This window comes from Pseudomonas sp. SDO5271_S396, assembly GCF_054071795.1.
In genome coordinates this window covers 1-55,097 of sequence record NZ_JBSVWB010000033.1, presented here as the reverse complement: position 1 = coordinate 55,097, position 55,097 = coordinate 1, and the positions used below count along the sequence as shown (strand labels likewise).

Here is a 55,097-nt window from a genome sequence, read left to right as displayed (position 1 = left end):
TGGTCTGCGCGGCCGTGGGAAAGTCGGCAAGGTTTTGCGTCGCCAGCCAGAACCAAGCGCCGAGCTTGCGCCACATCTTCGTGCCCTTGACCACGAAGGGCGCCAGCAGCGGGTTTTTGGTGATGATATGGCCTTCGTCGGTGACCATGATGATTGGCCTTCCCAGGTACTGGTCGCGTTCGGCTAGGCGGTTCACGGTGTTCATCAGGCTGATGTAGCTGATGGACATCTGCGCCTCGTAGCCTTCGCGAGCGTAAGTGGCGAGATCGACAATGGTCACATCGCTCTCGGGCCAAGGCGTGCCCTCGCGATCGAACAGTTCACCCTCGAAACCTTGGCAAAACAGGTCGATGGACTCACCCATTTCCTGGGCACGCTCGCGACGCTTCTCCGGCAAGTGTGTGTCAGCGGCGACGCGCAGTAAGGCGTCGCGCACGTTGCGGGTCAGTACCTGGCGACCCGCCGCGACACAGGTCTGCGCCGCATCAAGAATGCACTCGCGGATCAAGCTGCGATCGGCTCGACTCAGGCGCGCCTCTTCCTTGGCCTCGCCGCCGGTGATCATCAGGCGAGCGGTGATTTCCAATTCGCCGAGAACATCGCGCTGGTCTTCCCGACTGGCTACCGCCTCATCGTCCAGCTCATCGATCGATAAACTCGCCACCTGATCCGGTTGCTCGACCAGGCGCCAGGCATCGGCAAAGGGGGCGAGACTGACCGAGGCGCCAGGTTTCAATTGGACCTTGTTGACGGAGAGGCCTTGTGTCGCGAAGTAGTCTCCCTGCAAGCCGAATGAGTTGCCGGCCTCGACGATAAATAAGCGAGGGCGGTACACCGCCATGACCTGCATCAGCAGGGTGACCAGGGTGGCCGACTTGCCGGCACCGGTGGGGCCGAACAACAACAGATGGCCGTTCATGGCACGGTCCAGGCGTGACAACGGATCAAAGCTCAACGGCGAGCCACCACGATTGAACAGGGTGATCCCCGGGTGGCCGGTGCCCGTGCTGCGGCCCCACACCGGAACCAGGTTCGCCAGGTGCTGGGCGAACATCAGGCGGGTGTACCAGTTGCGCGTGTCGCGGGCCGGGTTGTAAGCCATTGGTAACCAACGCAGGTAACTGTTGCAGGCGGCGACTTCATCGCCTTCACGTACCGGTTGCAGGCCCGCACCCAGTAGTGCGTTGGCCAGGCTGACCGAGCGCTGGTGCAATTGCTGTTCATCGTGACCGCGCACGTAAAATGCCAGGGTTCCCCGGTACAGCTTGTGCTGGCGGCCGATGATCGCGCGAGCCTCTTCAACATCCTGGCGGGTCTGAGTCGAGGCCAGGTTTTCACCGATGGCTTTGCGCGCTAGGCGGTTCAACTGCTCTTCGAGCACATCCTGTGGTTTGACCACCAAGGTCAGGCTCATCACCGTGCCTTCGGGCAACTGGTCGAACAGGGCATTCACCGCGTCACCCTTGCGGGTTTCTCCGGTGAGTTGACCAATCAAGGGCGCTCGGCGCAGCTTGTCCACTACCATGACCCGGTGGGGCTGATCGTCAAAAAACCAGAGTCCGCGCTGCACATCCGAACGCGGCTCATTGAAAAATAGCCGCTCGGCGAAGTCATGGTCGAAGGGCAGTTCCAGCGACTCACCGCCGCCCGACTCCGGATAGGCCACGCGGCGGTAGAACTCCTCGGGCGATTCATCGGTGAGCGTGGGGGCTGGATTGAACCAGGGCACTAACCAGGCATACAGACCTCGGCCATCGACTCGCGTCGATTGCACCCCGCACGCCTGCAACGAAGCCGCGATACGTTCGCAAGCCTGTTGCAGGGCTTGCACCGGGGTGAGTCCCGTCTCCTCAGCGTCAGACTCAAGCCAGCGATAGACCACCAGGCGCACCCGTCGGTTATTGCCGCGCCAGGGGAGGCGTGTGACGACCTTGTCCTCAAACAGCCCACCCGGTTTGGCAACGGCCTTCAGATGACGGCGAGTGAGTTCTAGGCACGCTTCCGTGAAGACCGTCCCTCGCGCGCTGTCCTGGATATAGCTAGTGAGCCGGTTCAGATAAGGGGTGAAGTCGTTGTCGTCCTGGCAGAAAAACTGCGCCACCCAAGGCGCTTGATCCAACTCATCAAAACTATCCTGCAGGGCGTCTTCGAGTGCGTCGCGGGCGGCCATCAACCAATCGGGTTCGCGCCCTTCAGTGCCGATAGGCAGCAACTCGAACACCGCACCCACCGAGCGATTGTCATCGAGCAGAAAACACTGTTCGGTGTCGAGGTATTCGACCCACGGCAGGTGATCGGTGAAGCTGGGGTTGTGCGCGTACAGTGCGGCTTCATCAGCCAGGGTGGCGCGAGGGCGCAATGGATTGCGCCAAGTTTTCCACGCAGCAGTGCGGTTGCCCGAATCGCCAGTACGCACTACAAGTCTTCCTGACGTTCACCCGGCAATGCGTACTGCACCCGTTGGTAGAACGGAAAGACAGTCGAGTACCCTGGGACCGGTGCCTGCTCGGTACCACTCAAATGCGGATACACGTACAGCACCAGATCAGGATTGGGCAGGCGAGGGAACAAATTTTGGATCTCGTTCGTCGCTGTGCGCGTGTACGGTTCTTGGCGATAAGCGGATAAATTCGCCTGGGCGAGCGGACGGCGTAACTGCTGCCGAGCATCCAGTAGTTGCTGCTGAGTGCCTTGCGAACCGGCGCTGTTCCAGATGTCCAGCATGGTTTGCTCGCCATGGGGCAGTAGTGTCTCCTTGTCGGTGGAACACCCCGTCAGGACCCAGCAGAACACGCTAATCCAGGTCAGGCAGGGAAACATGGTCTTTTTCATGGCGAACGCTCCGGCCCTTGGGCTCGTAGTCGATGGTGATCTCATGGTCGAGGTGCAGTGCGACCTGTGCGGCCGGTGGCACGTACACGGCAGCAAAGGCCTCGCCATACAGCTTGTTGATCCACTCGCGGATGTCGCTGACCCCACCACTGAGGATTGAGTTCAGCGCGCTGTTGCCCGTGCTGCTGGTGACCCCGAGCGTACTGCCGCCCGAACTGATCACGCTGCTGTTGTTCTGCTCATCCCCGAGCAAGGCGGCGACACCGGTGCCGGCCGCAGTGATCAGGCTCTGGCTGCCGAGGTACTGCTGGGCGTTCGAGCGGCGCTCGCCAGCGATGCACGGGATGCCATACGGATCGGACAGATAACCGAGTCCACCGCGGATCTTGTCGGTGTTCGAGCTCTGGGTGGTGGAGGCATTGCGGCTGGCTACCGCCTTCGGCTGAGGCACAGTACGGATGGTGCCATCGGTAAACACAAAGGTGATTGACTCGACCTGTCCGCGTACGCAAGACAGGGTCCAGTCCCCGGACGCCGTGCCGCTCATCACGGCCCCCGCGACGTCCGGCAGGTCGATGCCGTTGGCAGTCAGGTTCTCCGGGCCGACCAGCACCTTGAAGGGATAGGGGTCATTCACGGTGCCGTCCACCGGGACTCGGCCGATCAGCGCGGTCATGGCGACCGAGCCCATCAGCGTCGCGTTTTCGGGGATCGTGTAGACCGGCTTCGCGCCTTCGGTACGATCCACGGATCTCGTCAGGTCACGTTCACCCTGGATTGCTGCACGTAGTTGTTTCTGGCTGCGATCAATGGCGTTATCTTTCATGCCTTCCAGTGAGTTGAAGGTAGTAGGCAGACTCAATGCTCGGGAGGTCTTGGTTTTGCCTTGGGCATCTGTGGACGGAACGTCCGAGGGTTCAATCCACTGCAGCGCATCATTGGTAGAGTGTCGCCCTTCAAACTGAGCGCCGTCGTCGGGCTCAAGCCCCAATCCGATCGGCATGTCCTTGCTTTTGCCGGTCAGCCCCGACAACTGTTCCTGCAATTGCGTCAGCAGGCCGCGAGCCTGACGACTGTCTTGTTCCGCTTTGAGTCGGGCCTCGTTGACTTGGCGGCGGCCTTCGTCGACCTGCTGGGTTACGCTGCCAAGCGCAGTCTGGATACGCGAATCGACACTGTTTTCCCGCTCGCGAAGGCGGTTGTTTTCCGTCTGCAATGAGTCATTGTGTTTCTTCAAACCGAGCATGTCACTGCGCATGGCTTTCACCTGGCCGACCAGGGTGGCGACCGTATCCCGGGGAGTATCGCCAGCAATGCCGAGCGACTTGGCTTGCTCGGTGGATAATTGAAGGTTGTCCTGATCAACTGGGTTTTCTGGAGAAGGCGTGCTGCCACCCGCGACCCAGGTTTTCAGGATGATCAACACCACGGCCAGCAGCGCAGCCGGTACCAGCCATTTGAGCAAGGCGTTAGCTTTCATCGTCCGCACCTCGATCAACGGGTGAGAGCAGCACGACGTGCTCGAGGCCGGCACCGCGAGTGACGAGGTAGGCGATCGTGGTGTCTTCAGCACTGCCGACCGGTCCGAGAAAAACATGCTGGAAAGCCGCAGCGAACAGCTTGGCCTGAAGCCGACGCGGATCGAGTTGTACCGTCTCTGAACCACGATTGCGCAACTTCACCGCCGTCACCCAGTAATCACCGAGCCGCCAGGCGGCGATAGGTGTGCTGGATACGTTTTCGGTCGGCAGCAGGGTTGGCAGTTCGGTGCGCAGCTTGAGCGATACGCGGCGTACGCCGGGCAGGGATTCTACAGTGCGCAGCGGCGCGTATAGGCTCTGTGCGGCGTAGCGCGTCAAAACGACTGGGATTGGCGTACGATCTGGAGCAGGGACGGTGCTAGATTCCGTCTCGGTAGTCTGCACCGGAGCATTTTTGAGAATACGCACGGGCTCCAGCGGTTGATCGCCGGGTGTGGCCGCGATATCTAGAAGGATGATCTCGCCCGTCGTGACTGATTGCAGTTGCAGTCGGGTCGGTGCAATGGCTTCCGACGCGCGCAGGTACAGCGTGCCACCAGTTGATTGCACGCGCAGCTTACCTGTCAGGGTTGAGGGCACGCCGACTCGAACATCCTCATCGATAAAGACCACTCGTTCCTGATTGATCATCAGAGGGATCGCGAGGGGTAGGCGTTCCCAGTGCATCAGCTCGACGGCCTGCGCCGCAACTCCCCATAGCATCATTACGACGGTGAGTCCCAGGGTAGACATCCGCTTCATGGCTCACCTCCAGGCAGGGAGATTTTTTGCGGAGTGCCCTGATAACAATCGAGTGCCAGTCCCCACTTGTTGCGTTCGGGATCAAGATCAAAACGCACCACGCGTAATGGATAACGCACCACCACCCGCTTCACCGGTTCGGCGGCGTAATACTCATCGGCGTTGAGGTCGAGCTTGACCAGCCAGCTGTCGCGGTCGAGTTGCTTGACCCTGAGCTCCGGATCTTCGCTGTAACCTCGGCCCAGAATTTCGTAGACGCCACGCACCCGCTGGCGTAGTTCGCCGGCGGCCTTGCGGTACTCGTAGTCGCCGTCGAGGAAGGCCTTGCAGGCGGGGGTCAGGTAGGACTGCAAGCCATAGATGGCGCGGCGATAATCCTGCTCGCCATCCGAGGGCCAGCGGTTGAGTTGGCCAAAGATGTAGAGGGCAAAGGCATAGACATTCTCTGAGGGGATATCCCACCACTTGCGAGTGCTGCCCGAACGCAGATCCGGTGGTACATGCACGGTCAGATCGGTCGGTGCCGAACGCCAGCCGTACCAGAGCCCGGCACAGACCAGGGCAAGGATCATTACCGCCAGGCGCAGGCTGAAGATGTGGGCCTGTTGGGCATCGACCTTGTTTCGAAATCGGCTCATGACTTCCACCGAGACAGGGCAGGGCGCAGTCGACGCGAACGGCGAACCGTCCAGGCGCCGGAGTGGAGAATCAGACTGCCGCGACCCAGGCGCCAACGGCTGGCGAGTATCCATTCGAGTTTGCGGTACAGCCAGGTCTCGGGGCGGGCCCGTTTGGCCCGACGCAGTAGTGTGCCACCGGCAAATAGCACCACCGTCATGCCTGCGATCATGCTGGTCGGCGCTACGGCAATGGAGGCGGTGGCGATCACCAGAGGAACGCCCAGCAGTAGTCCAATGATTGCGCCGGCACCGAGCGCCATCCACATCTCATCATTGGTCAACCCGCGCAGTACGGCGGGATCACGATTGAGTCGCTCCGGCAGAAAGACCAAGGTGCCGTCGGCAAGGCGTTCGATAGCGTTGTTCATGCCAACCTCACAGAATCGCGGCAGCCTTGGTCAGGAACCAGATGATGATCACCACCAACAGAGCACCGATACCGACCACCGCACCCAAGTCTTTCCAGGTCTTGCGTTGGTTCTGCACGTCGGCATACACCGTCAGCGAATGCCAGGCCACTCCTAAAAAAGCGAGCAGGGCAATCAGCAGACCGAGCAGGATGCCGCCGTCGTAGGCGTAGTTTTTGATCGTTTCGATCAACCCGGAACCTTCACCACGAGAAGGTGCTTCCATGGTGGGGAGCTCGGCAAAAGCCAGGCTTGGACCGAGCACCAGGAGCAGCCCGATCAAGCGCTGGCTGGCACGATTACGCAGGTTGTTTTTCAGGGGGGCAAGGCACTTGAGCATGATGGTGATCTCCGGTGTTAGGACAGGGTGAAGAACATCAGAACCAGCAAGGCGAGCAGCACGCGGGCGGCGCTGCCGCCGAAGGCTCCAAAGCGCACACTGCCAGTGGCCCAACCTCGGTAAGCCGTCCACATCACCCAGGCACACCAAAGCAACGCCAGAACGAGAACCAGGGACTGCCACAGCGTCGAACTGCTATGCGGCGAGAAGCCGGAAGCGTTTTGAAAGGCAGCGCTCTGCGCGTCGGTCATGCTCATGGCGACGGCTCCGTGGGCGGCGTGTCGAGGCGGTAATCGCCGACTAATTCACTGGGATCTCGGGGCTGAGCGCGGGAGGGAGACAGGTAGCCCTGCACTCCGTGGCGGATGCGTTGGATGTCTTGCGACAGACGGGGATAGTCGAACCGATAGCGCTCGACTGATTCAGCCGTGTTGGCTGTCTCGGCCCGTGTCGCAAGGCGTTCGATAGTGTCGAGTTGCTGCAGAATTAAACTGAACTGATCTTGCTCATGAGTAGAGGCGGCATAGCTGCCCCTATGGAACGTCATCAGTACGACCAGTGGGCAGATTCTGAAAAATTTGGTTGACATGTGGGTAGCCCATTTGGAGATGGAGCCAGCATTCAACTAACCTCCAGGGCTCAGCAGTAAGAAATATGAAACACGCTGCGTCATTTATTTCGACACAGCTCTTTGGGGCACCGTATCGAAGGCTATAAAAACGGAAAAGTGACGCGATTACACTGCAAGCACTGTCTCGATTGCTCATGAAAAACGATCGGTGGCCGTTAACGTTTGATTCCGCTAACAACGTCGCTAGCGGGGCGCAGATAAGCTCCAACGGAATCAGTTAACGAAGAGTGAGTGCAAAGAGTGAACATTCAACAAGCAATTCGGCGGTATCGTATTCGGCAGGGCGTGGGCTTCTCATTGATGGTCTTCGGTGCGTTATTTTATTTTGTCTCGTTGTTGATTTCTCTACACCGTCAAGCGGAGAAACTCGCTGAGTCAGAGATTTTTGGGCATCTGGGTGGGCTGATGCAAAACTTGGTAGCTGATATTTATCAAATCACATCGCCCTTCATCGGTTTTGTATGGAACAACGCGCCTACTCTCAATCAGGAAAAACCACTCAGCTATGGGAATTTGCTGTTTCTCGGGTTGCTGGGTGTGATGATTGTTGGAAAGCAATTGCTGCTTTCAGCTAGACATCTCAGAGGGCGTGTTCAGGCCCAGCTCGAACGTCTTGAGGAGGCCCAGTGGCGCAACTCGATGCAGAATGGAGCCGCAACCCAAGTCAACGCAAACCAGATCGGCCACATCAATTTTTACCAGCAATCAATGCCGCAATCGTCCAACGGTGATTGGTGGCAGCGGCCGTGGGGTATCGTTGGTTTGTCTATCATTGGCGGTTATATCGTCGCAGTGTTGGCTAAATTTACCGGAATGGTTTAGCACGCCAGCAGTGCGCTCTATCAAATGTATTTTTTGAACGTCGCAGCGGTGATAGCGGTTGCTATTCCAAGTATCACTGCACAAGGCAAAAAAACCGCCATGGGGTTGAGCGAAAACGGTAGGGATAGGTAAATAATCCAGGGTACGAGCAGCAGTGGTAATACAGCTCGCTTAGCGCGGTGGTAGACGAAGCTGCTTTCTCGCCCCGCGCCAAATTTGCGAAGGTCGCGGCGTATCAAGCCATCGACAAAGCCAGTGAACATACTCAGCAAGAACAGCGGCAAGGCTAGGACCAGAATTATCAGCCGCACCACAAAGGTGAAGGTGACGTAGACCGCGGCCAGCACGAAATTTTCGATGCTCACGTAGACCTGATTGGCCCAGCTCCAGAAGCCGTTGCCTTGGCTCGATACCCGCGCCTGCCGGGCAAAATCCGCAAATCCAGTCTTGACCAACAGCCACTGATTTAGGAAATCCAGCCACTGGACAATCGCCTGTCCGGGTTGTTGGATGATAAGTGAATATTTGAAGTGTTCGCTGAGCCAGCTCAATTCGCTATTCAGCATGGCTTGGCTGTGCCGCCAGCCCTGATCGCTCCAGAACAGCAGCAAACCGGCGAACTCAATCAGAATCGAGAACAGCAGTGAGGCAACCAGCAAGCCGATGATGCGCAGGACCAGGCTGATGGCCGAGACGATCATCCCCGGATGCTGGATCGGTTGTGGCGGCGTGTTCTGTACGGAAGTCACCATCATTCACTCCATTAGTGCCACATGGCTGATGGCGTTAACGCGCCTTCTGTATATGTTTTGCTGAATCGAAACCATCAGGGTAGGGCTACCCCACCTGATCTAAATCGAAGTTGGGAGTTGGGCCGCCACCACTGGCGCTCCACCACTGCCCCGCCTGCGTGTTGTAGATCGCCCGCATGCGTTGAGTGAGTTCCTGCAGGTCTTTGGGCATGGCGTCGTCATTGGAGGGTTTTGGCAAAGGCATACGGACTTTCCAGAGCTGGCCACCGGCCTGGAAGGAGAACATTTGCCCCTTGGGCAAACTGACGATGTGAGCGGGCTCGATCAACGGCACACTGGTGCTGCTGACGCGATCCTGCGAGGACGAAGTGAAGTCGGTATTGGCCTCAGGATCGGAGGTGTCGGTGGCGCCCGACACTAGGGTTTTGGTCAGCACATTGACCTTGGGTAACTGCTGGGTGAGCAGTTCAGCGGTGGCGGTTTCGCGCACGCGGAGCATCTGCAGGGTGTTGAAATTGCCGATCACCTGGCCGGCCTTGGCGCGGTTACCGATTCGCGCTTCGATATCGCTAAGGGTCTGGGTGTAGGCGGTTACCTGGATACCGGCACCGCCACCCTTGTTGATCAGCGGAATGAACTCATCGCCCATCAACTCGTTGAACTCGTCGGCGTGCAGGTTGATCGGCAACTTGTCACTGTAGTTACCTGATTGGGGCAGGCCATGGTCGACGCCGTGTTTGTAGATGTGTCCGGCGACCGAGACCAAGTCGGCGAACATGGAGTTACCTACGGCGGCAGCGACCTCGGCATCGGTCAGCGCATCCAGGCCGACATAGACGATGCCGCGTTTTCGGATGATCTGCATCCAGTCGAAGATTGGCCGCGGGTCATCCAGGTCGGTGTAGTTAGGAGCCAGTAACTGGGCGGTCTTGCCGGTGGTAAGTTTCTCCAGCAGCGGTAGTAACGAGGCAACGATTTTGTCGAAGTAAGTACGGTCATACCGCACCGCCGAACGCAGTCCGTCCATTACCGGATCAAATACCCGTTTCACCGCCAGGTACTGCTCGATGGCCACCACGCGTTTTTCGCGGCCCACCATATGCCGGGGAATGTTCTTCTCGGTGAGCTTGCCTTCCAGTTGGACGATCACTTCCCAGGCTTTCGGATCGGTTTTGGCGAAAAACTGCTGGGCGTATTCGATGAACAGCGCGTCGATGTTGACAACATGCCGTTGGATTTGCAGGTAGTCCGGGCGCCGGCCTAACTCGATCAGGGCACGGGCGATGATGTTGACGAAACGCCAGGCAAACTCGCGAAAGGCCGCGGAGTTACCTTCGCCGCTGAGCTGCCCGGCGATGCGTGACGCCACTTCCGAGATACGCCCGAAGCGTCCTACCGCATTGTAGCGGGCCGAGATTTCTGGCCACCCCAGATGGAAGACATAAAACTCTTTCTCCCGACCAGCGCGTTTGGCTTCGACGTACATGCGCTTGAGCAGGTCGGCATCGCCCTTCGGATCGAAGACGATGACCACTTCATGTTCGACGCGGTGAATGTCCTGGGTGATGTACACCTCGGCGAGTCGCGTCTTGCCGACACGAGTAGTGCCTAGCACCAGGGTGTGTCCGACCCGTTCGCCCAGCGGCAGACTGACTTCTGTTTCATTGGGCTCGACCCCATGCAACAGCGGCGAGCCACCGACTGGGGGTAAAGGACGTAACGGATTGAAGGCACTGTCCCAAGCGGTGACACGCGCCAATGTAGAGAGAGGAAACGGTACATGCTCCAGACGACGTTCGAGTCCACGGGCCAAGCGGTAACAGGTCGGTTGGTCGACATAGTGGGCGACCGCCGGATCCTGGGCTTCGACCAGGCGCTGGGTGTGCAGGCGGGTCCAGCGAAAGCCGCGGCCCATGAACAGGCGCTTACGGCTAACCGGAACCTGCCGGCTGGTCAGTTCGTAGCGGGGGAGCCGTCGGATATTGCGCCGATAGCGCAGCACCTCCCAGGCTTGTCGCAGGCGGATCAGGCCGAACAGGGTATAGGCCAGCGCCGCAATCAGACCGATCTCCGGTGACAGGGCCACGGCCCAGGGCGAGTACACGCACAACACTGCGGCAGCGACGCAGATCGCTACCGTGTACAGCTCCACCGCTGGCCGCAGCTTGGACTCCATCGCATGCTCGGCCATGACCCGACTCACTGTTCCAATAAGGTGGCGGTGATCAAGACGGGGTAGTGCTCAATCTGCAGGCGGGTGGCGATGTCGTTGCCGTTGACCGGCAGGATGGTGATGTCCGGAGCGGCTGCTCGAATCCGGGCCAAAGCTTCAGTATCGGCCACCTCGACGGCGAGGCCGGCTGCACCCAGTTCCTGCAGTTCAGCCGCGCGTTGACGCAGCCAAGTCAGAGACTGGGGATCGTCACCGACCAGAAAAAATGGCCGCAAGCCCGGCATGTTCAGGGCGCGAGACGTGATCTGGCCGGGGCTCAAGTAGGAGCTGCGGATGGGCAGTATCCAGGCTTCATCGGTAAACGTGGACAGGTCCGCATGCATGGCCCGATCAGGCCGGATCTTGTTGTTGATTGGCGGCCTGGCAACCTGAAAATGGGGTCGGTTGAAGTCGCTAGGCCGATCCCCAGCTACGCTCAGTTCCGGCTGAGCGAACGGTACCAAGAGCAGGGTGCAATAACAGACAACGGAGATTCGCTTCATGGTGGTGTGCCCTGTTCGAAGGAAGTCAGCAGCCGTTCAAGTTGCCGGGAAAAACCTGCGCGGTAATGTGCGGCCGGCGCGCCTCCTGCCGGACGGTGATAACGTCCTGCAGCCAACACCCAATCACCGGTGGTGGCGTGATGCTCCTGCAGCAGCGCGGCGGTCACGGCGAGATTTCGGTAGGGGTCGAGGGCTTCGCAAGGACTGGAAAAACGTTGCCCGTGGTAACCCAGGTTGGTTTGCCCGAGACCGACATCGACCCGCTTGGCATCATGCCGAACGAGCGCCTGAAGCAAGGCGTGACAGGCAGCCTGTCGAGTGGCGAAGCGGTAAGGACCACCGGCGATGTTCAGGGTCCATGGCCAGGGCAGCAGTCGACCACGGACGCGGATACCACTCTCCTGCAGGGCAATCGCGAACAGCACCGTCGAAGGGATGTCGGCGTCATGCGCCGCCAATTGATAGGCAGGAGGCGGGAGCTCCTCGGCCTGAGCCGCCAGCATCGCCAACATCAGCGCAAGACTACTCAGTCGAGGCGTTGCCATTGTCCGTTCACCTGTTGAAATGTGGCAGGCAATGGCCCCGGGGCACCCAGGCTGAACCAGCGACCACGGTCATGGTTCAGGGTGATCTGCCGTCGTTGCATCTTGGCCGGATCGATGTCCGCTTGCCGAGCCCAGCTACGGACGCGTTCATCCTCGCCTTGGCTGCCCACCAGGTAGATATCGAACGCCGTATCACTGTTTTGCAAACGTTGTGCTTCAGCGGTGCATGCAGGGCAGTGGTCCTCCACAAAAAGGGCTGGGCGCGGCGCGACCGATGAGCTGGTAGGGGACGAAGATGCCATGCCTTGGATCGGCAGCAGCCCGGGAAACAGCTTGGTCCAGGCCGCGGTGTAAGCGTTTTGGTAGGCCAATTCACGCTCGGCGCGTTTGGCTTCCAGCGCTACCTGTAATTCGGCATAGCGCTGGCGCTCTTGGTCGGTCTGGGCCTCGACTCCAAGTGCAGTCAACGGATCGAGGTTCGGGCTCCAGAAACCACGCGGGCCGGCTTGGATCTGTTCGAAGCGCGTCCACTCCTGTTCCGTCAACCCCCAGCTCGCAGCCTGTTCAGAGTCAGAGCGTCCCAGGGGCGCGGACTGCGTGTCCTGGAACCGTGACTGTGTCGTGATGGGGTTGCCCATCGCAGCGCCCATGGCCAGTAGCGAAGCGAGATAGACGACGGTGGGCAGTAGCGCTCTGTTCATGATCGTTTCTCAAGGGAGGTGCACGGTCTGGTCTGGCTGAGCGGCCACCGCGAAGATGGCTGAGTTCGGCTCCAGCACTTTCAGGTGCCAGGCTCCGAGCTGCTCGCCGCTATGCAGCAGCCGAACTTCTATGAGAGAGCGACTGTCATGAGGTGCGACTGCCAAAAAACGCTCACCACCACGGGATTCGACCCCCAACACCGAGAACGGTGGCGAGAGCGGGACGGGCTTGGGGCGGGCGGTCTGTTTAGGTTTGGTCGCGGAAGGCGATGGCGGTGGGGGTGATGGCTGGGTCTTGTGCTCCTGGAACTGCTGCTCGACCTGTTCAAGGCGTGCGCGCAGCGCTGTCAGGTCTGCCACGGTGGCGCGGGCTGCCAGACCATCGCGCAGCGCCTGTATTTCTTGCGCCCACTGATCCAGCATGGGATCGAGGGTATTGGCCTGTTGCTCACCAGTATCGACCATCTGCTTCAGGTCTTTCAGCGCGTACTGCAGCTTCTCCTGGGCGTCCTTGAGGGCGCTTGAATCACGTTGCAGGGAGTCCAGAGTTTGTAGGCGTTGGGTGTTTGTGCTCTGTAGTTCGGCCACGCGCTGATACTGGTTATACAAACCACCGCTCAGACCGGCGTCCGCCAGGCAAAGCAGCCCAATGATGAGGGTTTGATACGTTGAGGCTTTCATGGCCGCGTCTCCGATTGATGGGGCACGACGGGTGTGTTCAGCGCGACACCGGCCTCCGTTTTCTGCTGTTCGAAGCAGACCGAACGGCTGACTTCATCGGTCGTGAGTTGCCAAGCGGGGCCAGCCAGCACTTGTAGCGCGCTGCGCAAAGGGATTGGACCAAGCCGGTAATGGGCTGCAGGCAGAGGCCGGGTAAACAGCACCTTCACCGACGCAGTAACAGGGCAAAGCGCATAACCAGAGCGCAGCAGCACGTACTGCAACGCATCCTGCACCGAGGGGTGCAGGCTGGACGGGATGTTCACTTCGATGATTTGGGCAAGAAGATCGCGTTGTTCCGTGGTGGGCTCGGTGCTGACCAGCGTGTAGCGGCCATAACGAAGCTCTGCCGGATGGCTTTCTTCGGCTATGCCCCTCGGGTGCTGGGCCCGATTGGAGCCACTGTCGATCGCTGGATGGGTCGGCAAAGGGTTGGGGATTTGCGCGGTGCAGGCGCTCAACAAACCCAGCAGGCAGACAGGCGTGAAAAAACGCTCCATGGAAAAAACCTCATGTCAGATTCAGTGCAGAACCTGACATGAGGTGAAGGAGCGATTCAGTGAGAAAGTTGATTCAACGTGGGTCGTGTTAACGCTGAACACGTTGCTACTCATCAAAAATGGCGAGCCCATCCAAAACGGCAGCGTCGGGGTCGAAGATCAACAAGCGCACATCCGCCAATGCCGCCAGATACAGTACGTTGACCAAGGCTTCCGGTGTGCCGGCGTCGAGTTGGTCTTGCCGCAGTGATGAGTAAGGACGGCCCTCGATCTTTACTAAGTTATCGTCGGTCCAGGGCGTGCCGATCAGTTTGCAACCTATGCCTGAGCAATCATGCAGTGTAAAAAACTCGAACAAGAGGCCGGTTTGCCTCGGAGCGGAGTGACTGATCCACCCCTCCAGATAAAGCATCGCTTCTTCAGGAAGGTGTGCGGTACTGATCTCCCAGGCTCGACTGTAGTGTCCCGTTTCGAAGCTCAAGCGATGGACCATGGCTTGTGCCTCTTCCAGGGAGTACAGATCACCGAGGTGATGCCGCTCGTTGAGCATTTCTCCCGTCACAGCGTAGATTACTTGGCGCACTAGCCCGGTGGACTGGCAGCGTTCATCCAAATCATCCGAAATGGATTGGCCTTCGCTGATCACGGCGAAATCGTCATTGAACAGGCAGGGGAACAGCTGCAGCTCGTCGTCGGGCAGATGGGCCTGTGCGTCGTGTACGGGTCGACAGCAGGGAGGACAGTCGTCTTCGTAGGTGATCAGTAGCAGCCGTTCGATATGAAGGTTGTCGTAACCGCGAGCAAATGGGTTGGAGGCCGTCAGCAGGGCTGCAGCTTGGTGTGTGGGGTTCATGAAGGTTCTCCAGAATGATAATGGACAAGGCGCCCGAAGACGCCTGTGAGGGTTAAAGCCAGCCATGTTCGGCAAGAGAAAGTGGACGACCTTCACCCACGATGAAGTGATCCAGTACGCGCACTTCGATCAAGGCCAAGACCTCTTTCAGCCGTGCCGTCAAGACGTGATCCGCCTGGCTGGGTTCTGTACACCCCGAAGGGTGGTTGTGCACAAAAATGGCCGCCGCAGCGTTATGCGCTAGGGAACGCTTAACGACTTGGCGGGGGTAAACGCTGGCGCCATCAATGCTGCCGTGAAAGAGGGCTTCGAACGCCAACACCCGGTGCTTGGCATCGAGAAATATCACACCGAAGACTTCATGCTCTTGTTGCACAAGATGCAGCTTTAGGTATGAAGCCACGGCGTCAGGCGACGTCAGGTTAGGGCCGCGGGCGAACAGCCGACGATCCAGAATATGCAGTGCTTCGTCGATCACCTGGTTTTCTTGGACGATACGATTAGCCTCGAAATCCGAGGTCTCAATCAGAGTGAGTGGGGTGCTCATGGTGGTACCTCCGAAGGGAACAATCGGGGGTACACGCCCGAGGGGAGTGGTATCCCCGAGGTAGGTATAGAGTTGTGGGCGTTAGCAGGTGACGCGCTGTTACAGCCGCGTGAATCGGTAGCGTTGACCGTGTAGGTGTGAACCACAACCGTCGCAGGGCAATGGGGAAAAGGCTTTTATTCCCCAGCCGGTTTCGGGATCGAAGTCGGCACTGATGGGCATTAACCGAACCAGTCCACGATGGATACCGGCGATGCGTTTCTCGATTTCATCCGTCGTGTAGTAGAGCGATAACGTGCTGTAGTCCTCGTAAGCAGCCGCGAACAGGCAGTCGTCGCAAAGCCAGAAGGATTCCATGTTGGTTCTCCTGTGCTGATTGAAGAAAAGGCGCTCGAGGGAGCGCCTTGATGAGGAACATCGTGGGCCGTTCAGACGGACTGATCGGTACGGGAGGCATCACGGCGGGCCGTGCGGGGAGCGGGTGGAGAGTCAGGTTCTACCTGGGCCTCAGTTGTGCTTTCGATCTCCTCAGCTTCGGCTTCGGCCGACGTTGGGGATGGCTCACTGTTTGGCGCCTGCTCAGCAGGTGCTGTTGCTTCCTGCCTGGCGGGTGCTTTGTACTCGAGCGTGCCGCTGACCTTGATCCAGTCGATGAACAGCAAACGACCTTTCAGGCTGGCGCCCGGTTGGCCTTGTTTATCGCCTTTCTCGTAGAGAAACGGATCGATCCACAGATCGCCGATACGGAACGACAGCAAGACCTTTTTCTCGGCTTTGACGGCGTCCATATAGAGACGAATCAAGCGTTCAGCTTCACCCCCAGCGACTTTGCAGTCGAAACGGGTGTACTCCACCGCATCGGTGGCTCCGTGCAGTGCGGCGATATCGCAGGCCATGAAGGGTTGGCCGCGGCGGACCTGTACTTCACGAACACGATTGAGGTAGCCGATACCGACGGTGTGAAGGTTGAAGTAAGTGGTCGCTTCTTGGGAGTGGTTGGCGTGGGCCATGGTGGTTCTCCTGTTTCAAGGGAAAACGGCGACGCACAATCCCTAACAGGGAAGTGAGCCCCCGTCAGGGTGGGTAAGGTGAAGGTGAGCAATGAACGACTCGCTACCGGCAAGCCGATGACGATCCGAACGATGCGTCTGGAGGAATAGCTGTGCAGCAGAGGAGCGTCTGCGGTGGTGATCCGCAGGCATGGGTAGTGGGCATTCATCACCGCTGAAGCGGTAATCGCGCGAGCTTCCGAACGCTGATCGCACTTGGGTAAACCACCACGAACGTGGCGTAGCCTTGAAGGTTCAAGCTACCTGGGCTGGGCTGTCAACGACAGCGAACCACGCCCTTTATATAAGCCTGTCACAGGGGAGCGTCAAGGCGCTGCCACCCGATTTTTTACGCCTGGAATACGGTAGCAGTCACTGGAATGAAAAAATGAAGAGTAGGCCTGGCGAGGCGCCAGGCGAGGAACAGAAAAGCCACCTTTGACGGTCTTACGCAGTCACAAGCTCCTCGCAAAACTTGGTTTAACTGCGCGATGATTCGCCAACCGACCCTTGTCGTGGCCTGGGTCGGAACATGCTGGCACGCATCCGCGCACAAAGGGTGCCCCGTGTTTCCCCGGTGGGCTCCGGGACTGAATACGATCGCCGAAGCGGATGACCGCTATTGCCGGGTAGAGGCAACAGCGGTCATCCGCCACCACGATCAGGTCGAGCACAAAACGGGAATTAAATTCCGCAGAAAAGAAGGCTCCGAACTCTAGGAGTCCAACCGAGCTGCCCGGAGCGATTCGGTCTTGGGTCGCCGTTGGCGATGATCCTGGGGCACTACAGCAGAGAGGGTGGGACGACGTCAAGGCAGAGAACTCACCGTTCTCCTGATGATCGTCCCATGGCACATCATGAGCGACGCGTATCTTTACTGATCGACACAGTGCCCTTGCAATCTGGATAGCGGGAGCATGACCAGAACGGCCCTGATTTTCCCTTTCGCCTAAGCATTGAGGCGTTGCACATGGGGCAGCCCGGGCCGGCTTCGACCGGTACCGCCAAAGTGAGCGAGCGGTAGTGTGCGACCAATTGCGCAATCCAGTTCGCCTGCTTGGCGACGAACGCATCCAGGGTCAGACGTCCCGCTTCGATTTCGTCCAGCGCCTGTTCCCAGATCGCGGTCATACCAGGATCCGCGACTGCAGCGGGTACCGCCTCGATCAGAGTATGGGCCGCTGCGGAGGCCATTAAAGCGCGTTTTTTCTTCAGCAAATAGCCGCGTTCAATCAACCCCTTGATGATGCCGGCTCGCGTGGCTTCGGTACCGATACCGGTGGTGTCCCGAAGTTTTTGTTTCAGGCGTGGGTCGTTGACCAGCTTGGCCACGTTTTTCATCGCCTTGATCAGATCGCCTTCGGTAAGAGGTTTGGGAGCGGCAGTGCGCATGGACTTGAGTTCGACATCGTCCACTGCGCAGTGCGTGCCCTGCTTCAAGATGGGTAATACTTGGGATTTTTGACTGGGCTCATCCTCCTCGATGTTTTCGGTGAGCAAGCCTTTCCAGCCCTGGACCAGGATTTGTTTGCCGACAGCAGCCAATCGCTCTTTGCCACACTCCAGTTCGACCTGGGTACGATCAAACTCATGGTGCGGAAGAAACTGCGCGAGGTAGTGGCTACGGATCAGTTCGTAGACATGGCGTTCTTGTTCGGACATCCGCACCAGATTTGCCGGCTCGGTGGTGGGAATGATGCCGTGGTGCGCGGTGACCTTGGTATCGTTCCATACGCGGGAGCGTAATGATCGATCCAGGCACCCAAATGCAGTTCTGAGTGCAGGATCCGTTTTAAGCAGGGCATCAAGTACCGTGGGTGCCTCGTTGAACATATTCTCTGGCAAATAGCGGCAATCGCTGCGGGGGTAGGTGGTGGCTTTGTGGGTTTCATACAGGGTTTGGGCGATGTTCAGGGTTTCCTGAGCGCCGAGTCCCAGCTTGCGTGAGCAGACTTCTTGCAGTGTGCTCAAGTCGAAGGGCAGGGGCGGCGGTTCGCGGGAGTGCTCAGTCTGGAGCGAGACCACTGTGGCGGTCTTACTGCTAGAGATCGCTTGGACGGCCTGACTGGCAAGCGCCTGCTGCAGGCAACGACCTGCCTCGTCCCGTCCTGAACATGGCGGTAACCACGACGCGATGAATCGCTGGCCATTCGACGATAGGTGCACTTCAACATTCCAGTAAGGTACCGGGACGAAACTGGCAATGGCACGATCCCGATCGACCACCAGACGTAAAGTGGGTGTCTGGACGCGTCCCACTGACAATACGCCATCGTAGCCTGCCCGCCGACCGAGAAAGGTAAATAAACGACTGAGGTTCATGCCAATCAGCCAGTCGGCGCGGCTGCGGGCGAGGGCGGAGTGATAAAGCGGGAAGGTCTCCTGACCTGATTTCAGCGAGGACAATGCTTTGCGAATCGACGCCTCGTTGAGGGCGGACAACCAGAGGCGCTGAACGGGTCCTCGATACCTGCAAAGCTCCATCAATTCGCGGGCAATCATTTCACCTTCGCGGTCGGCGTCGGTCGCGATGATGACGGTGGTAGCGTCACTGAGCAGGCGTTTGATGACCTTGAACTGTGCCGCTGTCTTGGGTTTGACCTCGACCTGCCAATGCACGGGAATGATCGGTAGATGATCCAGCGACCAGGATTTGTACTGATCACTATAAGCTTCAGGTGGGGCTGTCTCCAGCAAGTGGCCAATACACCAGGTGACAGTGGAGTCGGCGCCGATCAGGCAACCATCACCGCGCCGGGTGGCTCCGAGTACTTTGGCAATGTCCCGACCTTGGGAAGGTTTCTCGCAGAGGAAGAGAAGCATAGAACTGCTCCAGATTGAGTTCGGAGCAGCGTTATTGGAAACAGCAGTGGCGAGATATGAGAAACCTGAATGGCAGGTTCCTCATATTAGTCGGAGAGGGCAGCCTTAAATGGTCGAGGCTGCTAGCCCATTGCAACTGACCGGCAGTATGGCGCTTCACGAGCAGAGTGTAATGACGGGTCAGCAACTTCGCGCAAAGGTGCAATTTTTATGCCTGAGTCTGTCCGTCAGACGTAGGCGGCCCCCTGCGTTTCTTGGATTTCGACGCCGGTGAACTGGTCGGCTCTGTATTTTGAGAGGCCGCCGGTTCACTGGAACGCTCGCGCATGACCACGCCGTGTACCCGGTGAGGCAGAATACCGACTCGACGGGCCTCGATCTTGAAGGTTACCCGCGCGTTGTCTTCGCTGTCCTCCCACTCATCGCGCACGGTACGACCTTCGACCAGCACGCGCATGCCTTTCTGGTACAGCGTGCTCCAGTGTTCAGCCTCACGGTGCCAGAGCTCAACCGGCGCCCAATAACCGCCTCGATCTTCATAGCTGCCCTCGCGTGGGATAGGGTTGTCGAAGTACACATTCAGCCGTAGCAAACGCCGTGGCTCGTCATTGCCTGAGGCGAATTCCTGGAACTCTGGCGCACTGCCGATATTGCCTTCGCCAACGAAAAAAGTACTCATTGTGATACCTCCACTGCGGGTGTGAACTGGCGCAGCAGCCGTTCGGCACTGGCCATATTGATCGCGCAGGTCGAGGCCTGGCGGTAGAGCGAATGCACCACGCTCATCTGCAGGTTCAGTGCAATGCGGTTGCATTCGAAACGGTACAATCCTTCGTGTACGGCCAGCGGCAGGGCGTTGTTGCTCACCTGGCGTTCCCAGACCGCCACCCCCATACGGGCAAAGTCACGGGTGCGCCAACGCAAAAAGGTGCTGCCTGCGCTGGTGTTCTGCAGCACTAAACGAATGTCCAGCAGCGAGTAAGGGGGCTGTCCGGCCTGCTGCACCACAGCCTCCATCAGGTGACGTAACTGCGCCTCGATTTCCCTCGCGACCTGCGCCAGGTGCTCCAACTCCCCCTTACCCTTAAAAGGTTTTAAAAGGCCTTTTAGGGAGGCTGCGTGTTCGAGCTGTCGATAGGCATCCGGTGTTAACGCTTTGAAGGGCATTGGTTGAGCCGGGATCATGGGATTCATGCGTCGTCCTCCGGCTCATTGACTGTCGCAGACGACGCTCCCACGTCCTCTGCCAACGCGTCGGCGTCATCCACTGCCACCGCACTACGGCGAGTGATTGGCGGCGCGAACTGGGAGCGGCGATGACCCTCCAGGATGTCCATCGGGGGCAAACCCATCTTCTCGATGGCCGCAATGGCTCGGGCGTTGTTCGCCGCCATGTCATCGCGTGTGACGCCGGCATGCCGATAGCGCTGGGCCTGGCCGAATAGGCTGCGCAGCAGATGGGCGCCATCATCGATCCAGGCTTCCATGTCCCTGCGACCGATCAACGCGGTGTGATGAGACAACAGGGCACGACGCACCAGGGTGTCGTAGTCGGTCAGCAGGTAGACCGCCAGAAAACCCAGCTGGCTGCCGATGTACAACGGCAAGGTGACGGGGTGGATGTTGAGGTTGTCGCTCATGTCGATCTGTGTCGGCAGGTCCTGTCTGATTCGGTCCAGCTGTTGGGTCAGCTCCAGCATCCCAGCCTTGGCCTGCATCAGTTTTTCTTCGAGTTGCACGATGGCCCAGTCCGCATAGGGATCGTCCTGGGCCGCGGTTTGTTTGATCAGGTTGGTGACACTGATGTAGCCGGCCATGCCCATGATCGAGTGGACGCCTTCACGTGCGGCCCGACCTTGCCAGATACGCGCGGCGTGGTGAGTGTGCAGGGTCAGGGTGATGCTGCTGCGCAATGAACCCAGATTGAGTTGATAGTGATCGGCCACGGTGGTGTCCTCGCATCGGCTTGGACGGAAACGTTGCGACAGATGAGGGTTAAGGGCAGCCAAAAAGCTGAATGAGGTCTGTTCGGTTTGGTTTGAGAAGGCTAACTATGGAGGCGTCAGTGGGAGGAGATGTTTCAGCTTCTCCCGAAGAGTTTCATAGTTTGGTCCGACATGTTCGTAGAGTGGACCTCCATGGATTTGATGCCACTGGCATCAAATCTACTGACGTCCACCGTGTTTGCCACGCAGTTGGCGCAGTTCATTCAGGCACGCTTGGGCCAGGGCTGACGCGGGTTCGCCCTGTCGTCGAGATGGCCGCGAGGGGGCGGGTGGGGGTGGTTCTGCAATGGGTGACGGTTCGGCCTGACCTGCCCAAGGACGAAAGTCACCTTTCAGCGCACGCTGGATCAGGCCCATCAGATACGCCGCTGGCTTGCGGATACCGCCGGCCAAACAGCGTGCTCCCGCTTCGTTGAGCACCGCCTGACGATCCGCGGGTTTGAGCTTGTTCAGCGCCACGGCGACGGCCTGACGCTCGCTTGGGTTCAGGTGCAGTGCAGCGGGCCAGTGCAGGTTATCCACCGCTGGGGTCGCGCGCGGTACAGTACAAATACTTTCTTTTAATACAGTACAGGCGGCGTTCGGATTCCGAACGGTGCGGGAAACACTGGCGTTCAGACTCGGTTCGGAATCCGAACGAGGGCCTGCACGATTCCGAACGAGGGCATCTTCCCCCCGTTCGGAATCGTGCAGAGCGGCATCGGTCGCCTGATCCAATTCTGGCTGCGTCCAGTGTTCGCCCCAGCTGTCGAGCCGTGTCGGTAGTCGACCCTGCTCGATGTCCGTGTCCTGGCGGATTTCTTCCATAATGTGCTGGGCGACAATGCGCACAGCCTTGGTTGCATGGCCGAGGGCATGTCCGACCAGCGCCAGGTAATCCTGATCCAGTTCCATGGCTTCGGCGGGGGTTAACGGCTCATCGTGCAGAACGTACAGAGAACCTTGAAGGCGTCCGCTGAGCTTATCGCGTCCGCGACTCACCAAGCTGAGCCAGCGTGTCAACCTGAGCATCGTCAACACGCGAGCAATGGTTTCACGGGAGGATGACGCACTGTAGGGCACGCTCGACAGGTAGGGCTGCAAATCCTCATAGCGCGGCGTGACCACGCCTTGGCCTTGCAGCATGAGGCGAAACACTTGCCAGGCATTCCGTTCCAACGGCGTCAGCCGATTGTCCAACAGCAGGCGACGTGGCACGACTTCGTGAGATTGGCCACTGAACATAAAGCCAGCCTGCAGAGCCTGGTTAGACGGTGGTTCGGCGGTAGGGCGTGCGGGCCAGCGTTCACTCAACTGCTGGGTGCATTGCTGCAGGACACGCTGCCAGCGGCCGGAAGGGACAGTGTTCATGTTTCGTTGCTGTAATGGTCGATCTGCTGCCACACGATGGTCAAGCTGATCTGTTGCTCCTCCGCTAGCATCATCATGGCGTCGAGCTGATCCTCGGTACCGTAGTGAGCGCGTAGCTGGCACCATCGCTGCCAGAGCGCATGTTCCTGCGCTTCGCTCAAATGCTGAGGGCGGCCCTTACGGGTTTCTATCTTGAGCAGACGTCGGCGCAGGGCAGTTTCCGAATGCGCCAAGCCGAAGCACTGATACATGATGGTGCTGCTGGCGCCTAGCTTGAGCGCCCGGTTGATCAAGCGCTCATTCTGTTCGTCACGTTCGGCTTGCTCAATCAACCGGTGCAGCACCGGCGAGTCAATCTTGACCTCAACCCAAGGTACGGTGGCATGGGCCAGGCGCGACAGGGTGGTGGGCGGTAAGGATTGCAACAAGTAGATGTCGTCTTCACCCAGGCCGAGTGCCTTGCAGCGCTGCAGGTTACCCAGGCGTAGCTCATGCAGCACCTGGGTCAGCATGGCCTGGTTGAGCACATTGAAGGACAGGTTCATGGCAGCTCCTTCGGCGAGTCATCTTCAGGGGTAAGCGTTAAGTCGATCAGGCGCCGGGCCAAACGAATTAACCGATACAGTTTGATGAGAAGACCGTCGGGCAGTCGTTCCAGTCCCACATCCACAGCGGGACGATCAGGCAGCGGGAGTTGATAGACCCCCAACAACAGCTGGCCGAACAGGGCTGAGGGCAATTGTTTGCGATCCTCCCAGTTGACGTCGTCTTGAGCGCGCGACAGGGCCAGGAGCAGAAGGTGAACGCTGGTTGCGCGAGGCGTGCCAAGATCAACTCGCTCGATGTTGAGGGCGAAGCCCAAGCCAAGCGGCTGACCGATGATGCTCTCGGGGTCTCCGGCATAAGAGGCCATTTCCCGCGCCAGTGTGGCAATGGCGGATCGCAGTTGTTCGGGGCTATCCAGTGCTGGTGCGATGGTCCAGATGTCGTCGATCGCATAGGTGTCGACCGGAGATGCTGTGTCGGTGGCTGTCTCGCGATCGATCTGTTCACGAATCTGTTGAACGCGTGATGGAGGACTGACCGCTGATACGACGTTCGTTCCAGTCGGTGTAAGCAATTCCTCTCGCGTTGGTTCGGTCTGGGGTCTGGCATCCGTTGATTGGGAATGGGGCTCGGAGGAGGGAGCTCCTGCCGTGGCGACATCAATGCTCGGCAGATGGCTGTTCTCCGAGGGCTTGGTGAGGACAACGGCCGGCGTCGAGATGACCCGCTGGGTATCGCTCAGATCCAGGACCAACATACGGTAGGACTGTCCGAGCAAGTGGCTCATGCGCTCCAGCAGTTCATCCTGGATTTGCTCAAGGTCGAAGGACTCGGGGTCGGTATCGAAATAGCACAGGGTATCGAGCCAAAAATCGGCGAACGCAACGGTAGCGGTTGAATAACGGTTCCAGGTTCGTTCGGCCTGGCTTCGCAGACCGATTAGGCGTTCGATCTGGGGCTTGCCCAAACCGGCATACAGGGTTTGTGGAATGGCGGGCAATAAGTGTTCGAGGGTGTCGAGCATCCGGCTGATGTGCGACTGTGAAATAGGGTAACCCCCAGCGGCAAGACGTCGTGCCAGTTCACGTTGCGAGAGCATAGCGCCATCTGCTTCGAGCATTGTTTTGAGTTTGGCCACCGCCAGAGCCCGTTCGATGAAGGTGAGTTGGCCGTGCAGATCGCTTTCGGCCAGATGGCCGAGTAGGGCGGTGATTTCATTGCTCCAAGGCCGGAACAGGCAATGAATGCGGAAGAAGCGCTCGTCGTGGGTTTCCTGCCACAGTTCGCCGAGGATCGCCAAGCGGGTATTACCGCCATTGCGGATGATGAAATAGGTTTCACCCGGGCGACGGGTAATCGGTGGCGGTTGGTCCAGCCCGCGTTCACGGATCGAGGCCTTGATATCGTCGTAAAGCGGATTACGGATGAAACGCGGGTTGTGTTCGTAGGGCCGCAACTGCTCCAGGGTGACCAGCATAGGTGTCTCAATTACTGGATCGGACAGCCGCTCCAGTTCTGGACCCGGAGGGAAGTGGTCCTGGTGCAGCTTGTCGGTGATTTCCTCCTGACTGAGCTTCTTCATTTGAACTGCCTCAGTTAACGCCAGTTACGCAAATGGTCACTGACCTCGAATTTCACGATCTCGGCAGTCCCCGAACCTTCGAAATGTCGGGAAAGCTCTGCGAGGAACCAACCCATAGCCGAGTGTCCACGCTGCAGGCGAAAGACCACAGTGCAGTACTCCTCGCAAGGTGAGGGGTGTGGTCGAATAGATGGTTGAACGATGATGGGAAGTTGACCCAACATTAAAAGACTCCTAGCCAACCGCTGTTGGCCTCAAGGTCGAACAAACAAAATGACTTGGCGAGAAATGCCAGCCTGGTGCTTCGTCTCACTGAGCCTCCGCGCATCTGGTCATCGTAGAGATCGCCTCGCGCCATTTCGGAAACAACTCAATGGCCAGCGCTTGCATGGTTTCCAGCGCTGATGGCGAGCGTCGTTCACGTGATCGGCGCGTCTCGATTCGGTGGACCGGCAAACCGAGGGAAGCGGCATTGAGATACGCCACTCGGTCCGGGATTACGGTGTCTAGCACCGAGATATTGGTAGCCCCAGCGAAAGTCTTGCGCAGGCCACGGATGATCATCCGGTTGTCGACTCGAATGGCATTCACTTGGTTCAAGAGCAGTCGCAATGGGGGCGGTGTAATTCCCAGGAGGCGGAACGGTTCGGGCTCACTGAGCAGCTTCAAGGTGCCGCGGTGCAGTTCGCGAGCGGCGAGCATTTCCGGCGTGATGGGAGAGAGGGCGAGATCGGAGGCGAGGATGGCCATCTCCAGCAGCACGCTACGTGCGCCCTGAGTGTCAATCAAAAGCAGGTCATAATTGAGACGGAGATTGTCGAGCAGATTGCGCAGACGTAATCGCCCGTCGGGGGCGTGCAGCAGCAATGTATTCAGTCGGCCTTGATCGTCGTTGGAGAGGATCAGATCGAGCCCTGCAATTACTGTCCTGGAAATAATCTGGGCAGGAGTTCTTAGGTTGAGTGCGATGAGCTCGTACGCACCTGCATCAGCCTTCTGGCTCAAGGCGTAATAGCTGGAGAGGGTGGGTTGGCTATCCAGATCGAGCAGCAGGACGCGGACGCCGGCATCAGCCAATAGACCGCCGAGATTGGCGGCTACTGTGGTTTTACCCACGCCCCCTTTGGTGGAAACCACCGATACCACACGCATGGCATCAGGCCTGGTGACCTAAGCGTTCAACAATCCACTGCTCGATCTCCTCTGAGTCCCAGCCGACTGCGCGCATGCCAATACGTTTGGCTTGAGGAAATTTGCCTTCCTTCATCAGATTGTAAATGTGCGCACGCTTGAAGCCGGTTTTTCGCTCCACCTCGTCTCGGCGCATAATGTGGCGTTCAGTACTAGCTGAGGCGCTACTGGGGGACGTTACCAACGGATCTTTCATGACAAACACTCCATAGCAAATATTGGCTTGATGAGGATGTGAGTGGCATTCAAAATCACAATGAGATGAAAAGCACCGCGAATTACGATAAGCAGGACCGCAATTTTCGGTGCCTAATCGTTGTTTTCATCGGTGCGTCTGGCTGCTGCGAATCTTTCTTCAAGAGTGCGCTTGTTAAACCCAGGTTTGCCTTCATTTCGTGCTGTGAGAACAGAAATAATGGAAGCTTGGCTGACGAAGCTGGAGTAAGACTTGCCGCCTGGGGATTTACCTAGTAGTAGGCTGATGAGCGCGCCGATGAGACGCAGGTAAGAACGCTCAGATCGTTCATTTGGTTCCATGGCACTTTTGCGGTGCAGTATTAATTTTGCGTTTTCACGACGCAACAAATCACGCTCTTTCGTTAATTCTTGGAGGAGGCCTCGTGTGCGTTCACGCTCAGCTTTACAGATGTCTAACTCAACGAGCAACGCCTTATAAACTTCGATGGTGTGCGGTGAGACTGACTGTTTTTCGGATTCGTCAAAGATGAAGTTCGGCTGTTCTGCTGGATGGTATTCGATAAGCCAACGTTTGAGATCATTATGTCGAATTGTCAGTAGCGGCTGCTCTATCGTTTCACCTGAACTAACCGTCACCCCCATACATCCATAAGCTAGCTCCTGGTTACGGATTGCATCGTTTAGCAATTCTAATTTTTCTAAAAGGCCAGGCCATGATGCTAACGTCCGTTCCAAAGGAAGCAAATCTTCGATTTTGCTAAGAATTTTTGCTTCGACGGGCATCATTTCGCACCATCTGATCGCAATCTCGATGGGACGATAGAAAAGTTTCTTGTTGGCCTGATTGTCCCCATCCATTGACAGTACCAGTTATCTTCCTTGTTTAAGGTGCAGAAGTCAGCCGACGCCTTAGTGAGTGGCGAATAACCGCGCCACCGGGGCCGAACAGGTTTATGCAGCCAGTAGGAGTCAGAGTCTCATCGAATGGCATGAAAAAAACCAAACCGATCAGAGGAGCTCCAGAATGTCGACGGCGCATACGCAAATCAGTTGGCGGTACCATAGATCATACCTGCCTGGGATACCTAAGCTACTACCATCTCCAATGAGATTTTCAAGAAAGCAGATCGGCCTCATATCGCCCGACAAATCGGGCGAAAATGAAGCAGAGGTTATTTACTCGACGGCTTTGACCATGTCTTCGATGACTTTCTTCGCGTCGCCGAAGACCATCATGGTTTTGTCGAGGTAGAACAGTTCGTTGTCCAGACCGGCATAGCCGCTGGCCATCGAGCGCTTGTTGACGATGATGGTCTTGGCCTTGAACGCTTCAAGGATCGGCATACCGGCAATCGGTGATTTCGGATCGTTCTTCGCGGCCGGGTTGACCACGTCGTTGGCCCCGAGCACCAGCACTACATCGGCCTGACCGAACTCGGAGTTGATGTCTTCCATCTCGAACACCTGGTCGTAAGGCACTTCGGCCTCGGCCAGCAATACGTTCATGTGCCCTGGCATCCGCCCGGCCACCGGGTGGATCGCGTACTTCACGGTGATACCACGGTGGGTGAGCTTCTCGGTCAGTTCCTTGAGCGCATGTTGCGCGCGAGCAACCGCGAGGCCGTAACCCGGAACGATGATCACAGTGTCAGCGTTGGTCAGCAGGAAGGTCGCGTCGTCAGCTGAACCGAATTTCACCGGACGGGCTTCCTTGGCGCCGGCAGGACCTGCATCGACTGTGTTGCCGAAGCCGCCGAGCAGCACATTGAAGAACGATCGGTTCATCGCCTTGCACATGATGTAGGAGAGAATCGCACCGGACGAACCCACCAGCGAGCCGGCGATGATCAGCATCGAGTTGTTCAGCGAGAAGCCGATACCCGCCGCTGCCCAGCCGGAATAGCTGTTGAGCATCGACACCACCACCGGCATGTCCGCGCCGCCGATCGGGATGATGATCAGCACGCCCATCACGAAGGCCAGGGCCAGCATCAGCGCGAAGGCACTGAGGTTGCCGGTCAACATGAAGGTGATGCCCAGGGCCAGCGTCGCCAGACCCAGCAGCAGGTTGAGCTTGTGCTGACCGCTGAACTGTACCGGTGCGCCCTGGAACAGGCGGAACTTGTACTTGCCCGAGAGCTTGCCGAAGGCGATCACCGAACCGGAGAAGGTGATTGCGCCGATGGCCGCGCCAAGGAACAGCTCCAGACGATTGCCCGCCGGAATCGAATCGCCCAGCTGCTTGACGATGCCCAGGGATTGAGGCTCGACAACAGCAGCAATCGCAATGAACACCGCCGCCAGACCGATCATGCTGTGCATGAAAGCGACCAGTTCCGGCATCTTGGTCATTTCAACGCGCTTGGCCATGATCGAACCGGCGGTGCCGCCGATCAGCAGGCCGACGATGACGTAGCCGATCCCGGCAGTCGCGAGCTCAGCGCCCAGCTTATAGATGAGGCCCACGGTGGTGAGAATCGCCAGGCCCATGCCGAGCATGCCAAACAGGTTGCCGCGCCGCGACGTGGTTGGGTGCGACAGGCCTTTGAGGGCCTGGATGAAGCAGATCGACGCGATCAAGTAGAGCGTCGTTACGAGGTTCATGCTCATTACTTCGGCGCCTCTTCTTTTGCGACTTTCGGAGCTTTTTTCTTGAACATCTCAAGCATTCTGCGGGTGACCAGGAAGCCACCAAACACGTTCACCGCCGCCAGAGCCACCGCCAGGGTGCCCATGGTCTTGCCCAGTGGCGTCACGGTCAAAGCCGCCGCCAGCATGGCGCCGACGATCACGATTGCCGAAATCGCATTGGTTACCGCCATCAACGGCGTGTGCAGTGCAGGTGTAACGTTCCAGACCACGTGATAACCGACATAAATCGCCAGCACGAAGATGATCAGGTTGTAGATACCGGGGGAGATAAGCTCTTCCATCGTCTGAATCCCTGTTTAGGCGTTCTTGCGGATGACTTGGCCGTCGCGGCACATCAGGCACGCGGCGACGATGTCGTCTTCGAGGTTGATCTGCAGCTGCCCTTCAGGGGTGAACAGCAGCTTCATGAAGTCCAACAGGTTGCGCGCGTACAGCGCGGACGCATCTGCGGCGACCATGGCCGGCAGGTTGGTATGACCGATGATGGTCACGCCATGCTCGATCACCACTTGATCAGCTACGGTCAGCGGACAGTTGCCGCCTTGCGCGGCCGCCAGATCGATCACCACCGAGCCTGGCTTCATCTGCGCAACGGTTTCGGCACTGAGCAGGACCGGGGCCTTTCGACCGGGGATCAACGCCGTAGTGATCACGATGTCAGCCAATTTGGCGCGCTCGTGAACCGCGACTGCCTGGCGCTGCATCCAGCTGGCAGGCATGGGCCGGGCGTAACCGCCGACACCCACCGCAGCCTCGCGCTCTTCGTCGGTTTCGTAAGGCACGTCGACGAACTTGGCACCCAGGGATTCAATCTGTTCTTTCACCGCAGGACGCACATCCGAGGCTTCGATCACCGCGCCCAGACGCTTGGCGGTGGCGATGGCCTGCAGCCCCGCTACACCGGCACCCAGAATCAGCACGCGAGCTGCCTTCACCGTGCCCGCAGCCGTCATCAGCATCGGCATGAAGCGCGGATAGTGATGGGCGCCGAGCAGCACGGCTTTATAGCCGGCGATGTTGGCTTGCGAGGACAGCACATCGAGGCTCTGCGCGCGCGAGGTGCGCGGCGCGGCTTCCAGGGCGAATGCGGTAATTCCACACTCGGCCATTTTGCCGATGGTCTCGTTGTTGAACGGATTAAGCATGCCGACGACAATCGTGCCGCTCTTGATCTGGGTCAGCTCGCTGTCGCTGGGGGCGACGACCTTGAGAATCAGCTCGGCGCCGAAGGTATCAGTGGCACTGCCAATGGTTGCGCCTGCCGCTTCATAGGCACTGTCGACAACGCTGGCGTTAATGCCGGCGCCGCTTTGCACAGTGACCTTATGACCCTGGCCGATCAGCTTCTTGATGGTTTCTGGGGTTGCAGCAACCCGTGTTTCACCCGTCTGGGTTTCGAGAGGAACACCAATGTGCACGTCAAATCTCCTGTTGAGCTAATCTTCTTGTATTTTGGGATGCCAGCGACTAACAGTATTGGAGGTGAGACTGGGCTGAATTTCCCTGACACAGCATGCAGGCAGACGTAACCTCTTAAAGGCAGTATGTTTTTTCTGGTTTCTTACTTACACAACAATTCGATTTTAAGTAATGTTCACATGAAGAATCGGGATCTTAAAGATGGGCTTGATTTATGAGTATTCCAATGGTGACATTTTAGACACGGCCCGATGTCTATGTTGCACGGAATATGAGCAGTAGCAGGTTATCCTAAAAATTTGACATGTTCCAATTCTAAGGCTGGTGTCGTGTATAACTATTGGTAATAGTGGTATGTGTAACGTGTGTTTCCCCTGTGACATGAGGTCAACACCAACAGGATAGTACCGAAAACCAAAAGGATACGGTTTAATGAAACCTGAACATGGGTGAGATAAAATATCAATTATATGCGGGTTGCTTGATCGGAAAAAACCGCTACAACGGCCGTTGAGAGCATAGTTGACGTAGTCATTAGGCGCTGTTCGTATCATTTGTAGTCTGGCTAGGGGCAGCCAATCCATGCAGGTCGTTGCCCGTTGTATTCTTGAGATACGCAGACAAAAGGTACTCTTAGGTTGTATTGAGAATGCCTTTAGTCTGCGTAGGATCAGGTATTTGCCAAGAGAGGGGCAAGATAAAAGGTGCGTAATGCGGTTCGGGTACTTTGGACGAAAAACTTACGACTGGTGTCACTCTCTCGGTTTACCGGCTGAAGGCAAGAATGTTGGTACGGTTAGACGTACACGATCAGTAGTTCGGCAGTAGTTTGGTCCGCCGAGCCGTCCGTACGGTTCAAAGCGATCCACTCGAACCCTAAGTTTCTCTTCGTCGATTAAGTCTTCACGAAAATACATCGCGACAATTTCACCAAATACGATGGAGCGCCGTGTCGAAAACTCGAGAATTTTATACAGCTTGCATTCCCAAGCGATGGGAGCATCGGTGATGCGCGGTACATCAATCGAGGTAGAAGGAGTCAAGCCAAAACCTACCGTGTCTGCTTCTGAGATGTGAGAGGGAAAATCACTGCCGCACAATACCATTCGTTCGGCGATGGTCTCGTCAACCATGTTGACTACGAATTGCTCGCGCTCGATGATATTTTTCAGAGTGTCTTTCTTTTCACCTGGGCGATGACTCTCCTCACCATAGTGATCGACAGCAATAACAAACAGAGGGGGATCTTCGCCCATATAATTGAAGGCACTATAAGGTGCCGCATTGCACAACCCTTCGCTGTTCAAACTTGTCACCAGCGCAATGGGGCGGGGGCCCACGCTCCCGGTAATCAGCCAATATTTTTGCATATTGGTCAGTTCCGACATGGCTATGTGCGTCATGCGTATCTCCAGTTTCGCGCTCTCGCGCCACACGATCAACTAATTATTGTAAGAAGCAACATTACCAACTAGGTTGGATTTTAGCTTTTGAATATTACAAATTCCAATGAGAATGCAGGGAGTTGATATAGCCATTGGTAATAGCAGAGATGGGTTCCTTCGGTCTGGGTAGGCCTAGGTTTGGAGTCGGCATCAAGCGCCTGACCGTCGAAGGCGGTCCGCACGTCAGTGGCTCGTACGTGAACGCCGGGCTGGTAGATGAAATCAGTGTGCTGATTCTGCCCCTGGTCGATGGCTGCGGAGCGCATCTGGCGTCGTTCTCATCGCCACTCCGGAGTTTTGGTCCAATCGAAAATCATTCTTACCTTTTTGATGATTGGCATGGGTGATGGATTCTGTCGTGTCAGAAGTATCGCATGCGCTACGGTATGCGCATTCTCAGGTTGGTGATTTTGATTCATTTGTGTGCATTGATGGTGAAAGGCGGTCTGGCTATTACCATTGGTAATGGTAGGTCACGACATCTTGATTTGTCCTTGTTTTTTTAACGCCATAAACTGAATTTCGCCAGCCTAATTGCCTTTGTCTTTACCGTTGCATGGAACCTTATGTACAAAGCTTTTAATGGCAAGGTAATCTTTTTAATGCAAGGAGTCATTATGTCCATTTCCCCAGTGACAATGCCAAGCTCGCAGGAAAAAGGGGACGTTCTGCCATCAGGGCCGAGTAAGCCCGAGATGATGGCGGCAGTCGCCTCGGTATTGTCCTTTCTTAAAGACAAGCCGTTGGATGAGCAGTTGGAAATCGAGCTCAATCAGCGTTTCGGTGCAACCTCTGAGGTGTATTCAGAGCTGCTTCGGCTGTTGCGCGTGGGTATAGAGGAAGGCTGGGCCTGCTACGCCGAAATCGACGGTCCGGACTATCGCCGCGGGCAACTGGCCAAGTCGACTGAGAACGCTAATGGTTACAGCGTAGAGACCGGCATGTTGAAGAACGTGTTGGGCAACTATCACCTTCACCCCCAAGGCGAGATCAACATGATCGGACCGGAGGACGATGGTGCAACCTTCTGTGGCAACGGTGCAGGATGGAAAGTGTTCGCACCCGGCAGCCAGCATTTTCCAACAGTTAAAGGTGGCAAAGTCACAATGCTGTTCTTTCTCCCAGGTGGAGAAATTGAATACATGGATCCCCCACGGCATAAGTAATAATTTTATTTAATAGCCTCCCAATAATTATAAAAGAAGGACAGGTGATGAATAAGTTCGCGGCGTTCGCGTTACTCTCTGTGTTGACCATGACCATGACCATGACCGTGCAGGCGGCTGACAGCGTAAAAATTGGTTTTGTCAGTACGCTGTCCGGCCCTCTTTCTGGGTTTGGGCTTGAGATCCGTGATGGCTTTAATCTGGCGTTAAAGACGAGCGGGAACAAAATCGGCGGAATACCCGTTGAAGTAGTGGAAGGTGATGATCAGGCGAGTCCCGATGTTGGCAAGCAATTAGCCGACAAAATGATCAAACGAGATAAGGTTGATTTCTTGACCGGTATTGTTTATTCGAACGTCATGCTGGCCGTGGGGCCGCCTGCCTTTGCATCTAAAACCTTTTATATCAGTGCGGCAGCGGGGCCGGCGGCGTTTGCCGGTGAGCGTTGCAATAAGTACTTCTTTGGTTTGTCTTGGCAGAACGATGGGCAGAGTGAGGCGGTGGGCAACTACATGACTACCAATCACTATAAGAAAGTATTCATTATTGCGCCAAACTACACGGGCGGCAAAGAAAACCTCGAAGGGTTCAAGCGTTTCTTCAAGGGTGATGTCGCTGCAGAGGTTTATGTGAAGTTGGGGCAGTTGGACTTCGCCTCGGAGCTCGCACAAATTCGCTCGACCAAACCGGATGCGGTGTTTTTCTATCTGCCAAGTGGTATGGGCATCAACTTCATCAAACAGTATGTGGGTGCCGGCCTGGATAAGGAAATTCCCTATTTCTCGACGGGTCACTCGGCTGATGAAGACGTGATTGCTGCCGTGGGTGCCCCCATCGTTGGTCTCAAAAACGCTTCGCACTGGGCCTGGGATTTGAAAAACCCACAAAATGATGCCTTCGTTGCAGACTTCAAAAAAGCCTATGGCCGAATCCCGACCATGTACGCCTTTCAAGGCTATGACGTGGTCCGGCTTCTGGACAGTGCTGTGAGAGACGTCAAAGGCAATTTGACTGATAAAGAAGCACTGCACACCGCCTTGATGACCACTGATTTCAAATCGCTTCGTGGCAATTTCAAATTTAATACCAATCAGTTCCCCATGGACACCTTCTATCTGCGCGAGGTGCAGAAAGACAATGCCGGGCTGATCACTAACAGAACTATCGCGACGATTTTCGACAATCACGCTGACGCCTATGTCGGTGCCTGCAAGCTTTAGCCCCGTCATCAGTGACGCTTCATTCAGTACACCTTGACTAAACGGAAAGAACCTTATGAAACCAACAAATAAAATATTGGCGTTTTCCGGCAGTACCCGAAAAGCCTCGTTTAACGTTAAATTACTGAATCTCGCCGTGGCCGCCGCGCAGGAACACGGCGCGCAGGTCACGCACATCGATTTGCGTGAATTTCCGCTGCCGATCTATGACGGCGATCTGGAAGCGACATCGGGGGTCCCGGAGAACGCCGTACAATTGCGCGAACTCCTGCTGACCCACGACGGGTTGCTAATTGCGTCGCCGGAATATAACGGATCGGTGAGTGCACTGTTGAAGAACACCCTGGACTGGTGTTCCAGGCCTGCCAACGGCGTCGAAGGTCTGGCGCCGTTTCGCGGTAAAGCGGTTGGCTTGATGGCGGCGTCGCTCAGCCCATTCGGCGGCCTGCGTGGGATCATCGACTTGCGTGGAATTATGGCGAAAATGGGCGCTGTGGTTTTGGCCGAAGACGTCGCGATCGCTTCTGCGCAAAACGCGTTCGATCCGACGGACGCCTTTGTCGATTCCAACACTGCGAAGCTGGTCGATCAATTTACGTCGAATCTCATTGGTCTAGTCGCGAAACTGCACCCGAATACTGACGCGTCCAAGGTTGAGCGATGAGCACCCTGATCATTGAGGAAGCGCTGAATGGATTGCAGTTCGGACTCATGCTTTTTCTGCTGGCAGCGGGGTTGACCTTGGTGTTCGGGATCATGGACATGATCAACCTGGCCCACGGCTCGCTATACATGATTGGGGCTTATTTGACCGCGACTGTGACTGACGCGAGCGGTTCTTACTTCATCGGCGTACCTGTGGCGCTGGTGGCAACTGCGATCATCGGAATGGTACTGGAGGTGAGCCTGTTCCGAAGGCTGTACCGACGGGATCACTTGTCCCAGGTGCTGGCGACCTTCGCTCTGATTCTGATCTGTAACGAATCGGTACGGATGATCTGGGGGGCTCAGCCGATCCCACTCAATACGCCGGTTGCCTTTACGCATCCTGTCGAATTGATGCCCGGCCTGCAGTACCCGGCGCAGCGATTAATGATTATCGGTGTGGGATTGGTGGTCGCGGTTGCCATGTACTTCCTAGTGGCCAAAACCCGCTTGGGTATGTGGGTACGGGCTGGGGCTTCGAATCGCGAAATGGCGACCAGCATGGGTGTGAACATCAAATGGTTGTTCACCGCCGTGTTCGGCATCGGTGCAGCGCTGTGCGCCTTGGCGGGCGCAATGCTCGGTCCATTGTTGGCGGTGCAGGTCGGGATGGGTGAAAGCATTCTGATTTTGGCCTTCGTGGTGGTGGTCATCGGAGGTATCGGCTCGATTAGGGGGGCATTTGTCGGTGCCCTACTGATCGGTGCGGTCGATACCCTGAGTCGCTCGTTGCTACCGCTGTTACTGAGCAAGTTTCTGTCGCCGGCGGTGACCTCCTCGATTGGTGCAGCCGTGGCCTCCATCATCATTTATGTTCTTATGGCTGCCGTTTTGTTCTGGAAGCCACAAGGCCTGTTCCCTGCGCGTGGGTGACCCTATGACCTCGACCCTTCACCACAGCGTTCGGCTCGGCGTGGCTGCCGTGGCGCTACTTATTTTGCTGGTATTACCTTGGGTAGCCAGTGTGCTGGATCAGACGTTTTACATGACGTTCGCCACTCGGATCATGATCTTTGCCCTGGCCGCCACCAGCCTCAATCTGGTCCTGGGTTTCGGCGGTCTAGTGGCGTTCGGGCACGCCGGTTTTTTCGGGATTGGCGCTTATACAGTGGCCATTTTGATGGACATGGGCATCAGTTCCGCCTGGACTGCGTGGCCGGCTGCAGTGGCGATTAGCGCCGCGTGCGCGCTGCTGATTGGGCTGATTTCACTACGCACCCGCGGCGTGTATTTCATCATGATCACCTTGTCGTTCGCCCAGATGCTGTACTACATCTTTCAATCTCTGGCCGCATTTGGTGGTGATGACGGCATGTCCCTGGCTGGGCGTTCGACCCTGCCACTGGGACTTGATCTATCATCTGACGTCACTTTCTACTACGTCGTGTTATTGATCTCGGTGGTGGTGATGTTCGCCGTGCAACGTACGGTCAACGCGCGCTTTGGACGGGTACTGCAGTCGATTCGCGAAAACGAATCGCGAATGGAATCCATCGGCTATCCGGTGTTTCGCTTCAAGCTGGTGGCCTTCACCTTGTCCGGCGCACTGGCAGGTTTGGCCGGTGCGCTGGTCGCCAACCAGAATGGCTTCATCAGTCCTAACCTGATGCTTTGGACCCAGTCCGGTACGCTGATGATTATGGTGATTATGGGGGGGGTGGGTTATTTGTATGGCGGTGTTTTCGGTGCAGCGTTGCTATTAATATTGGAGGAGACGCTGTCCAACTACACAATTCATTGGCAATTGCCATTAGGCGTCATTCTTCTGCTGGTCGTGCTGTTTGCACAAACCGGCATCGCCGGAATATTTAGCAGGAAGGTGTCCTCATGAACCAGCCGCTCCTGGAAATCCGCAATTTGGTAAAACGCTTTGGTGGCCTGGTCGCCACCAACGGCACCAACCTATCCATCCATAGCGGTGAAATCCATGCACTCATCGGCCCGAACGGTGCCGGCAAGACCACACTCATTCATCAGATTTCCGGGGCGCTGAACTCCGATGAAGGGACGATGATTTTCGACGGTGTCGACATATTCGACATGCCCATGCACAAACGCGTGGCGGCTGGTTTGGCTCGGTCTTATCAGATCACCAGTATTTTTAAAAAACTGACGGTGTTGGATAACGTTGCGCTGTCGGTGCAGGCACGCAGTGGCAGCAGTTTTCGGTTTTGGCGAGCGGCTATTTCCGAGGCTGCGTTATTTAACGAAGCCCACCAGATCCTCGAACAGGTTGGTTTATCGTCGAAGGCCAAAACCATCGCCGGCAGTCTGGCCCACGGTGAGCAACGGCAACTGGAATTGGGCATCACACTCGGGACCCGCCCAAAATTGTTATTGCTCGATGAACCCATGGCCGGTATGGGCCCTGAAGACTCGGAAAAAATGGTGGAGTTGCTCATGGCGCTTAAGGGTAAATCGACCGTGCTGCTCATCGAGCACGATATGGCTGCGGTGTTCCGGCTCGCCGACCGAATGTCCGCGCTGGTTTATGGTCGAGTCATTGCCACCGGTGTGCCGAACGCTGTGCGGGAAGACCCTGAAGTCAAAAGAGCTTACCTTGGCGAGGAGGCGGTATGAGTGCGATCCTTGAAGTCAGCAACGTAGAAACTTCTTACGGCGAGAGCCAGATTCTGTTTGGCGTGAGTTTGAAGATCAGGGAAGGTGAAATGTCGACCTTGCTCGGCCGCAACGGCATGGGCAAGACTACCAGCGTGCGCTCTATTTTGGGACTGACGCCGGTCAACTCGGGATCAATTCGTTTTCGCGGTGAATTGATCGAGCGCAAATCGGCGGACGCCATTGGGCGCAAGGGTATTGCGGTGGTGCCAGAAGGGCGGCATATCTTTCCGAACCTGACGGTGAAAGAAAACCTGGTGGCCTTTGCCTGTAATCGCAACAAATCCTCTGAGCCATGGACGCTGGACAAGGTCTACAACTTTTTCCCACGGCTGGCTGAGCGCGAGCGCAACATGGGTTCGCAGCTGTCTGGTGGCGAACAACAAATGTTGGCCATCGGCCGTGCGCTGATGACTAATCCTTACTTGTTGATACTGGACGAAGCGACTGAGGGCCTGGCACCGCTGATTCGAGATGAAATCTGGGCTTGTCTCCACGCGTTGAAAAAAAGCGGGCAGACCGTGCTGGTGATCGACAAATACGTCGAGAAGCTAATTGCTCTGGCTGACCATCACACCATTATCGAAAAGGGCCAAGTCGCCTGGCAGGGTTCTTCAAAGGAACTGAGTCTGGACAAAGGCCTTTGGCAGCGATATTTAGGCGTCTAGATACCATCAATAGTTCTATTTTAGTGGAGTTGGCCAGAGGGTTGCTCCTGGGCCAGCTTCGCTTTTTTTTAGGTGGCTATTACTTTCACGAATAAATGACCGTGATCTTTTGAATTTGGTTTTCTACGCATATCGATAAAATAAAACCATCTTGCAACCCCCTGCAGAGCAGAAAACTATGAATACCTTATCGAATCAAGCATCACGTGTTGTGCCTGGCACCGTGCCTTGTCAACTGCTTAATTATGTCGACGGTAACTTTGTTACTTCTGTCTCGAGTTTCGCCAATATTAATCCGGTGAATGGCGAACTTGTTTCCAATGTGTTCGAGGCGGATGCGAAGCAGGTCAGCGATGCTGTTGTTGCTGCGCAAAAAGCGCTGAAAGGCCCGTGGGGGAAGCTGAGCGTCCATGACCGTGCGGCGGTGATTCACAAAATCGCTGATGGCATCCAAGCTCGATTCGAGGAGTTCGTAGCGGCGGAAGTGGCCGACACTGGTCGTCCGGTTCATCAGGCGCGGACCCTCGATATTCCACGTGCCATCGCCAACTTCCGGACCTTTGCCGATTTGGCGAAGACCAGCAACACCGACTTGTTTGAGATGGCTACAGCGGACGGTGCGGGCGCGCTGAACTACACCGTGCGCAAGCCGTTGGGTGTGATTGGGATTATCTCGCCCTGGAACTTGCCGCTGCTGTTGTTTACCTGGAAAGTTGCGCCGGCTCTTGCCTGCGGTAATACCGTGGTCGCAAAGCCGTCGGAAGAATCGCCGTCGTCTGCCACTTTATTGGCCGAAGTCATGCATGACGCCGGTGTTCCACCTGGCGTATTCAACTTGATTCACGGATTTGGTAAAGATTCGGCCGGTGAGTTTCTGACACAACATCCCGGTATCAGTGCCTTGACCTTTACTGGTGAGTCGAAAACCGGTTCGGCGATCATGAAATCGGTGGCCGATGGTGTCAAGGAGGTGTCGTTCGAATTGGGCGGAAAGAACGCCGCCGTGGTCTTTGCCGACGCCGATTTTGATGCCGCTGTAGCGGGTGTTTTGCGCTCTTCCTTTACCAACTCGGGACAAGTCTGCCTGTGTTCAGAGCGTGTGTACGTTCATCGTTCGATCTTCGACAAGTTTGTCGCGGCACTCAAGATTGAAACTGAGAAATTGATTGTGGGTTATCCGGATCAAGAAGGCGTCAGTATGGGCCCTCTGATTTCCCACGGGCATCGCGACAAGGTGCTGTCGTACTACCAATTGGCGGTTGAAGAGGGCGCCACGATTGTCACGGGCGGTGGGGTTCCTCAGTTCAACGATGAGCGCGATCAAGGCGCTTACGTGTTGCCGACGATCTGGACCGGGCTGTCAGACCAGGCGCGCTGCGTTACCGAGGAGATCTTCGGCCCGGTGTGCCACATCTCGCCGTTTGATGACGAGGACGAAGTCATTGGCCGCGTCAACGATAGCGACTACGGACTCGCCTGCGCCATCTGGACCACCAATCTTTCCCGCGCTCATCGTGTTTCCCGGGAAATCCATGTCGGCCTGGTCTGGGTTAATACCTGGTACCTGCGTGACCTGCGCACGCCTTTTGGCGGAGTGAAGCTGTCCGGTCTGGGCCGTGAAGGCGGTCGTTTCTCGATGGACTTCTACTCCGACATCGCCAACATCTGCATCAAGCTTTAAGGGGCATGGACATGCGTCGAACCCTGCAATCGAGCGCCATTGCTGCACCTCGTTTTCACTATTCGCCCTGTGTGGCGATCGGTAGCACCTATCAGGTCTCCGGAATGATTGCGTTGGATCCTGCCTCCGGTCAATTGGTCGAGGGTGGTCCCGGCGCGCAAACCAGCCGCATCCTCGCGAATCTGCAAAGTGCGTTGCCTGATTATGGATTGACCTTGGGCGATCTACTTATCGCTCGAATCTACACCACCCGTTTTGACGCATTCGCCGAGATCAACGCGGCCTGGGAAACCTTGTTTTCCGGCGGTTTGATACCGCCGGCAAGGACCAGTGTCGGCGTCAGTGCGCTGCCTTTGGGTGCCAGTGTCGAAATTGAATTTTCCTTCGTTAAATCATCACAGTGATCAAGAAGCCATGAAAAATAATATTGAACTCGCCGCGTCGAGGTTATGGCAGGCGGAGCTGGACGGAATACCTTGCGAGCCTGTCCGCGACTTGATCGGGATTGACGACGTTGAGCTGGCGTATGCCGTGCAGCAGATCAACACCGAGCGTCGGCTCAAAGAGGGTCGGCGTCTGGTCGGTCGCAAAATCGGCCTCACTTCCAAGGTCGTCCAGCAGCAGCTCGGTGTCGACCAGCCGGATTTCGGCATGTTGTTCGCTGACATGTGTCTGGCTGATGGCGAAGAAATCGCTAACCGCCGGGTGCTGCAAGCTAAGGTCGAGGCGGAAATTGCGCTGGTCATCGAGCGTCCTCTGGACCAGGGCAAACACACGATCGCTGACATTATCCGCGCTACTGCATTTGCTCTTCCGGCCATAGAGATCGTCGGCAGCCGTGTCGCGAACTGGGACATCAAACTCACCGATACCATTGCCGATAACGCGTCCAGCGGACTGTTTGTGCTGGGCTCGCGTCCGGTCAAGCTGGATGCATTCGACATCGTCGCCTGCGGCATGGTCATGGAACGCCGTGGCGATCAGGTCAGCGTTGGAATGGGTGCGGCCTGCATGGGCAATCCGCTGCTGGCTGCCGTTTGGCTGGCCGACACCATGGCGCGTCTTGGGCAACCGCTGCAACCAGGCGACATCATCATGACCGGGGCCCTCGGGCCTATGGTTGCTGCGGCTTCTGGCGATATTTTTGAAGCCAATATCCAAGGCCTGGGTCGCGTTCGCGCCTCCTTCGCCCCTGCGGAGGAGTAACAGACATGGACCAGAACACTCGGCTACAAGTTGCCATTATCGGCTCCGGAAACATCGGCACCGATTTGATGATCAAGGTCTTGCGTAATTCAAAACACTTGGCGATGGGCGCAATGGTGGGCATCGATGCAGCTTCCGATGGCTTGGCTCGCGCTGCACGGATGGGTGTTGCCACCACTCACGAAGGCATCAACGGTTTGGTTAACCTGACAGGATTCGAGCAGATTCGTATCGTGTTCGACGCGACCTCGGCCGGTGCACACGCCAAGCACAACGAAATACTGCAGCAGCACGGGATCAAGGTCATTGATCTAACACCTGCCGCTATCGGTCCTTACGTGGTGCCTGTGGTCAATCTGAGGGATCACCTGGCGAGCACCAACATCAACATGGTGACTTGCGGTGGTCAGGCAACGATTCCTGTGGTGCGCGCCATATCGCGGGTCACTCGGGTTCGTTACGCCGAAATCGTGGCCTCGATTGCCAGTAAATCTGCAGGCCCTGGTACCCGCGCCAATATCGATGAGTTCACCGAAACCACCTCCCATGCGATCGTCAGTGTGGGCGGTGCCGAACACGGTAAAGCGATCATTGTGCTAAACCCGGCCGAACCACCGTTGATGATGCGCGACACCGTTCTGTGCCTGGCCGAAGGCGATGCCGACACTAATGCGATCCGCGAATCCATCGAACAGATGGTTAAAGACGTAGCGGCTTACGTGCCGGGCTACCGCATGAAACAGGACGTGCAATTCGACACGATTCCCGCTGACAAGCCCATCAATATTCCGGGCGTTGGCCTGGTCTCCGGCATCAAGGTGTCGGTGTTTCTGGAAATTGAAGGCGCGGCGCATTACCTACCCGCGTACGCAGGCAATCTCGACATCATGACGTCTGCCGCGCTCGCCGCTGCTGAGCAGATTGCCGCCAACATGATCGCGGCCGGGTAGGGGTATGACTATGAATAGCGCCAAGAAAATCTTTATCCAGGACGTCACCCTGCGTGACGGCATGCATGCAATTCGTCACCAGTATTCGCTTGATCACGTCATGTCCATTGCCAAAGCACTCGACGTGGCGAAGGTCGATAGCATCGAAGTGGCTCACGGCGACGGGCTCGCCGGTTCAAGCTTCAATTATGGCTTTGGTGCCCACAGCGATCTGGAGTGGATTGAAGCGACCGCCTCGGTGCTCAAGTACGCCAAGCTCGCGACCTTGCTGCTGCCAGGCATTGGCACTCTTCATGACCTTGATGCTGCGTTCAAGGCAGGCGTGCGCACCGTCAGGGTTGCGACCCATTGCACGGAAGCCGATATCTCTCGCCAGCACATTGAGCATGCTCGCAAATTGGGCATGGACACGGTTGGTTTTCTGATGATGTCGCACATGGCGACTCCGCAGAAGCTCGCGGAGCAAGCCAAGCTCATGGAAGGTTACGGCGCTGAATGTGTGTACGTCGTGGACTCGGGCGGCGCCTTGTCGATGCAGGGTATTGCCGAGCGCTTCAAAGCCTTCAAAGACGTCCTTGACCCCTCGACCCAAACCGGCATGCATGCGCACCACAATCTGTCGTTGGGGGTCGCAAACTCGATTGTCGCCGTGGAAAACGGTTGTGACCGGGTCGACGCCTCGCTGGCCGGTATGGGTGCCGGGGCAGGTAACGCCCCGCTGGAAGTCTTCATCGCCGCCATCGACAAGTTGGGCTGGAACCATGGCACTGACCTGTTCACCTTGATGGACGCCGCTGACGATCTGGTACGTCCCCTGCAGGACCGCCCGGTACGGGTAGACCGTGAAACTCTCGCGCTGGGTTACGCCGGTGTCTACTCAAGCTTTTTGCGTCATGCAGAAGCAGCTTCGGCGCGTTATGGCGTTTCGGCCGTCGACATCCTGGTCGAGCTGGGCAATCGGCGCATGGTGGGGGGGCAGGAAGACATGATCGTTGATGTCGCCCTGGATTTACTGAGCAAAGGAGGGGGTAAGTGATGAGCAACCTGGACATTTATGCCATTTCAACGGCGCTTGATAACGCAGCCAGATACCGTGAAGAAATTGATCCGCTGACCCCGGTCCATGGGTTCAATCTGAATGAAGCATATGAGATTCAGCGGACGTCGATTGCTTTGCGTCATGCTCGCGGCGAATTGCCGGTCGGCATCAAACTGGGCTTCACCAGCCGCGCGAAGATGATTCAGATGGGCGTCGACAGCCTGATTTGGGGTCTTCTCACCGACGCGATGTTGTATGAAGAAGGAGCAGTGATTGACCTGTCTGACTTCATCCATCCGCGTGCTGAACCCGAAGTCTGCTTTTTGACCAAGCGTGACATCGACCGACCTCTGACGTTACTGGAAGCCTCGTCCTACCTCGAAGGTGTTGCCCCAGCGATTGAAATTATCGATTCCCGTTACCGCAATTTTAAATTCACGCTGGAAGACGTAGTCGCTGATAACTGCTCCTCCGCCGGCCTGGTGATCGGTGCCATGTCGCGCAATCTCACCGATTTGGCCAACTTGGGAGTGGCGATGCGTTTCAACGGCAGGCCCATGCAGATAGGCAGCACCGGCGCCATCCTGGGTGATCCGCTGCGCAGTGTCGTGCAGGCCTCGCGTTTGGCTGCACGCGCAGAAATGGTACTCCCAGCGGGGTCCTTGATTATGGCGGGCGCTGCCACCGCCGCTCAGGCGTTGACCGCCGGCACCCATGTCAGCGCAGAAGTTACTTCTCTGGGACGTGTCGAGTTTTATACGGGAGCGCGAGCATGAGTACTGAAGCGAAATTGGTTGAAGGAAAAGCCCTGCCCCGTGGAAAGTTTCCCCACGTAAAGCGTGCTGGCGATTTTCTTTTTGTTTCAGGCACAAGTTCCCGTCGCCCGGACAATACGTTAGTCGGTGTCGAAGTGGATGAAATGGGGACCACGCATCTCGATATCGTGGCGCAAACCACTGCGGTCATCGAGAATATTCGAGACATTCTTGGCAGTGTTGACGCGACGTTAGACGACGTGGTCGAAATATCGACGTACTTGGTCAACATGAACGACTTCGCCGGTTACAATCAAGTTTACGGCACGTATTTCGGTTATGAAGGCCCGGCGCGAACCACCGTCGCCGTGCACCAGTTGCCGCACCCACACTTGGTTATCGAAATTAAAGCTGTCGCCTATAAACCGTTGTCACAGAAGGGAGTTTGACGATGTTTACATACGGTAAACCATTGAATTTTCAGCGCTGGCTTGACGATCACAAAGACTTGCTTAAACCGCCAGTTGGCAACCAGCAAGTGTGGAAGGATGCCGATTTTTTGGTAACGGTAGTGGGAGGGCCTAATTTTCGTACCGATTTTCATGATGACCCGATGGAAGAGTTCTTCTATCAGTTTAAGGGCAACGCTTACTTGAACATCATGGACCGGGGGCAGTTGGAGCGTCTTGAACTGGAAGAGGGTGCGATCTTTCTTTTGCCCCCACATTTGCGTCACTCACCGCAACGGCCTGATCCGGAAAGTCGCTGTTTGGTCATTGAACGCCAACGGCCACAAGGCACGATCGATGGTTTTGAATGGTACTGCTTGAACTGTAACGGGCTTGTCCATCGTGTTGAAGTACAACTTAAAAATATCGTCACCGATTTGCCCCCGTTGTTCGATGTGTTTTATGCCAATGAGAACTTACGCAAGTGCCCGCAATGCGGCCAGGTTCACCCGGGTAAGGCGGCGATTGATGCAATGGCGCGTGGAGAAAAATCTTGAAAAGTCCACATATCGATATGCATTCGCACTTTTTTCCACGGATTTCGGAACAAGAAGCTGCGGAGTTCGATTCGGCACAGGCACCTTGGCTACAAGTAAGCGCTAAAGGTGATACCGGTTCAATTATGATGGGCAAGAATAATTTCCGTCCGGTTTACCAGGCTCTATGGGATCCCGCTGTCCGGATTGAAGAAATGGACGCGCAGGGCGTGGATGTCCAGGTGACTTGCGCCACGCCTGTGATGTTCGGCTACACATGGGAGGCCAAAAAAACGGCGCAATGGGCTGCGCGAATGAATGATTTGGCCTTAGAGTTTGCCGGTCACAACCCCCAGCGTCTCAAAGTTCTGGCTCAGGTACCCTTGCAAGATCTGGATTTGGCGTGTAGAGAAGCATCGCGTGCTGTGGCATCGGGGCATCTTGGTGTACAGATTGGCAACCATTTGGGAGACAAGGATCTCGACGATGCGACACTCGAATCCTTTTTGACCCACTGTGCCAACGAGAACATCCCAATTCTGGTTCATCCGTGGGACATGATGGGTGGACAGCGGATGAAGAAGTGGATGTTGCCGTGGTTGGTTGCCATGCCGGCGGAAACACAGCTTGCGATTTTATCGCTGATATTGTCCGGTGCATTCGAGCGAATTCCAAAGTCGCTGAAAATTTGCTTCGGGCACGGCGGGGGCAGTTTTGCATTTCTGCTAGGGCGCGTTGATAACGCTTGGCGACATCGCGATATCGTGCGCGAAGACTGCCCGCGCCTGCCGTCCGAATACGCCGACCGATTTTTTGTCGACAGTGCGGTATTTAACCCGGCGGCACTGGAGCTGTTGGTCAGTGTGATGGGCGAGGATCGTGTCATGTTGGGGTCCGATTACCCATTCCCATTGGGGGAGCAAAAAATAGGTGACTTGATTTTGACCAGTGATTTTGAGGAGTCAACCAAGAAAAAGATTCTGTCGGGCAACGCCAGCCAGTTTTTCAACATTCCGCTGTAGTCAGCAGTACTGATACACCATTTCCTATTACTGAAAATCAGGACGGCAAACATAAAAGCGTTCTATTTAAAAGGCGCGATAAGCACTCTGAATTTGCTAGCGCGCCGTTCTGAAAGTTCAAGAGCGCTGGTAAGTAAGCGGGGCTTACTGGCAAGAAAATTTGTAGGTATTTAGTCTGGAAATCAGTCTTTTCCTGAGGATCGGATGGCCCATCGCGTTATACTCTGTTTTTAGCATTCGATGGGCACTAATGTCGATTTTATACCTGGAGCGTTATGGAAATCTTACCCATATCGGCAATCACGTTAAGTCGAAAATTGAAATTCAACCAGCTCATGATATTTGAGCTGGTGCTGGAGTCAGGTTCATTTGTAAGAGCTGCCAATACCATGGGCCTTACTCAGCCAGCGATCACTAAAGCTATTTACGATCTGGAGTCTTTTTTTGGCGGTCCTTTGTTTGATCGCTCCAATCGAGGGGTGACGCCCACCGAATTCGGCATCATGTTAGGTCGTCGCGTAAAGTCATTGATTGCTGAAACTCGTTACATGACTGAAGAAGTCAACGCTTTCCGCACAGGGGATGCCGGGCACGTTATTGTCGGTACACTTATCTCCGCGTCGGCGAAGCTTTTACCGCGTGCCATAGTGAAATTACGCAAGGCTACGCCAGGTGTTTCGATCACGGTCCGTGAAGGTACAACGGCACAAATGTTTCCCGCTTTGGCCACTGGGGACCTTGACATTGTGGTCGGTCGGCTTCCGGAGCAAGAGCTGGCGCATGCGTTTGCGCTCAAGCACGAGGTCTTGTTTGATGAATCCTTTTGCGCGGTAGTGGGAAAAGGTCATGCACTGTCGGATCGAAAAGGTCTGAACGTTGCCGAGTTGATGTGCGAGGAGTGGATATTTCCGTTGCAGGAGTCCCCGTCCTACAATGCTGTCGCTAAGTTTTTCCGGGATGGCGGGTTAGGCCTGCCGCCTCATCATGTACATTCTCTTTCGACGCTGACTAATATTGGCTTGTTGTTGGAAACCGATATGATCGCGCTGATGCCCCGTGCGGCTGCATTGCAATTCTTGAAAGCTGGCTTGTTGGCCATCCTTGATATGACCAGCACCGCCAATTTTGGCCAAGTCGGTTTTTCGATACGGGCTGACAAAGACGTTAACCCTGCCTGTAAAAATTTTATTAAGTGTCTTCGTGAGGCCGCCATGGGAATATTTGAATAACCCTCTTCCCTGAGCGTAATCCCCCTGTTCCGTCACTCTTGATCGGACCACCTTTCATTCTATTCTCCTTCGTTTGTCTGGTTTTCAGGCACGTAATTTGATGGCGCCTATCGGATTGTCTATTACTAACGGTAATGGACGATGAGGGGATATTGATTGGCATTTGTTTTTTGGATGGCCTAAAAAGAGAGTGTGTCTTTTTTGGTGTTTTGCAAATCCAAGTACAGAGCGACTGGATAATCAGCGTCGCTTGCTGTATTGAATTCATTCGCCGACTAAGTCGCAAGTGTTAAACAGCATATAACAACAATGAACAGCTGTGACCGAGCGGCACTATGCTGTGCGTATCACAATAATAAAAATATTTTGCCCCTTTAAGCCAATCAGTGACTTTTAACGGAGCTTACTATGCGCATAAAAACAATAAATGCTGTCGCTTTGATGGTGACAACTGGAGCAATACAGCCGGTACTGGCCAGCCAACAGTCGGATGCCACCGGATTTGTTGAAGGTTCGAAAGCATCCATCAACATCCGCAACATGTTCATGAATCGCAACTTCCGTCAATCCAGTGCGCCACAGAGTTTCGGTGAAGAATGGGCCCAAGGTTTTATCGGTACTTTCCAGTCAGGTTTTACGCAAGGGACGGTCGGCTTCGGTGTCGACGTGCTTGGCCAGTTCGGTATGAAACTGGACACCGGCGATGGCCGCACCGGCGGTGGTACCGGCCTATTGGAACAGGACAAAGATGGCGCCAAAGACAATTACTCAAAACTCGGTGGCGCTCTAAAGGTTCAGGTCTCCAACAGTGTGCTTAAGTACGGCAATCAGCTTATGTCGTTGCCGATCCTTTCTACCTCCGACGCGCGGCTGTTGCCCGAGTCAGCCACTGGATTGTCGCTGACCAGTAACGAAATAAAAAATCTGACGTTTTCGGCGGGGCATTTCACCGGCCTCAACAATCGCAATGACAGCAAGCCCGACAGCGCCCGGCTCACCAGCCTCGACTACGTCGGCGGGTTTTACAAGTTCAGCGATCGCTTGACCGGCAGTTTGTTTTATCAAAAAGTCGAAGATTACTGGCGCAAATACTATGGCAGCACCACCTACGCTATCCCGCTCACCAAGACCCAGGCCTTGAATTTTGACTTCAATATCTACGACACCAAGAGCAGTGGCGAAGCTCGGGCAGGTGAATTGGATAACCGGATATGGAGTTTGTCGGCCGCCTACACCTTGGGCGCGCATCGATTCTTGATTGGTCACCAGCGTGTGTCCGGGCGTGGTGATTACCAATATGGTATCGATGGTTTGAGTACGGTGTATGTGGGCAACTCGATCCAGTATTCCGACTTCAACTACCAAGACGAAAAATCCTGGCAGGTCCGTTATGACATGAATCTGGCGCCTTACGGAATACCGGGCTTGACCTTTATGACCCGATACGTAAAGGGCACCGGATTCGATACCGCGGCGACCAATAACGGCCATGCCTGGGAACGAGATATCGAATCCAAGTATGTGGTGCAAGAAGGCCCCGCAAAAAATTTGAGTTTCCGGCTACGCCACGCTTCGTACCGCAGTTCCGATAGAGGCGGTGAGATCGACGAAATTCGGATCATCACGGAATACCCGCTAAACATTTTTTGAGGCTCGACTGGAAGTCAGACGTTCATGGCGGCTGTTGACGCAGCCGTTTTGAGCATTACACGAGGTGACAACATGGGCTACGACATCAAAATCTTCGATCCAATAAGGACCGCGGTTCTGGTCATCGACATGCAGAATGACTTCATCGCCGTCGGTGCGCCGTTGGAAACGTCTACCGGTCGAGCATTGATTCCGATACTGAATAAACTGGTCGACGCCTTGCGCGACAGAGGTGCCACTATCATCTACACCGCCCATGTACACAAGGAAGACGGTACGGATATTGGACGTTATGGGGAAATCCATCCGCCAAGCGGCCGAGGAGAGGCGTTGGTTGAAGGCAGCCTTGGGGCCGAGATCTATCCAGAATGCGCACCAAAGAAGGGTGATCGACTGATCAAAAAACATCGTTACAGCGCTTTTTTTGAAACTGAACTGCAGCAGATTCTTAAAGAGCGGTGGATCCAGAACGTGGTGGTTGTGGGTGTCACTACCGAGAACTGTGTTCATGCCACAGCGAGGGATGCGCTGTTTCGTGACTACCGTACTTTCGTTATTGCCGATTGCTGCGCTACTCGTGATCATCCGGATGCCGGCTGGGGTGCATTGTCTGCCTCGCAAGTACAACAGACTTCGCTGATAATACTCAAACAATCAACCGCCGATGTCTGTACGTCGGAGGAGCTTGTGAAACGATTTTGCTTTCCGACGGTTCTGCCTACTTGATAATTTTTATGTCTCCTATTGTGTCTGGTCCCAGGACTTCCGCACTGCTAGGGTTCTTGTTTGAAAAGCAACATCAGAGACGTAGTTCCGTGTGGACTGATGTTTGAGTATCTTGTCGATCAGCCAAGTTTGTTGGTGTCGAGTCAACTAGGTTGTTCGCACTTTCAAATCGCTTTGATATTTAGACAGTATTCACAGGCAAGTCCTGCTTTCATTAATTCATAGTTCTTTCGCAGGCCTGCCATTACGGTTTATATACACGATGAAGCTTATATAAAAGCAACCATAAGTAGCCATTGAACCGGTCTCATTCATCTGGAGAGCAGGCCTACGAAGCTTTATTGGCCTAGAACGACCAGACAAGTTTGACCAAGGTCGTCGTCCCTTCTGGTCTGTTTTCTACTAAGGCTTATTTTAGATATTTCGCCTCTAAAGACCAGCCTTGCCCTTGGTAATGTAAACCTGGTCCGTATGCGACTTCCTGCCCTCGAAATCCTATATCGGAGCCGTCTACTCGATCGGATGTTAGTTGCTTGAAGGCATCCCCCTGAAGGCCAATCGTCCAGTGTGGGCTGATCTCATAGCCCGCAGCATAGTTTGCAGCGAAATACTGGCCAGAGTGGTAGTTAGTGGCGTGATTGGTTGAGTTGAAGCCGTAGGTCACTTCAGTGGAAAGGTCCCATCCGTTAGGTTGGTGGTAGCTATATAGAATGAGCGGTCGCAAGGTGTAGTAGTTTTTGCCGGCATTCGCCATCTGGTTTTTGTCGTAGGTGCCAGTTGGAACTGCCGCCTCCATGGCTGTCACCCAATGGTGATACCCATTGTGCCAAGAGAGGAATACTGCCAGGACTAGGTCTGCCATCGCTTGGCGTTGATCGGTCATTCCGCCCTGGCTGACACGTAGATCCAGTATCGGTTGAGCTGCACTAAAGCCTAATTGTCCTCCCATGATCTTTGTTTCAGTCATCCAGATTAGGCGCGGAATAATCGCATCCAGATTTATTCCAAAACCAGGAATCAGGGATTTACCATGTTTGTCATTAAAGCGAGACGCGTGATAATTCTGATAGTATGCCAGCAGGTAAACGCCAGGAGGAGGAAGATTGCCTGTGGTGAAGCCCTCGGCACCAAGGGCAAAAGTATCGGCACCATTTTCAGTTGCGACTGCCAGATTTCCTGCCATGCAAGCAGCAAATCCTATTGCCAAACGAATGCTCGGGATGTTCATTGAATTAGCCTTATTATTTTTATTTAGCGCTTTCGCTGCCTGTGCGAGTTGCGGTCGCATCTTGGCGAACGTAAAGCAAGGTAGCGAACCGTCGTGGCTTATAGCGAATACGGAATCTGGCTAACTTCGTACAGCGCTAGGGTTACAGACTTTGTACTAAGCATAAATCGATTGCGTGAGTGGGCTTACCTGCGGAGAAGGCCAGCTAGGGCGTTGTTCAAAATGCTTCTGGTCGGGAGTTCGCTATAAAGTTGAAGCAGCCAAGACTGCTGTTCGGCATAGGGGATTGACTAAGCTCGTGAGGTTGGAACATCGACCCGTGATAACCGAGTTCGGCGAGTCTGGGAGGGCGACTCGCCGAAGCGGGATTTGTATTGCTGGTAGAAGGTTCCCAAGTGGGTAAATCCCCACTGCGATGCGATGGACTCGATCGTTGTCGCGGAATCGTTGCCGGGCAACAATTGCGTATGCACACGATCAAGCCTCAGTTCAACTAGATAACGCATCGCAGTGGTACCCTTGAACTCCTTGAAGGTACGGGTTAGGGAACGAATACTGCAGCTGGCTGAATTGGCAATATCGGCAAGGGTCAGAGCATCACTAATATGATGCTCCATGTACGCCACCGCGCGATGCCATTGGCTCGGAGCGATGGTCGTAGCCTGCTCCGCCAACGCTGGCGGGTAATTGTGAGGCTGACACGACAACAGCGTCATCATCAACAGCTCCTCAGTCGCGGGTGCGAACTGCTCACGGAAGAGACGATCACCACCTCTTTCAAGCGTGCTTACCACAAATTCCAGCAAGGACAACCAGCGCCAACTGACTTGAAGTCCATCCATGACCACGGCGAATTTCAATGGCCTTCTTCCCTGCCTACCTATCATCCGCCAGCACAACGACTCCACACGTCTACGTGGAATCCGCAATTTGAATGCGGTCGAGCCCGCCGCGTACTCGAAGCGGGAATGATCCTCATCGACGGTAAGTAATGTAGCACCAGCGACGACATCGTAACTGTTGCCGGCTGTCACAACTCGAATGCGCCCCGCGATCACCGTCGTAACGATTAGCCATCCCCCCAGATCATCAGGTTCAATATTCACGTCACTGCCGTAGTTGACTGTGGAAATATTAAGTGTGCCCCAATTGACCGTATGGACAAGAACGGGCCCAGCATCCCTCAGTCCGGACGGTGCATAGCTCCGGAATGGGCCAAATAGTGTGGATATCACTCGATTTGCTTCGGTACGATCATCGGTACACAAAAAGAGATGTTCGTCAGAAAGTAAGAGACGGCGAAATTCAGAGGGTGTAACGGATGAGTGCGTCATGGTATCTCTCGCAAAACACAGTCGTGTTAATTGATGCAGTATTGATAACTCTGATTTTTTCTCGGAAACTCTAAGGAAGTTATTAAGTCCGGCGCTAGGTACCAGCTGCTATAGCAGGATGCAGCACATGAGTTCAAAATGTCAACTGTCATGAAGGTTATATTATTTTTAAACGGATATACAAGTACGGTTAGATTTAAGATATTCCATCTTGTAATAGACGCTCATGATTTTTTGATTACTAAAGCGCCAATTTACTCGATAGATTTTAGAACTGCGTTTCGAGCATGAGCGTTCTGCACCTGCTGCAACGCCTGAAAACCACATCGAGAGATTAACCATGAGCGAAATGTCTGCTGAGTTTCAAAAAGAACAATCCACTCGCGCGTCGTTGTTAAAGAGGGCTAATCTGGAGGCTGGTTTCTTCAACTTCATAGGGGGCAAACGGGTTTCTCTCGGCGGCACCCTGGATGTTGTGAATCCGGCCACGGGGGAGGCTATCGCCTCGGTCCCTGACGTGGGCCAGGAAGGATTGGATCAAGCGGTTGCCGCTGCTCGCGGCGCTTTTCCTGCATGGGCAGCAACTCCATACGCCGAGCGGCGAGGGCTCCTGAGCTCCTTTATTGCTCGGATCAAGGAGCACGAACCGGACCTGATAGCGCTGCTAACGGCAGAGCATGGCCGTCCGCTATCGACATCCACTTGGGAACTGCAAACGCTCACAGATGAATACGGTCCGGCATTGATTAATCTGGAATTGCCTTCAGAAGAAAGCGATACGAAAACAATGGGCCATGTGATCAAGCGATATACTCCGCTAGGCGTTGTCTGCGCCATTAGTCCATGGAACGCACCAGTACTTTTATCCTTTCTGAAAGTTTTGGCAGCGCTGGTGACCGGCAATACCATCGTTCTGAAACCTTCACCGTACGCACCTTTGACAGTGCTACGCATCGCGGATTACGGAATTGATCTGCTACCACCAGGCGTGCTGAACATCATCACCGGTGGCGATACTCTTGGTCCGCTGATGACGGCGCACCCAGGGTTCGACAAGGTAACCTTCACCGGTTCGACTCAGACTGGCAAGCGGGTAATGAACTCAGTGGCGACAACTCTCAAGCGCTTGACTCTGGAGTTGGGCGGTAACGATCCTGCTATTGTGCTTCCAGATGCTGATCCAGAAAAGATAGCCGAGTCACTGTTCTGGAGCATGTTTATGCTCAATGGACACGCATGCATCAGTCTTAAGCGTCTTTATATTCATGAGTCGATTTACCCGGCAGTGACTCAGGCGCTCATTTCCTACGCCACTCAAATTAAGACTGGCGATGGCTATGCGCCAGATTCGGCGCTGGGACCTGTGCAAAACAAGATGCAATTTCAACAGATCCAGGCGACCTGGGCAGAAATAGAGAGCAGCGGAACGAAAGTTCTGTATCAAGGTGAGGCACCTGATCAGGGATATTTCTTTCCTGTGACGATGCTCGATAATCCCGCGGACGATGCTTCCTTTGTGAAAAAAGAAGTGTTCGGTCCTATCCGCTCCGTCATGAAATACACGGATTTAGACGACGTAATTCGTCGTGCCAATGACACCAGTTATGGACTCGGTTCATCAGTCTGGGGTACTGACACTAAACAATTAGTAGAAGTTGCTAGCCAGTTGAAGTCCGGTACGGTCTGGATTAATCAGCACGCTAGTTTGGCTGGTGATCTACCGTTCGGTGGTCATAAGGAATCAGGTTTCGGCGTTGAGTTTGGCATTGAAGGGTTGAAGTCTTATTGCAGCGTGCAAGTTATTGCTACCAAATAAAGATATTAGCACTATTGTTGTTAATTAAGTGATAGCGCCTTGCGTCGCACCATCATCATGTTGCCTAACCGGCGATGCGTTGTGCTCGACTAATCATCAGGATAAGAATAATGAAAGATAGTTTCGATTTTATCGTTGTTGGAGCCGGAAGTTCCGGTTGTGTTACAGTGAATAGGTTGGTTCTCGAACACGGCGCACGCGTTCTTTTATTGGAGGCGGGCCCTAGCAACAACAATCAGATCATTAAGATGCCCGCTGGCACTTTGAAGATGATCTACGGTAAAACACCTTTTGTTAAGCGCATAAGGTCTATGCCCCAGCCGTCACTCGGCGGCCGTGCCATTGATGTCGCCCAAGGCAACGTTGTCGGCGGAGGAAGTTCGGTCAACGTCATGCTTTATGCGCGAGGCTCCCGACTTGATTATGATTTATGGGATAAAGCGACAGGTGGCGCCGGATGGGGATGGGATGATCTGATTCCCTATTTCCGCCGTCAGGAAGGCAATCAGCGATTGCAGAATGAGGCGCACGGTAGTGAGGGGCCATTGAAGGTGTCGGATGCTCCGTACCTCATCGAAGCTGACAGCTTGTTCCTGCGTACTATGCAAAATCTCAACATTCCATATACCGATGATTTCAACTCCGGCAATCTCCATGGTGTTGGTCTTACGCAATCTACGGTTTATCGCGGGAGACGTTGCAGTTCCGCGGACGCCTTCTTAAGCCCGATCCTTAACGATCCTCGCTTGACCTTGGTGACCTCGGCGCGCGTGAATCGAATTCTGTTTGAGGGCACTCGCGCGGTGGGTGTGGAATATGTGGTTGACGACATTACTCATCAGGCCTCAACCACTGGTGAGGTCATCCTGACAGCAGGCGCCTTTGTTTCACCACAACTGCTCATGTTGTCGGGCATTGGTCCTTGCAAACATCTGGAGGAGCACGGCATCAAGACTCTGGTCGATTCGCCTGGAGTCGGTCAGAACCTGCAAGACCACCATGTCGCGATTCTCTCGGCCACCACGAAACGTCCCATTGGTTACTTTGGTGAAGATACTGGCTTGAAAGCGCTTAAAAACGCGATTCAGTATTTTGCGTTCAAAAACAGTGGACCTATCGGTTCCACAGGCTCGGAAACTATGGCATTCGTTAACCTCGACGATCCCGAGGCCGATCCAGATATCCAGATTTATTGCATCGGCGCTATGTGGCCAACGGTGAAGCGTGGCCCAACCGACGCCGTGACTCTGATGGCGAACCTAGTCAAGCCGCTTTCGCGGGGCACGGTGAAGCTGCGTTCGGCAAACCCTGCCGACCATCCTGAAGTTGATCTTCGCTGGCTTAGCGATCCTTCGGACCGTCGCCGCATGTTGCAGTCGCTCAAATACCTGAGAGAGATCGTCGCGACAGCTCCGTTTTCCTCGGTCATCGATGAGATTTTCTCGCCGGTCAACCTGAATCGCCCCGGATTCTCTAGACACCTTGCAAGCTCATTGTGTAACGTTTTTCA

60 protein-coding genes (1 of these 60 running past the window's edge) are annotated in these 55,097 nt (G+C 55.6%); 23 read left to right on the top strand and 37 right to left on the bottom strand.

The window, feature by feature from the left end; genetic code table 11:
• The 9 genes in view from ACW9IN_RS20810 to ACW9IN_RS20770 are tightly spaced (at most 17 nt apart) and all read right to left on the bottom strand, a layout consistent with a single transcriptional unit that may run on beyond the window.
• A protein-coding gene (locus ACW9IN_RS20810) for a conjugative transfer ATPase (protein ID WP_177058539.1) crosses the window boundary here: on the bottom strand, nt 1-2,416 show its 5' portion. 335 nt of this gene lie to the left of the window's left edge; 2,416 of the gene's 2,751 nt are visible here — the first part of the coding sequence; its start codon is at nt 2,414-2,416; its stop codon lies off the left edge, out of view.
• On the bottom strand, nt 2,416-2,832 hold the full coding sequence (locus tag ACW9IN_RS20805; protein WP_038848940.1) for a TIGR03751 family conjugal transfer lipoprotein: 417 nt from the start codon (nt 2,830-2,832) through the stop codon (nt 2,416-2,418). The genes ACW9IN_RS20810 and ACW9IN_RS20805 overlap by 1 nt, the downstream gene beginning before the upstream one ends.
• A complete protein-coding gene (locus tag ACW9IN_RS20800) occupies nt 2,795-4,312 on the bottom strand; it encodes a TIGR03752 family integrating conjugative element protein (RefSeq protein ID WP_016978887.1) in 1,518 nt (505 codons plus the stop codon). Before ACW9IN_RS20800 ends, ACW9IN_RS20805 begins: the two co-directional genes overlap by 38 nt.
• Nucleotides 4,302-5,114, bottom strand: a complete 813-nt coding sequence (locus ACW9IN_RS20795; protein ID WP_016978886.1) for a TIGR03749 family integrating conjugative element protein — start codon at nt 5,112-5,114, stop codon at nt 4,302-4,304. Before ACW9IN_RS20795 ends, ACW9IN_RS20800 begins: the two co-directional genes overlap by 11 nt.
• Nucleotides 5,111-5,752, bottom strand: a complete 642-nt coding sequence (locus ACW9IN_RS20790) for a PFL_4703 family integrating conjugative element protein (RefSeq protein WP_016978885.1) — start codon at nt 5,750-5,752, stop codon at nt 5,111-5,113. Before ACW9IN_RS20790 ends, ACW9IN_RS20795 begins: the two co-directional genes overlap by 4 nt.
• Nucleotides 5,749-6,162: a TIGR03750 family conjugal transfer protein gene (locus tag ACW9IN_RS20785; protein ID WP_016978884.1), complete on the bottom strand. Its 414-nt coding sequence runs from the start codon at nt 6,160-6,162 to the stop codon at nt 5,749-5,751. The genes ACW9IN_RS20790 and ACW9IN_RS20785 overlap by 4 nt, the downstream gene beginning before the upstream one ends.
• A 7-nt stretch (nt 6,163-6,169) precedes the next feature.
• The gene (locus tag ACW9IN_RS20780; RefSeq protein ID WP_016978883.1) at nt 6,170-6,541 is read right to left on the bottom strand and encodes a TIGR03745 family integrating conjugative element membrane protein; all 372 of its coding nucleotides are present in this window, start codon (nt 6,539-6,541) and stop codon (nt 6,170-6,172) included.
• A gap of 17 nt (nt 6,542-6,558) precedes the next feature.
• Nucleotides 6,559-6,798, bottom strand: coding sequence for a TIGR03758 family integrating conjugative element protein (locus ACW9IN_RS20775; protein ID WP_016978882.1), 240 nt, complete (start codon nt 6,796-6,798; stop codon nt 6,559-6,561).
• Nucleotides 6,795-7,130, bottom strand: a complete 336-nt coding sequence (locus tag ACW9IN_RS20770; RefSeq protein WP_025999942.1) for an integrative conjugative element protein, RAQPRD family — start codon at nt 7,128-7,130, stop codon at nt 6,795-6,797. Before ACW9IN_RS20770 ends, ACW9IN_RS20775 begins: the two co-directional genes overlap by 4 nt.
• Before the next feature lie 282 nt (nt 7,131-7,412).
• Here ACW9IN_RS20770 and ACW9IN_RS20765 point away from each other — a divergent pair, with 282 nt between their 5' ends.
• The gene (locus ACW9IN_RS20765; protein WP_025999941.1) at nt 7,413-7,994 is read left to right on the top strand and encodes a YniB family protein; all 582 of its coding nucleotides are present in this window, start codon (nt 7,413-7,415) and stop codon (nt 7,992-7,994) included.
• 20 nt (nt 7,995-8,014) lie between these two features.
• On the opposite strand, the gene ACW9IN_RS20760 is transcribed toward ACW9IN_RS20765, so the two are convergent.
• The 26 genes from ACW9IN_RS20760 to ACW9IN_RS20635 form a co-directional block, all read right to left on the bottom strand.
• Entirely contained in the window at nt 8,015-8,746 is a 732-nt protein-coding gene (locus ACW9IN_RS20760; protein ID WP_038848945.1) for a TIGR03747 family integrating conjugative element membrane protein, read from the bottom strand.
• 85 nt (nt 8,747-8,831) lie between these two features.
• On the bottom strand, nt 8,832-10,937 hold the full coding sequence (gene traD / locus ACW9IN_RS20755) for a type IV conjugative transfer system coupling protein TraD (RefSeq protein WP_016978878.1): 2,106 nt from the start codon (nt 10,935-10,937) through the stop codon (nt 8,832-8,834).
• Between the two features lie 8 nt (nt 10,938-10,945).
• Entirely contained in the window at nt 10,946-11,461 is a 516-nt protein-coding gene (locus tag ACW9IN_RS20750; RefSeq protein ID WP_025999940.1) for an integrating conjugative element protein, read from the bottom strand.
• A complete protein-coding gene (locus ACW9IN_RS20745) occupies nt 11,458-12,006 on the bottom strand; it encodes a lysozyme family protein (protein ID WP_016978876.1) in 549 nt (182 codons plus the stop codon). Before ACW9IN_RS20745 ends, ACW9IN_RS20750 begins: the two co-directional genes overlap by 4 nt.
• Entirely contained in the window at nt 11,988-12,707 is a 720-nt protein-coding gene (locus ACW9IN_RS20740; RefSeq protein ID WP_038848947.1) for a TIGR03759 family integrating conjugative element protein, read from the bottom strand. The genes ACW9IN_RS20745 and ACW9IN_RS20740 overlap by 19 nt, the downstream gene beginning before the upstream one ends.
• A gap of 9 nt (nt 12,708-12,716) precedes the next feature.
• Nucleotides 12,717-13,388, bottom strand: coding sequence for a hypothetical protein (locus ACW9IN_RS20735; protein ID WP_016978874.1), 672 nt, complete (start codon nt 13,386-13,388; stop codon nt 12,717-12,719).
• Nucleotides 13,385-13,927 carry a PFGI-1 class ICE element type IV pilus protein PilL2 gene (pilL2, locus tag ACW9IN_RS20730; protein ID WP_016978872.1) on the bottom strand — a complete coding sequence of 181 codons (543 nt, stop codon included), beginning with the start codon at nt 13,925-13,927 and terminating at the stop codon, nt 13,385-13,387. Before pilL2 ends, ACW9IN_RS20735 begins: the two co-directional genes overlap by 4 nt.
• A 106-nt stretch (nt 13,928-14,033) precedes the next feature.
• Entirely contained in the window at nt 14,034-14,780 is a 747-nt protein-coding gene (locus tag ACW9IN_RS20725) for a DUF5983 family protein (RefSeq protein ID WP_016978871.1), read from the bottom strand.
• A 52-nt stretch (nt 14,781-14,832) separates the two neighbouring features.
• On the bottom strand, nt 14,833-15,327 hold the full coding sequence (gene radC, locus ACW9IN_RS20720) for a RadC family protein (RefSeq protein WP_016978870.1): 495 nt from the start codon (nt 15,325-15,327) through the stop codon (nt 14,833-14,835).
• 99 nt (nt 15,328-15,426) lie between these two features.
• Nucleotides 15,427-15,684, bottom strand: a complete 258-nt coding sequence (locus ACW9IN_RS20715; protein ID WP_016978869.1) for a hypothetical protein — start codon at nt 15,682-15,684, stop codon at nt 15,427-15,429.
• Nucleotides 15,685-15,755: 71 nt separating this feature from the next.
• Nucleotides 15,756-16,337, bottom strand: coding sequence for an STY4534 family ICE replication protein (locus ACW9IN_RS20710; RefSeq protein WP_016978868.1), 582 nt, complete (start codon nt 16,335-16,337; stop codon nt 15,756-15,758).
• Between the two features lie 894 nt (nt 16,338-17,231).
• Nucleotides 17,232-19,199, bottom strand: coding sequence for a DNA topoisomerase III (locus ACW9IN_RS20705; RefSeq protein ID WP_016978867.1), 1,968 nt, complete (start codon nt 19,197-19,199; stop codon nt 17,232-17,234).
• A 208-nt stretch (nt 19,200-19,407) separates the two neighbouring features.
• Nucleotides 19,408-19,878, bottom strand: coding sequence for a single-stranded DNA-binding protein (locus ACW9IN_RS20700; protein ID WP_016978866.1), 471 nt, complete (start codon nt 19,876-19,878; stop codon nt 19,408-19,410).
• Entirely contained in the window at nt 19,875-20,393 is a 519-nt protein-coding gene (locus ACW9IN_RS20695; protein ID WP_016978865.1) for a DUF3158 family protein, read from the bottom strand. The genes ACW9IN_RS20700 and ACW9IN_RS20695 overlap by 4 nt, the downstream gene beginning before the upstream one ends.
• Nucleotides 20,390-21,145: a PFL_4669 family integrating conjugative element protein gene (locus tag ACW9IN_RS20690; RefSeq protein WP_016978864.1), complete on the bottom strand. Its 756-nt coding sequence runs from the start codon at nt 21,143-21,145 to the stop codon at nt 20,390-20,392. The genes ACW9IN_RS20695 and ACW9IN_RS20690 overlap by 4 nt, the downstream gene beginning before the upstream one ends.
• Before the next feature lie 219 nt (nt 21,146-21,364).
• Nucleotides 21,365-22,555: an STY4528 family pathogenicity island replication protein gene (locus ACW9IN_RS20685; RefSeq protein WP_016978863.1), complete on the bottom strand. Its 1,191-nt coding sequence runs from the start codon at nt 22,553-22,555 to the stop codon at nt 21,365-21,367.
• Nucleotides 22,552-23,100, bottom strand: a complete 549-nt coding sequence (locus tag ACW9IN_RS20680) for a DUF2857 domain-containing protein (RefSeq protein ID WP_016978862.1) — start codon at nt 23,098-23,100, stop codon at nt 22,552-22,554. Before ACW9IN_RS20680 ends, ACW9IN_RS20685 begins: the two co-directional genes overlap by 4 nt.
• Nucleotides 23,097-24,683 (bottom strand): ParB family protein, encoded by a 1,587-nt coding sequence (locus ACW9IN_RS20675; RefSeq protein WP_016978861.1) that lies wholly within the window; start codon nt 24,681-24,683, stop codon nt 23,097-23,099. The genes ACW9IN_RS20680 and ACW9IN_RS20675 overlap by 4 nt, the downstream gene beginning before the upstream one ends.
• A 14-nt stretch (nt 24,684-24,697) precedes the next feature.
• Entirely contained in the window at nt 24,698-24,907 is a 210-nt protein-coding gene (locus ACW9IN_RS20670) for a hypothetical protein (protein ID WP_080589277.1), read from the bottom strand.
• An 85-nt stretch (nt 24,908-24,992) separates the two neighbouring features.
• A complete protein-coding gene (locus ACW9IN_RS20665) occupies nt 24,993-25,835 on the bottom strand; it encodes a ParA family protein (RefSeq protein ID WP_177058537.1) in 843 nt (280 codons plus the stop codon).
• A gap of 4 nt (nt 25,836-25,839) precedes the next feature.
• Nucleotides 25,840-26,070, bottom strand: coding sequence for an AlpA family transcriptional regulator (locus tag ACW9IN_RS20660; protein WP_016978859.1), 231 nt, complete (start codon nt 26,068-26,070; stop codon nt 25,840-25,842).
• A 113-nt stretch (nt 26,071-26,183) separates the two neighbouring features.
• The gene (locus tag ACW9IN_RS20655) at nt 26,184-26,930 is read right to left on the bottom strand and encodes a hypothetical protein (RefSeq protein WP_016978858.1); all 747 of its coding nucleotides are present in this window, start codon (nt 26,928-26,930) and stop codon (nt 26,184-26,186) included.
• A 318-nt stretch (nt 26,931-27,248) separates the two neighbouring features.
• Nucleotides 27,249-28,682, bottom strand: coding sequence for an NAD(P)(+) transhydrogenase (Re/Si-specific) subunit beta (locus ACW9IN_RS20650; RefSeq protein ID WP_016978857.1), 1,434 nt, complete (start codon nt 28,680-28,682; stop codon nt 27,249-27,251).
• Nucleotides 28,682-29,005 (bottom strand): NAD(P) transhydrogenase subunit alpha, encoded by a 324-nt coding sequence (locus ACW9IN_RS20645; protein ID WP_016978856.1) that lies wholly within the window; start codon nt 29,003-29,005, stop codon nt 28,682-28,684. Before ACW9IN_RS20645 ends, ACW9IN_RS20650 begins: the two co-directional genes overlap by 1 nt.
• A gap of 15 nt (nt 29,006-29,020) precedes the next feature.
• On the bottom strand, nt 29,021-30,142 hold the full coding sequence (locus ACW9IN_RS20640; protein WP_016978855.1) for a Re/Si-specific NAD(P)(+) transhydrogenase subunit alpha: 1,122 nt from the start codon (nt 30,140-30,142) through the stop codon (nt 29,021-29,023).
• A gap of 753 nt (nt 30,143-30,895) precedes the next feature.
• A complete protein-coding gene (locus ACW9IN_RS20635; RefSeq protein ID WP_016978854.1) occupies nt 30,896-31,546 on the bottom strand; it encodes a flavin reductase family protein in 651 nt (216 codons plus the stop codon).
• 149 nt (nt 31,547-31,695) lie between these two features.
• Between ACW9IN_RS20635 and ACW9IN_RS20630 the strand changes: the two genes are divergently transcribed.
• The 20 genes from ACW9IN_RS20630 (at nt 31,696) to ACW9IN_RS20535 (ending at nt 49,209) form a co-directional block, all read left to right on the top strand.
• Nucleotides 31,696-31,935 carry a dihydrofolate reductase family protein gene (locus ACW9IN_RS20630; RefSeq protein ID WP_256262539.1) on the top strand — a complete coding sequence of 80 codons (240 nt, stop codon included), beginning with the start codon at nt 31,696-31,698 and terminating at the stop codon, nt 31,933-31,935.
• A 219-nt stretch (nt 31,936-32,154) separates the two neighbouring features.
• The gene (locus ACW9IN_RS20625) at nt 32,155-32,754 is read left to right on the top strand and encodes a 4-hydroxylaminobenzoate lyase (protein WP_016978852.1); all 600 of its coding nucleotides are present in this window, start codon (nt 32,155-32,157) and stop codon (nt 32,752-32,754) included.
• Between the two features lie 47 nt (nt 32,755-32,801).
• The gene (locus ACW9IN_RS20620; protein ID WP_218180102.1) at nt 32,802-33,974 is read left to right on the top strand and encodes an ABC transporter substrate-binding protein; all 1,173 of its coding nucleotides are present in this window, start codon (nt 32,802-32,804) and stop codon (nt 33,972-33,974) included.
• 55 nt (nt 33,975-34,029) lie between these two features.
• Nucleotides 34,030-34,638: an NADPH-dependent FMN reductase gene (locus tag ACW9IN_RS20615; RefSeq protein ID WP_025999937.1), complete on the top strand. Its 609-nt coding sequence runs from the start codon at nt 34,030-34,032 to the stop codon at nt 34,636-34,638.
• Nucleotides 34,635-35,552 carry a branched-chain amino acid ABC transporter permease gene (locus ACW9IN_RS20610; RefSeq protein ID WP_038844280.1) on the top strand — a complete coding sequence of 306 codons (918 nt, stop codon included), beginning with the start codon at nt 34,635-34,637 and terminating at the stop codon, nt 35,550-35,552. The genes ACW9IN_RS20615 and ACW9IN_RS20610 overlap by 4 nt, the downstream gene beginning before the upstream one ends.
• A gap of 4 nt (nt 35,553-35,556) precedes the next feature.
• Complete coding sequence (locus ACW9IN_RS20605) at nt 35,557-36,510, top strand: branched-chain amino acid ABC transporter permease (protein WP_050572401.1); 954 nt, start codon at nt 35,557-35,559, stop codon at nt 36,508-36,510.
• The gene (locus ACW9IN_RS20600; protein WP_016978848.1) at nt 36,507-37,259 is read left to right on the top strand and encodes an ABC transporter ATP-binding protein; all 753 of its coding nucleotides are present in this window, start codon (nt 36,507-36,509) and stop codon (nt 37,257-37,259) included. The genes ACW9IN_RS20605 and ACW9IN_RS20600 overlap by 4 nt, the downstream gene beginning before the upstream one ends.
• Nucleotides 37,256-37,966 carry an ABC transporter ATP-binding protein gene (locus ACW9IN_RS20595; protein ID WP_016978847.1) on the top strand — a complete coding sequence of 237 codons (711 nt, stop codon included), beginning with the start codon at nt 37,256-37,258 and terminating at the stop codon, nt 37,964-37,966. Before ACW9IN_RS20600 ends, ACW9IN_RS20595 begins: the two co-directional genes overlap by 4 nt.
• 178 nt (nt 37,967-38,144) lie before the next feature.
• Nucleotides 38,145-39,647, top strand: coding sequence for a 2-hydroxymuconic semialdehyde dehydrogenase (locus ACW9IN_RS20590; protein WP_457367591.1), 1,503 nt, complete (start codon nt 38,145-38,147; stop codon nt 39,645-39,647).
• 11 nt (nt 39,648-39,658) lie between these two features.
• A complete protein-coding gene (locus tag ACW9IN_RS20585; RefSeq protein ID WP_200864483.1) occupies nt 39,659-40,051 on the top strand; it encodes a RidA family protein in 393 nt (130 codons plus the stop codon).
• 10 nt (nt 40,052-40,061) lie between these two features.
• Nucleotides 40,062-40,853 carry a 2-keto-4-pentenoate hydratase gene (locus tag ACW9IN_RS20580; RefSeq protein ID WP_025999934.1) on the top strand — a complete coding sequence of 264 codons (792 nt, stop codon included), beginning with the start codon at nt 40,062-40,064 and terminating at the stop codon, nt 40,851-40,853.
• A 5-nt stretch (nt 40,854-40,858) separates the two neighbouring features.
• Nucleotides 40,859-41,803: an acetaldehyde dehydrogenase (acetylating) gene (locus ACW9IN_RS20575; protein ID WP_016978843.1), complete on the top strand. Its 945-nt coding sequence runs from the start codon at nt 40,859-40,861 to the stop codon at nt 41,801-41,803.
• A gap of 4 nt (nt 41,804-41,807) precedes the next feature.
• Nucleotides 41,808-42,839, top strand: a complete 1,032-nt coding sequence (gene dmpG, locus ACW9IN_RS20570; protein WP_200864481.1) for a 4-hydroxy-2-oxovalerate aldolase — start codon at nt 41,808-41,810, stop codon at nt 42,837-42,839.
• Nucleotides 42,839-43,618, top strand: a complete 780-nt coding sequence (locus tag ACW9IN_RS20565; RefSeq protein ID WP_016978841.1) for a 2-keto-4-pentenoate hydratase — start codon at nt 42,839-42,841, stop codon at nt 43,616-43,618. Before dmpG ends, ACW9IN_RS20565 begins: the two co-directional genes overlap by 1 nt.
• Complete coding sequence (locus ACW9IN_RS20560) at nt 43,615-44,046, top strand: RidA family protein (protein WP_016978840.1); 432 nt, start codon at nt 43,615-43,617, stop codon at nt 44,044-44,046. Before ACW9IN_RS20565 ends, ACW9IN_RS20560 begins: the two co-directional genes overlap by 4 nt.
• 2 nt (nt 44,047-44,048) lie before the next feature.
• The gene (locus ACW9IN_RS20555; protein ID WP_016978839.1) at nt 44,049-44,603 is read left to right on the top strand and encodes a 3-hydroxyanthranilate 3,4-dioxygenase; all 555 of its coding nucleotides are present in this window, start codon (nt 44,049-44,051) and stop codon (nt 44,601-44,603) included.
• Nucleotides 44,600-45,604 carry an amidohydrolase family protein gene (locus tag ACW9IN_RS20550; protein WP_235165410.1) on the top strand — a complete coding sequence of 335 codons (1,005 nt, stop codon included), beginning with the start codon at nt 44,600-44,602 and terminating at the stop codon, nt 45,602-45,604. The genes ACW9IN_RS20555 and ACW9IN_RS20550 overlap by 4 nt, the downstream gene beginning before the upstream one ends.
• 275 nt (nt 45,605-45,879) lie before the next feature.
• Nucleotides 45,880-46,833 carry a LysR family transcriptional regulator gene (locus ACW9IN_RS20545; RefSeq protein ID WP_016978837.1) on the top strand — a complete coding sequence of 318 codons (954 nt, stop codon included), beginning with the start codon at nt 45,880-45,882 and terminating at the stop codon, nt 46,831-46,833.
• Nucleotides 46,834-47,241: 408 nt separating this feature from the next.
• Nucleotides 47,242-48,483 (top strand): OprD family porin, encoded by a 1,242-nt coding sequence (locus ACW9IN_RS20540; protein ID WP_025999932.1) that lies wholly within the window; start codon nt 47,242-47,244, stop codon nt 48,481-48,483.
• A 72-nt stretch (nt 48,484-48,555) separates the two neighbouring features.
• Nucleotides 48,556-49,209 (top strand): cysteine hydrolase family protein, encoded by a 654-nt coding sequence (locus ACW9IN_RS20535; protein WP_025999931.1) that lies wholly within the window; start codon nt 48,556-48,558, stop codon nt 49,207-49,209.
• Between the two features lie 409 nt (nt 49,210-49,618).
• Here the strand turns inward: ACW9IN_RS20535 and ACW9IN_RS20530 are convergent, their stop codons facing one another.
• Both ACW9IN_RS20530 and ACW9IN_RS20525 read right to left on the bottom strand, forming a co-directional pair.
• Nucleotides 49,619-50,497, bottom strand: coding sequence for a SphA family protein (locus ACW9IN_RS20530; RefSeq protein ID WP_235165409.1), 879 nt, complete (start codon nt 50,495-50,497; stop codon nt 49,619-49,621).
• A 230-nt stretch (nt 50,498-50,727) separates the two neighbouring features.
• Nucleotides 50,728-51,771, bottom strand: coding sequence for an AraC family transcriptional regulator (locus ACW9IN_RS20525; protein WP_080589276.1), 1,044 nt, complete (start codon nt 51,769-51,771; stop codon nt 50,728-50,730).
• A gap of 340 nt (nt 51,772-52,111) precedes the next feature.
• On the opposite strand from ACW9IN_RS20525, the gene ACW9IN_RS20520 reads away from it, so the two are divergent.
• Together ACW9IN_RS20520 and ACW9IN_RS20515 are read left to right on the top strand one after the other, a co-directional pair.
• The gene (locus ACW9IN_RS20520) at nt 52,112-53,587 is read left to right on the top strand and encodes an aldehyde dehydrogenase family protein (protein WP_080642367.1); all 1,476 of its coding nucleotides are present in this window, start codon (nt 52,112-52,114) and stop codon (nt 53,585-53,587) included.
• Between the two features lie 110 nt (nt 53,588-53,697).
• Nucleotides 53,698-55,097 (top strand): GMC family oxidoreductase (locus ACW9IN_RS20515; RefSeq protein ID WP_457367590.1); only part of this gene is annotated, 1,400 nt, incomplete at its 3' end.

Excerpts from the sequence above, each read along its gene's own strand:
- ACW9IN_RS20805 (WP_038848940.1), bottom strand. The coding sequence starts at position 2,832 with ATGAAAAAGACCATGTTTCCCTGCCTGACCTGGATTAGCGTGTTCTGC.
- ACW9IN_RS20800 (WP_016978887.1), bottom strand. The coding sequence starts at position 4,312 with ATGAAAGCTAACGCCTTGCTCAAATGGCTGGTACCGGCTGCGCTGCTG.
- ACW9IN_RS20795 (WP_016978886.1), bottom strand. The coding sequence starts at position 5,114 with ATGAAGCGGATGTCTACCCTGGGACTCACCGTCGTAATGATGCTATGG.
- ACW9IN_RS20790 (WP_016978885.1), bottom strand. The coding sequence starts at position 5,752 with ATGAGCCGATTTCGAAACAAGGTCGATGCCCAACAGGCCCACATCTTC.
- ACW9IN_RS20785 (WP_016978884.1), bottom strand. The coding sequence starts at position 6,162 with ATGAACAACGCTATCGAACGCCTTGCCGACGGCACCTTGGTCTTTCTG.
- ACW9IN_RS20780 (WP_016978883.1), bottom strand. The coding sequence starts at position 6,541 with ATGCTCAAGTGCCTTGCCCCCCTGAAAAACAACCTGCGTAATCGTGCC.
- ACW9IN_RS20775 (WP_016978882.1), bottom strand. The coding sequence starts at position 6,798 with ATGAGCATGACCGACGCGCAGAGCGCTGCCTTTCAAAACGCTTCCGGC.
- ACW9IN_RS20770 (WP_025999942.1), bottom strand. The coding sequence starts at position 7,130 with ATGTCAACCAAATTTTTCAGAATCTGCCCACTGGTCGTACTGATGACG.
- ACW9IN_RS20760 (WP_038848945.1), bottom strand. The coding sequence starts at position 8,746 with ATGGTGACTTCCGTACAGAACACGCCGCCACAACCGATCCAGCATCCG.
- traD (WP_016978878.1), bottom strand. The coding sequence starts at position 10,937 with ATGGCCGAGCATGCGATGGAGTCCAAGCTGCGGCCAGCGGTGGAGCTG.
- ACW9IN_RS20750 (WP_025999940.1), bottom strand. The coding sequence starts at position 11,461 with ATGAAGCGAATCTCCGTTGTCTGTTATTGCACCCTGCTCTTGGTACCG.
- ACW9IN_RS20745 (WP_016978876.1), bottom strand. The coding sequence starts at position 12,006 with ATGGCAACGCCTCGACTGAGTAGTCTTGCGCTGATGTTGGCGATGCTG.
- ACW9IN_RS20740 (WP_038848947.1), bottom strand. The coding sequence starts at position 12,707 with ATGAACAGAGCGCTACTGCCCACCGTCGTCTATCTCGCTTCGCTACTG.
- ACW9IN_RS20735 (WP_016978874.1), bottom strand. The coding sequence starts at position 13,388 with ATGAAAGCCTCAACGTATCAAACCCTCATCATTGGGCTGCTTTGCCTG.
- pilL2 (WP_016978872.1), bottom strand. The coding sequence starts at position 13,927 with ATGGAGCGTTTTTTCACGCCTGTCTGCCTGCTGGGTTTGTTGAGCGCC.
- ACW9IN_RS20725 (WP_016978871.1), bottom strand. The coding sequence starts at position 14,780 with ATGAACCCCACACACCAAGCTGCAGCCCTGCTGACGGCCTCCAACCCA.
- radC (WP_016978870.1), bottom strand. The coding sequence starts at position 15,327 with ATGAGCACCCCACTCACTCTGATTGAGACCTCGGATTTCGAGGCTAAT.
- ACW9IN_RS20715 (WP_016978869.1), bottom strand. The coding sequence starts at position 15,684 with ATGGAATCCTTCTGGCTTTGCGACGACTGCCTGTTCGCGGCTGCTTAC.
- ACW9IN_RS20710 (WP_016978868.1), bottom strand. The coding sequence starts at position 16,337 with ATGGCCCACGCCAACCACTCCCAAGAAGCGACCACTTACTTCAACCTT.
- ACW9IN_RS20705 (WP_016978867.1), bottom strand. The coding sequence starts at position 19,199 with ATGCTTCTCTTCCTCTGCGAGAAACCTTCCCAAGGTCGGGACATTGCC.
- ACW9IN_RS20700 (WP_016978866.1), bottom strand. The coding sequence starts at position 19,878 with ATGAGTACTTTTTTCGTTGGCGAAGGCAATATCGGCAGTGCGCCAGAG.
- ACW9IN_RS20695 (WP_016978865.1), bottom strand. The coding sequence starts at position 20,393 with ATGAATCCCATGATCCCGGCTCAACCAATGCCCTTCAAAGCGTTAACA.
- ACW9IN_RS20685 (WP_016978863.1), bottom strand. The coding sequence starts at position 22,555 with ATGAACACTGTCCCTTCCGGCCGCTGGCAGCGTGTCCTGCAGCAATGC.
- ACW9IN_RS20680 (WP_016978862.1), bottom strand. The coding sequence starts at position 23,100 with ATGAACCTGTCCTTCAATGTGCTCAACCAGGCCATGCTGACCCAGGTG.
- ACW9IN_RS20675 (WP_016978861.1), bottom strand. The coding sequence starts at position 24,683 with ATGAAGAAGCTCAGTCAGGAGGAAATCACCGACAAGCTGCACCAGGAC.
- ACW9IN_RS20670 (WP_080589277.1), bottom strand. The coding sequence starts at position 24,907 with ATGTTGGGTCAACTTCCCATCATCGTTCAACCATCTATTCGACCACAC.
- ACW9IN_RS20665 (WP_177058537.1), bottom strand. The coding sequence starts at position 25,835 with ATGCGTGTGGTATCGGTGGTTTCCACCAAAGGGGGCGTGGGTAAAACC.
- ACW9IN_RS20660 (WP_016978859.1), bottom strand. The coding sequence starts at position 26,070 with ATGAAAGATCCGTTGGTAACGTCCCCCAGTAGCGCCTCAGCTAGTACT.
- ACW9IN_RS20655 (WP_016978858.1), bottom strand. The coding sequence starts at position 26,930 with ATGGATGGGGACAATCAGGCCAACAAGAAACTTTTCTATCGTCCCATC.
- ACW9IN_RS20650 (WP_016978857.1), bottom strand. The coding sequence starts at position 28,682 with ATGAGCATGAACCTCGTAACGACGCTCTACTTGATCGCGTCGATCTGC.
- ACW9IN_RS20645 (WP_016978856.1), bottom strand. The coding sequence starts at position 29,005 with ATGGAAGAGCTTATCTCCCCCGGTATCTACAACCTGATCATCTTCGTG.
- ACW9IN_RS20635 (WP_016978854.1), bottom strand. The coding sequence starts at position 31,546 with ATGACGCACATAGCCATGTCGGAACTGACCAATATGCAAAAATATTGG.
- ACW9IN_RS20630 (WP_256262539.1), top strand. The coding sequence starts at position 31,696 with ATGGGTTCCTTCGGTCTGGGTAGGCCTAGGTTTGGAGTCGGCATCAAG.
- ACW9IN_RS20625 (WP_016978852.1), top strand. The coding sequence starts at position 32,155 with ATGTACAAAGCTTTTAATGGCAAGGTAATCTTTTTAATGCAAGGAGTC.
- ACW9IN_RS20620 (WP_218180102.1), top strand. The coding sequence starts at position 32,802 with ATGAATAAGTTCGCGGCGTTCGCGTTACTCTCTGTGTTGACCATGACC.
- ACW9IN_RS20615 (WP_025999937.1), top strand. The coding sequence starts at position 34,030 with ATGAAACCAACAAATAAAATATTGGCGTTTTCCGGCAGTACCCGAAAA.
- ACW9IN_RS20610 (WP_038844280.1), top strand. The coding sequence starts at position 34,635 with ATGAGCACCCTGATCATTGAGGAAGCGCTGAATGGATTGCAGTTCGGA.
- ACW9IN_RS20605 (WP_050572401.1), top strand. The coding sequence starts at position 35,557 with ATGACCTCGACCCTTCACCACAGCGTTCGGCTCGGCGTGGCTGCCGTG.
- ACW9IN_RS20600 (WP_016978848.1), top strand. The coding sequence starts at position 36,507 with ATGAACCAGCCGCTCCTGGAAATCCGCAATTTGGTAAAACGCTTTGGT.
- ACW9IN_RS20595 (WP_016978847.1), top strand. The coding sequence starts at position 37,256 with ATGAGTGCGATCCTTGAAGTCAGCAACGTAGAAACTTCTTACGGCGAG.
- ACW9IN_RS20590 (WP_457367591.1), top strand. The coding sequence starts at position 38,145 with ATGAATACCTTATCGAATCAAGCATCACGTGTTGTGCCTGGCACCGTG.
- ACW9IN_RS20585 (WP_200864483.1), top strand. The coding sequence starts at position 39,659 with ATGCGTCGAACCCTGCAATCGAGCGCCATTGCTGCACCTCGTTTTCAC.
- ACW9IN_RS20580 (WP_025999934.1), top strand. The coding sequence starts at position 40,062 with ATGAAAAATAATATTGAACTCGCCGCGTCGAGGTTATGGCAGGCGGAG.
- ACW9IN_RS20575 (WP_016978843.1), top strand. The coding sequence starts at position 40,859 with ATGGACCAGAACACTCGGCTACAAGTTGCCATTATCGGCTCCGGAAAC.
- dmpG (WP_200864481.1), top strand. The coding sequence starts at position 41,808 with ATGACTATGAATAGCGCCAAGAAAATCTTTATCCAGGACGTCACCCTG.
- ACW9IN_RS20565 (WP_016978841.1), top strand. The coding sequence starts at position 42,839 with ATGAGCAACCTGGACATTTATGCCATTTCAACGGCGCTTGATAACGCA.
- ACW9IN_RS20560 (WP_016978840.1), top strand. The coding sequence starts at position 43,615 with ATGAGTACTGAAGCGAAATTGGTTGAAGGAAAAGCCCTGCCCCGTGGA.
- ACW9IN_RS20555 (WP_016978839.1), top strand. The coding sequence starts at position 44,049 with ATGTTTACATACGGTAAACCATTGAATTTTCAGCGCTGGCTTGACGAT.
- ACW9IN_RS20545 (WP_016978837.1), top strand. The coding sequence starts at position 45,880 with ATGGAAATCTTACCCATATCGGCAATCACGTTAAGTCGAAAATTGAAA.
- ACW9IN_RS20540 (WP_025999932.1), top strand. The coding sequence starts at position 47,242 with ATGCGCATAAAAACAATAAATGCTGTCGCTTTGATGGTGACAACTGGA.
- ACW9IN_RS20535 (WP_025999931.1), top strand. The coding sequence starts at position 48,556 with ATGGGCTACGACATCAAAATCTTCGATCCAATAAGGACCGCGGTTCTG.
- ACW9IN_RS20530 (WP_235165409.1), bottom strand. The coding sequence starts at position 50,497 with ATGCGACCGCAACTCGCACAGGCAGCGAAAGCGCTAAATAAAAATAAT.
- ACW9IN_RS20525 (WP_080589276.1), bottom strand. The coding sequence starts at position 51,771 with ATGACGCACTCATCCGTTACACCCTCTGAATTTCGCCGTCTCTTACTT.
- ACW9IN_RS20520 (WP_080642367.1), top strand. The coding sequence starts at position 52,112 with ATGAGCGAAATGTCTGCTGAGTTTCAAAAAGAACAATCCACTCGCGCG.